58 protein-coding genes, 1 pseudogene and 1 riboswitch (1 of these 60 running past the window's edge) are annotated in these 55,598 nt (G+C 63.1%); of the genes and pseudogenes, 39 read left to right on the top strand and 20 right to left on the bottom strand.

The genetic code is table 11. The features are described 5' to 3' along the window. Together J4D97_RS16335 and J4D97_RS24000 are read left to right on the top strand one after the other, a co-directional pair. Window positions 1-464 carry the final stretch of a tyrosine-type recombinase/integrase gene (locus J4D97_RS16335; protein WP_208308497.1) on the top strand. It extends 601 nt beyond the left edge of the window, so only the last 464 of its 1,065 coding nucleotides appear in the window; the start codon falls outside the window, past its left edge; the stop codon is at window positions 462-464. A 196-nt stretch (window positions 465-660) separates the two neighbouring features. Next, window positions 661-1,032, top strand: a complete 372-nt coding sequence (locus J4D97_RS24000) for a hypothetical protein (RefSeq protein ID WP_208308496.1) — start codon at window positions 661-663, stop codon at window positions 1,030-1,032. Here J4D97_RS24000 and J4D97_RS16325 read toward each other — a convergent pair. The 4 genes from J4D97_RS16325 to J4D97_RS16310 form a co-directional block, all read right to left on the bottom strand. Next, entirely contained in the window at window positions 1,015-1,338 is a 324-nt protein-coding gene (locus tag J4D97_RS16325) for a GNAT family N-acetyltransferase (RefSeq protein ID WP_208308495.1), read from the bottom strand. The genes J4D97_RS24000 and J4D97_RS16325 overlap by 18 nt on opposite strands. Before the next feature lie 82 nt (window positions 1,339-1,420). Continuing rightward, entirely contained in the window at window positions 1,421-1,879 is a 459-nt protein-coding gene (locus J4D97_RS16320) for a DUF6428 family protein (RefSeq protein WP_208308494.1), read from the bottom strand. Between the two features lie 29 nt (window positions 1,880-1,908). After that, on the bottom strand, window positions 1,909-2,259 hold the full coding sequence (locus J4D97_RS16315; protein WP_208308493.1) for an ArsR/SmtB family transcription factor: 351 nt from the start codon (window positions 2,257-2,259) through the stop codon (window positions 1,909-1,911). A gap of 157 nt (window positions 2,260-2,416) precedes the next feature. Continuing rightward, the gene (locus tag J4D97_RS16310) at window positions 2,417-4,834 is read right to left on the bottom strand and encodes a multicopper oxidase family protein (RefSeq protein ID WP_208308492.1); all 2,418 of its coding nucleotides are present in this window, start codon (window positions 4,832-4,834) and stop codon (window positions 2,417-2,419) included. A gap of 283 nt (window positions 4,835-5,117) precedes the next feature. Between J4D97_RS16310 and J4D97_RS16305 the strand changes: the two genes are divergently transcribed. The 5 genes from J4D97_RS16305 (at window position 5,118) to J4D97_RS16285 (ending at window position 8,895) form a co-directional block, all read left to right on the top strand. Next, the gene (locus tag J4D97_RS16305; protein WP_208308491.1) at window positions 5,118-5,852 is read left to right on the top strand and encodes a phosphatase PAP2 family protein; all 735 of its coding nucleotides are present in this window, start codon (window positions 5,118-5,120) and stop codon (window positions 5,850-5,852) included. Between the two features lie 24 nt (window positions 5,853-5,876). Next, window positions 5,877-6,623: a COG4705 family protein gene (locus J4D97_RS16300; RefSeq protein ID WP_208308490.1), complete on the top strand. Its 747-nt coding sequence runs from the start codon at window positions 5,877-5,879 to the stop codon at window positions 6,621-6,623. A gap of 109 nt (window positions 6,624-6,732) precedes the next feature. Continuing rightward, on the top strand, window positions 6,733-7,434 hold the full coding sequence (locus J4D97_RS16295; RefSeq protein ID WP_208308489.1) for a VIT1/CCC1 transporter family protein: 702 nt from the start codon (window positions 6,733-6,735) through the stop codon (window positions 7,432-7,434). Between the two features lie 98 nt (window positions 7,435-7,532). Further along, window positions 7,533-8,342 carry a phosphatase PAP2 family protein gene (locus tag J4D97_RS16290; RefSeq protein ID WP_208308488.1) on the top strand — a complete coding sequence of 270 codons (810 nt, stop codon included), beginning with the start codon at window positions 7,533-7,535 and terminating at the stop codon, window positions 8,340-8,342. 115 nt (window positions 8,343-8,457) lie between these two features. Then, window positions 8,458-8,895, top strand: coding sequence for a hypothetical protein (locus tag J4D97_RS16285; protein ID WP_208308487.1), 438 nt, complete (start codon window positions 8,458-8,460; stop codon window positions 8,893-8,895). A 35-nt stretch (window positions 8,896-8,930) separates the two neighbouring features. Here J4D97_RS16285 and J4D97_RS16280 read toward each other — a convergent pair whose 3' ends face one another. After that, window positions 8,931-9,734 carry a phosphatase PAP2 family protein gene (locus tag J4D97_RS16280; protein WP_208308486.1) on the bottom strand — a complete coding sequence of 268 codons (804 nt, stop codon included), beginning with the start codon at window positions 9,732-9,734 and terminating at the stop codon, window positions 8,931-8,933. Window positions 9,735-9,942: 208 nt separating this feature from the next. Here J4D97_RS16280 and J4D97_RS16275 point away from each other — a divergent pair, with 208 nt between their 5' ends. Together J4D97_RS16275 and J4D97_RS16270 are read left to right on the top strand one after the other, a co-directional pair. Continuing rightward, window positions 9,943-10,626 carry a response regulator transcription factor gene (locus J4D97_RS16275; protein ID WP_208308556.1) on the top strand — a complete coding sequence of 228 codons (684 nt, stop codon included), beginning with the start codon at window positions 9,943-9,945 and terminating at the stop codon, window positions 10,624-10,626. Continuing rightward, window positions 10,623-11,939, top strand: a complete 1,317-nt coding sequence (locus J4D97_RS16270; protein ID WP_208308485.1) for a sensor histidine kinase — start codon at window positions 10,623-10,625, stop codon at window positions 11,937-11,939. The genes J4D97_RS16275 and J4D97_RS16270 overlap by 4 nt, the downstream gene beginning before the upstream one ends. 109 nt (window positions 11,940-12,048) lie before the next feature. Here the strand turns inward: J4D97_RS16270 and J4D97_RS16265 are convergent, their stop codons facing one another. Next, the gene (locus tag J4D97_RS16265) at window positions 12,049-12,957 is read right to left on the bottom strand and encodes an Abi family protein (protein WP_208308484.1); all 909 of its coding nucleotides are present in this window, start codon (window positions 12,955-12,957) and stop codon (window positions 12,049-12,051) included. A gap of 283 nt (window positions 12,958-13,240) precedes the next feature. Here J4D97_RS16265 and J4D97_RS16260 point away from each other — a divergent pair, with 283 nt between their 5' ends. The 4 genes from J4D97_RS16260 to J4D97_RS16245 are packed head-to-tail and all read left to right on the top strand — an operon-like array spanning window position 13,241 to window position 18,915. Beyond that, a complete protein-coding gene (locus J4D97_RS16260) occupies window positions 13,241-13,462 on the top strand; it encodes a hypothetical protein (RefSeq protein WP_208308483.1) in 222 nt (73 codons plus the stop codon). A 10-nt stretch (window positions 13,463-13,472) separates the two neighbouring features. Continuing rightward, entirely contained in the window at window positions 13,473-14,804 is a 1,332-nt protein-coding gene (locus tag J4D97_RS16255; protein ID WP_208308482.1) for a TolC family protein, read from the top strand. A gap of 14 nt (window positions 14,805-14,818) precedes the next feature. Beyond that, window positions 14,819-15,742: an efflux RND transporter periplasmic adaptor subunit gene (locus J4D97_RS16250; protein WP_208308481.1), complete on the top strand. Its 924-nt coding sequence runs from the start codon at window positions 14,819-14,821 to the stop codon at window positions 15,740-15,742. Further along, entirely contained in the window at window positions 15,739-18,915 is a 3,177-nt protein-coding gene (locus J4D97_RS16245; RefSeq protein WP_208308480.1) for an efflux RND transporter permease subunit, read from the top strand. Before J4D97_RS16250 ends, J4D97_RS16245 begins: the two co-directional genes overlap by 4 nt. 20 nt (window positions 18,916-18,935) lie before the next feature. On the opposite strand, the gene J4D97_RS16240 is transcribed toward J4D97_RS16245, so the two are convergent. From J4D97_RS16240 to J4D97_RS16205, 8 genes are all read right to left on the bottom strand, one after another. Beyond that, window positions 18,936-20,987, bottom strand: coding sequence for an ATP-binding protein (locus J4D97_RS16240; protein ID WP_208308479.1), 2,052 nt, complete (start codon window positions 20,985-20,987; stop codon window positions 18,936-18,938). A gap of 247 nt (window positions 20,988-21,234) precedes the next feature. Continuing rightward, the gene (locus J4D97_RS16235; protein ID WP_208308478.1) at window positions 21,235-21,606 is read right to left on the bottom strand and encodes a DUF190 domain-containing protein; all 372 of its coding nucleotides are present in this window, start codon (window positions 21,604-21,606) and stop codon (window positions 21,235-21,237) included. Window positions 21,607-21,668: 62 nt separating this feature from the next. Continuing rightward, complete coding sequence (locus J4D97_RS16230; RefSeq protein ID WP_208308477.1) at window positions 21,669-21,950, bottom strand: DUF190 domain-containing protein; 282 nt, start codon at window positions 21,948-21,950, stop codon at window positions 21,669-21,671. 39 nt (window positions 21,951-21,989) lie between these two features. Next, window positions 21,990-22,277, bottom strand: a complete 288-nt coding sequence (crcB, locus tag J4D97_RS16225) for a fluoride efflux transporter CrcB (protein WP_347879356.1) — start codon at window positions 22,275-22,277, stop codon at window positions 21,990-21,992. Between the two features lie 158 nt (window positions 22,278-22,435). After that, window positions 22,436-23,734, bottom strand: coding sequence for a phosphopyruvate hydratase (eno, locus tag J4D97_RS16220; RefSeq protein ID WP_208308476.1), 1,299 nt, complete (start codon window positions 23,732-23,734; stop codon window positions 22,436-22,438). A 41-nt stretch (window positions 23,735-23,775) separates the two neighbouring features. Further along, on the bottom strand, window positions 23,776-24,228 hold the full coding sequence (locus J4D97_RS16215) for a hypothetical protein (RefSeq protein WP_208308475.1): 453 nt from the start codon (window positions 24,226-24,228) through the stop codon (window positions 23,776-23,778). Beyond that, the gene (locus tag J4D97_RS16210; protein ID WP_208308474.1) at window positions 24,228-24,827 is read right to left on the bottom strand and encodes a phosphatase PAP2 family protein; all 600 of its coding nucleotides are present in this window, start codon (window positions 24,825-24,827) and stop codon (window positions 24,228-24,230) included. The genes J4D97_RS16215 and J4D97_RS16210 overlap by 1 nt, the downstream gene beginning before the upstream one ends. A gap of 44 nt (window positions 24,828-24,871) precedes the next feature. Further along, on the bottom strand, window positions 24,872-26,251 hold the full coding sequence (locus J4D97_RS16205; protein WP_208308473.1) for a chloride channel protein: 1,380 nt from the start codon (window positions 26,249-26,251) through the stop codon (window positions 24,872-24,874). Continuing rightward, window positions 26,235-26,308: riboswitch (Fluoride riboswitch) on the bottom strand. It overlaps the preceding gene by 17 nt. 560 nt (window positions 26,309-26,868) lie before the next feature. Here J4D97_RS16205 and J4D97_RS16200 point away from each other — a divergent pair. Continuing rightward, the gene (locus J4D97_RS16200) at window positions 26,869-27,309 is read left to right on the top strand and encodes an EamA family transporter (RefSeq protein WP_279592451.1); all 441 of its coding nucleotides are present in this window, start codon (window positions 26,869-26,871) and stop codon (window positions 27,307-27,309) included. Between the two features lie 229 nt (window positions 27,310-27,538). Here J4D97_RS16200 and J4D97_RS16195 read toward each other — a convergent pair whose 3' ends face one another. Then, window positions 27,539-27,895, bottom strand: a complete 357-nt coding sequence (locus tag J4D97_RS16195) for a helix-turn-helix domain-containing protein (RefSeq protein WP_208308472.1) — start codon at window positions 27,893-27,895, stop codon at window positions 27,539-27,541. Window positions 27,896-28,046: 151 nt separating this feature from the next. Between J4D97_RS16195 and J4D97_RS16190 the strand changes: the two genes are divergently transcribed. From J4D97_RS16190 to J4D97_RS16135, 12 genes are all read left to right on the top strand, one after another. Further along, window positions 28,047-28,946: a LysR substrate-binding domain-containing protein gene (locus J4D97_RS16190; protein WP_208308471.1), complete on the top strand. Its 900-nt coding sequence runs from the start codon at window positions 28,047-28,049 to the stop codon at window positions 28,944-28,946. A gap of 115 nt (window positions 28,947-29,061) precedes the next feature. Next, on the top strand, window positions 29,062-29,439 hold the full coding sequence (locus tag J4D97_RS16185; protein WP_208308470.1) for a hypothetical protein: 378 nt from the start codon (window positions 29,062-29,064) through the stop codon (window positions 29,437-29,439). Between the two features lie 122 nt (window positions 29,440-29,561). Next, a complete protein-coding gene (locus J4D97_RS16180; protein WP_208308469.1) occupies window positions 29,562-30,617 on the top strand; it encodes a YeiH family protein in 1,056 nt (351 codons plus the stop codon). 129 nt (window positions 30,618-30,746) lie between these two features. Continuing rightward, on the top strand, window positions 30,747-31,841 hold the full coding sequence (locus J4D97_RS16175) for a c-type cytochrome (RefSeq protein WP_208308468.1): 1,095 nt from the start codon (window positions 30,747-30,749) through the stop codon (window positions 31,839-31,841). Window positions 31,842-31,876: 35 nt separating this feature from the next. After that, on the top strand, window positions 31,877-32,356 hold the full coding sequence (locus J4D97_RS16170; protein ID WP_208308467.1) for a DsrE family protein: 480 nt from the start codon (window positions 31,877-31,879) through the stop codon (window positions 32,354-32,356). A 33-nt stretch (window positions 32,357-32,389) separates the two neighbouring features. Then, window positions 32,390-33,346, top strand: coding sequence for a molybdate ABC transporter substrate-binding protein (locus J4D97_RS16165; protein WP_208308466.1), 957 nt, complete (start codon window positions 32,390-32,392; stop codon window positions 33,344-33,346). A 13-nt stretch (window positions 33,347-33,359) separates the two neighbouring features. Continuing rightward, window positions 33,360-34,124: a substrate-binding domain-containing protein gene (locus J4D97_RS16160; protein WP_208308465.1), complete on the top strand. Its 765-nt coding sequence runs from the start codon at window positions 33,360-33,362 to the stop codon at window positions 34,122-34,124. A gap of 6 nt (window positions 34,125-34,130) precedes the next feature. Then, window positions 34,131-35,042 (top strand): AraC family transcriptional regulator, encoded by a 912-nt coding sequence (locus J4D97_RS16155; protein ID WP_208308464.1) that lies wholly within the window; start codon window positions 34,131-34,133, stop codon window positions 35,040-35,042. A 54-nt stretch (window positions 35,043-35,096) separates the two neighbouring features. After that, complete coding sequence (locus tag J4D97_RS16150) at window positions 35,097-36,950, top strand: cytochrome c oxidase subunit I (protein ID WP_208308463.1); 1,854 nt, start codon at window positions 35,097-35,099, stop codon at window positions 36,948-36,950. 22 nt (window positions 36,951-36,972) lie between these two features. Further along, window positions 36,973-37,611 carry a TMEM175 family protein gene (locus J4D97_RS16145; RefSeq protein WP_208308462.1) on the top strand — a complete coding sequence of 213 codons (639 nt, stop codon included), beginning with the start codon at window positions 36,973-36,975 and terminating at the stop codon, window positions 37,609-37,611. Window positions 37,612-37,672: 61 nt separating this feature from the next. Continuing rightward, entirely contained in the window at window positions 37,673-38,335 is a 663-nt protein-coding gene (locus J4D97_RS16140) for an MBL fold metallo-hydrolase (protein WP_208308461.1), read from the top strand. Between the two features lie 92 nt (window positions 38,336-38,427). After that, a complete protein-coding gene (locus J4D97_RS16135; protein WP_208308460.1) occupies window positions 38,428-38,607 on the top strand; it encodes a hypothetical protein in 180 nt (59 codons plus the stop codon). A 97-nt stretch (window positions 38,608-38,704) separates the two neighbouring features. Here the strand turns inward: J4D97_RS16135 and J4D97_RS16130 are convergent, their stop codons facing one another. Both J4D97_RS16130 and J4D97_RS16125 read right to left on the bottom strand, forming a co-directional pair. Next, entirely contained in the window at window positions 38,705-39,916 is a 1,212-nt protein-coding gene (locus J4D97_RS16130) for a sulfite oxidase (protein WP_208308459.1), read from the bottom strand. A 99-nt stretch (window positions 39,917-40,015) separates the two neighbouring features. Beyond that, window positions 40,016-40,414 (bottom strand): OsmC family protein, encoded by a 399-nt coding sequence (locus tag J4D97_RS16125; RefSeq protein WP_208308458.1) that lies wholly within the window; start codon window positions 40,412-40,414, stop codon window positions 40,016-40,018. Between the two features lie 118 nt (window positions 40,415-40,532). On the opposite strand from J4D97_RS16125, the gene J4D97_RS16120 reads away from it, so the two are divergent. From J4D97_RS16120 to J4D97_RS16090, 7 genes are all read left to right on the top strand, one after another. Next, complete coding sequence (locus J4D97_RS16120) at window positions 40,533-40,859, top strand: ArsR/SmtB family transcription factor (protein ID WP_243900360.1); 327 nt, start codon at window positions 40,533-40,535, stop codon at window positions 40,857-40,859. 77 nt (window positions 40,860-40,936) lie between these two features. Beyond that, window positions 40,937-41,746: a sulfite exporter TauE/SafE family protein gene (locus J4D97_RS16115; RefSeq protein ID WP_208308457.1), complete on the top strand. Its 810-nt coding sequence runs from the start codon at window positions 40,937-40,939 to the stop codon at window positions 41,744-41,746. A 48-nt stretch (window positions 41,747-41,794) separates the two neighbouring features. Beyond that, a complete protein-coding gene (locus J4D97_RS16110) occupies window positions 41,795-43,159 on the top strand; it encodes an MBL fold metallo-hydrolase (RefSeq protein ID WP_208308456.1) in 1,365 nt (454 codons plus the stop codon). 49 nt (window positions 43,160-43,208) lie between these two features. Then, window positions 43,209-43,550, top strand: coding sequence for a rhodanese-like domain-containing protein (locus tag J4D97_RS16105; protein ID WP_208308455.1), 342 nt, complete (start codon window positions 43,209-43,211; stop codon window positions 43,548-43,550). Between the two features lie 75 nt (window positions 43,551-43,625). Further along, window positions 43,626-44,189: a YeeE/YedE family protein gene (locus J4D97_RS16100; protein ID WP_208308454.1), complete on the top strand. Its 564-nt coding sequence runs from the start codon at window positions 43,626-43,628 to the stop codon at window positions 44,187-44,189. 14 nt (window positions 44,190-44,203) lie between these two features. Then, on the top strand, window positions 44,204-44,614 hold the full coding sequence (locus tag J4D97_RS16095) for a DUF6691 family protein (RefSeq protein WP_208308453.1): 411 nt from the start codon (window positions 44,204-44,206) through the stop codon (window positions 44,612-44,614). Window positions 44,615-44,964: 350 nt separating this feature from the next. Next, window positions 44,965-46,434 (top strand): Fic family protein, encoded by a 1,470-nt coding sequence (locus J4D97_RS16090; RefSeq protein ID WP_208308452.1) that lies wholly within the window; start codon window positions 44,965-44,967, stop codon window positions 46,432-46,434. A gap of 270 nt (window positions 46,435-46,704) precedes the next feature. On the opposite strand, the gene J4D97_RS16085 is transcribed toward J4D97_RS16090, so the two are convergent. Further along, complete coding sequence (locus J4D97_RS16085) at window positions 46,705-47,241, bottom strand: DUF6088 family protein (protein WP_208308451.1); 537 nt, start codon at window positions 47,239-47,241, stop codon at window positions 46,705-46,707. Between the two features lie 701 nt (window positions 47,242-47,942). Continuing rightward, the gene (locus J4D97_RS16080; protein ID WP_208308450.1) at window positions 47,943-48,818 is read right to left on the bottom strand and encodes an IS3 family transposase; all 876 of its coding nucleotides are present in this window, start codon (window positions 48,816-48,818) and stop codon (window positions 47,943-47,945) included. 83 nt (window positions 48,819-48,901) lie between these two features. Between J4D97_RS16080 and J4D97_RS23580 the strand changes: the two are divergent. From J4D97_RS23580 to J4D97_RS16060, 6 genes and pseudogenes are all read left to right on the top strand, one after another. Then, a pseudogene (locus J4D97_RS23580) lies at window positions 48,902-49,120 on the top strand (transposase); the annotation flags it as partial. After that, window positions 49,054-50,067, top strand: a complete 1,014-nt coding sequence (locus J4D97_RS16075) for an IS3 family transposase (RefSeq protein WP_243900362.1) — start codon at window positions 49,054-49,056, stop codon at window positions 50,065-50,067. The pseudogene J4D97_RS23580 and the gene J4D97_RS16075, both read left to right, overlap by 67 nt. A gap of 216 nt (window positions 50,068-50,283) precedes the next feature. After that, on the top strand, window positions 50,284-51,252 hold the full coding sequence (locus J4D97_RS16070) for a phospholipase D-like domain-containing protein (protein WP_208308448.1): 969 nt from the start codon (window positions 50,284-50,286) through the stop codon (window positions 51,250-51,252). 307 nt (window positions 51,253-51,559) lie between these two features. Next, window positions 51,560-52,723 carry a hypothetical protein gene (locus J4D97_RS16065; protein ID WP_208308447.1) on the top strand — a complete coding sequence of 388 codons (1,164 nt, stop codon included), beginning with the start codon at window positions 51,560-51,562 and terminating at the stop codon, window positions 52,721-52,723. A gap of 46 nt (window positions 52,724-52,769) precedes the next feature. Next, window positions 52,770-53,156, top strand: a complete 387-nt coding sequence (locus J4D97_RS23575; protein WP_243900359.1) for a hypothetical protein — start codon at window positions 52,770-52,772, stop codon at window positions 53,154-53,156. An 8-nt stretch (window positions 53,157-53,164) separates the two neighbouring features. Then, on the top strand, window positions 53,165-54,070 hold the full coding sequence (locus J4D97_RS16060) for an IS3 family transposase (RefSeq protein ID WP_243900358.1): 906 nt from the start codon (window positions 53,165-53,167) through the stop codon (window positions 54,068-54,070). A gap of 254 nt (window positions 54,071-54,324) precedes the next feature. Here the strand turns inward: J4D97_RS16060 and J4D97_RS16055 are convergent, their stop codons facing one another. Beyond that, the gene (locus tag J4D97_RS16055) at window positions 54,325-55,530 is read right to left on the bottom strand and encodes a Y-family DNA polymerase (protein WP_347879355.1); all 1,206 of its coding nucleotides are present in this window, start codon (window positions 55,528-55,530) and stop codon (window positions 54,325-54,327) included. Window positions 55,531-55,598: the final 68 nt, after the last annotated feature.

The following is a 55,598-nucleotide window of genomic DNA, read 5'->3' as shown; positions in this document are numbered from 1 at the left end:
ACCTGAACATTGAGCAGCTGGAGTTCACCGAGCGGGCCTTGCTCGTGTACCTGGCCAAAAGCAAAACTAACCAGTACGGCGCCGTCGAAGACAAAGCCATTTTCTACGCGCCCACGATGGACTACTGCCCCGTACGCTGCTTGCGGGCCTGGCTCAACTTGCTGGGTCGTACCACCGGGCCGCTGTTCGTGAAGATTCCCCGTGCTACGCCGGGGCAGATGGCTGTCCCCTCCCAGAAGCGGCTCTCGGACATTTCCATCAACAAGCTGGTGCAAAAGCGGCTGGGGCCGGGCTACTCGGCCCACTCGCTGCGCGTGTCCTTTGTCACCGTAGCCGTGCTCAACGGGCAATCGCACAAGGCCATAAAGAACCAGACCAAGCAAAAGACCGATGCCATGATTGAGCGCTACACCCAGCTCAACAACGTCGTATCCTATAATGCCGCCCAAAGCTTAGGGTTGTAAAATTTGTGGCTAAACAAACGGGGGTGAGGGGTTCCCATACAATCGGTCGTCCTCTACCCATGGGTCCACAGACGACGGGTGGATTGGCCGCCGACTAAAAGCATACAGCTATCCTAGGCTACGCGGGAGTTAGGAGAGCATCAAGTGGCACCTCTGGCACGGCAGCGCCGAACGGGCCCTGGAAAAGATACTGGACTTGGACGACCTGCTGGTCACGCACCAGGACGACCCGCTGGTAGCCAAGAAATACGGCAAGTGCAAGCCGTTGGCCCGGCTACTGGCGGATTTTCACACCTACGTGGAGCAGAACAGCGGCTTCATCGTAGACTACTCGGAGCGCCAGCGCTACGGCGAACGGGTGTCCACGGGCTTTGTGGAGTCGGCGGTCAATCAGGTACTGGCCAAGCGAATGGTGAAGCGGCAGCAGATGCAGTGGACCAAAAAAGGGGCGCACCTGCTCGTGCAGGCCCGCACCAAGGTGCTCAACCAGGAATGGGAAGATTGCTTTCGCCAACAGTACCCCGGCTTCCGGCCCCTGCCGGCGGAGCCCCTACCGATGGCCGCTTAATCTCACTGCCCCACACTTTTTGATGCTCTCCACGCCTTGCCCCCGGGCGGCAGCGGCCACGTAAATGCTGAATTCGGCCACCCCACCATACACGCAGCGGCTCGATACGGGCGAAAGCGCCGCCCAGCCCAGCACCAGGCCAGCATCGTCGGCCGCAACCAGGCGGCTGTGCAGCAGATGCGCCCGGTCCCAGGTTTCCCAGGCGGGAGCTTGCGTTTCGAATGTGGCGTGGCCGGTGGCAATGCCCTGCTCATAGATGGCCCGCACTTCGGGCCAGTGCGCGGCCGTTAGAGGGTGCAGCTTCATGGAAAAGAGGGAGAAGTAAAGAATACCTGCGGGGAAATGCACCGCCACCCTGGCGGGTACCAGACTGCGCCGACCGGCCGCTTTAGCAGCACCCGCCGCCCGGCGTGCAGCCGGCTACCGGTAGCTGAGGCAGGGCGAATGCTTGGTCTGAAACGCCGCAGGCATCCTGGGCCAGGCAGGCCGTTTGCTTGGCCGTCAGCACGAAATCGGTGCCGTCGAACATCAGGCCGAACTTGCCGATGGTGGCCTGCTGGTACTCCACTTCAATGTCCAAGTCTTCGCGGCCGAGGATTTTTGCCGACACATGCAGGATGTGCAAAAATTTCTGCGGAGCCAGCCGATGGTCGTAGTCGCCGGCCTCCCAGAGCTGGAAGTTGGCCACGGTTTCGCGGCGCTCTACGCCGCCACAGTCGATGAAGTGCTTGCTGACCAGGCCCACTTCCGTGACGTGGAAATGGGCCGGCAGGTACTCGCCCGTAGGCAGGCGAAAATTCACGGCGGCCAGTCCGGTCAGGCACTGCTTCATTTCGGAGATTTTCATGGGCAACAGCTTGGAGGTGGAACAAAGAATCAGCAGGCGCAGGCATCGTCGGGGCCGCAGGTCGGGCCGCTCGTAGCGCTGCCGAAAAAGGCGGCAAACTGCTGCTGCACCTGCCGCAGCAGCTCCGTATTGAGGCAGTAGCAGACCGTAAGGCCCTCAATCTCGCCGCGTATCAAATCCAGTGCCTTCAGCTCCTGCAGGTGCTGCGAGACGGTGGTGCGGGATAGGGGCAACTCGGCGGCAATATCGCCGGAAATGCAGACCTGCTTGCTGGCCAGAAACTGGATGATGGCCACGCGGGCCGGGTGGGCCAGGGCTTTGGCTACGCGAGCGAGTTGCTGTTGCTCCTCGGTGAAAGCGGCGGTTTTGGCGTAGGTCACGGGGGGCACTATGAAGTATGTCGCAAATATACGACACGCTATGACGCAAGTTTACGACATAGCTGAGAAAAATCTTCTTTATCCGCTTCCCACACCTGCAGGACGGTCTTTTTCGGGTTGATAAAATGGCGTTTCGCCCCTGTGCGGCAGTTTTCGGCTAGTAGATGATGCGCAGGCCGGCGCCCCAGCCGTAGTCGCTGTCGTAGCTGCCCGCCAAGGCCACGTACTTGCCCAGGATGTAATAGGGAATGATGGTGTATTCGCGGTCGGAGTTGACCATCAAATCGGTGCGCAGGCGACGGGTGAGGGGTAGGCCCTGGCGCTCCAATTGCAGGCGCAGCTTGCCGCCGGTGTCGAGGCGTAAATCGGACCATACCAGCAGGGGCAGAAAGTAGCGCACGCCCACGCAGGCCACCCGGCGAAAGTCCTTGGAGTTCTGCAGGCGGCCCTGCTCGTCGCGCTTCTGCACATCGGGGGCCAGGTAGGGCGAGTTGTCGCGGAAGTCGGCCCCGGCGTACACGGCCACGAACTGCTTGGGGCCGAGGTAGCGCTGCAGGTGGGTTTCGGACTCGTAGTCGCCGTGCCAGTCGAAGCGGGCTTCCTGGCGCAGCAGCCAGTACGAGTTGCGGACACCGCCCTGCAAAAACGTGCCCTGGCTCTGCCCGCTGGCCTCGGCGAAGGGAAAGAGCTTACGGTCCTGCCACACAAAGCGGGCAAGCAGCTTCGGGTTGTCGGTGCGCACCGAGTCGCCCGCGTAGTGCACGATGCGGGCCATGCCGGAGTCGAGGTGATAGAGCAGGTGGCAGTGAAAAAACCAGTCCTTGTACTCATTGGCCTCGAACTCCAGCGTTACCAAATCCATTGGGGCTACGCTGAGGGTGTTCTTAAGGGGCGAGTAGTCGCCTTGCCCGTTGACGACCCGGAAGTAGTGCCCGTGCAGGTGCATGGGGTGGCTCATCATGGTGGTGTTGTGCAGCACGAAGCGCACCGTTTCGCCGCGCTTGATGGCAATCTTGTCGGCGTTGGAGAGCACCACGTTGTTGAGGCTCCACACGTAGCGGAACATGTTGCCCGTCAGGTAGAGGTGAATGGTGCGCACCGGCCGGTCGGCCGGGATGGTCGTCGGCTGCGGGGCCTTGAGCATGGTGTAGTCGAGCAGGGTTTCCTGTGGATAGGCGGCTTGCAGCTGCCGGTGGCCCGTCACGAAGGTGCCGAGCGGGGCCGCTTTCATACTGCCTTTCTTATCATTCCTATTCATACCGGCCATCGGCTGCGGCGGGCTGCCCATGTCCATACCACCGGGCTTGCCCATGCCGCCCATATCCATGTTGTTTTTCTGGCCTTGGTTCATATGCATGCCGGGGCCGGGCGGGGGCGGAGCCTGGCCGGCTGATACCACGGCCGGCGCGGGAATGCCGGCCGGGGCGCGGCCCATCTTCATGCCGGGCATCTGGCGCATCATGTTGTTCATCTCCTGCACCAGCTGGTAGTAGTTGATGCGCGGCAGCGTGGGAGCCGGGTGCTGCTCGCCGGTGCCCAGCCACAGGCTGGTGTGCTGGGCCATGTCCCAGGAGGTGTCGCGCAGCTCATACTGCCCGGCAGCAGGCGGGGTCACTTCCACGTCGTAGGTTTCGGCCGTGCCGATGAGCAGCTTGTCTACCTCCACGGGCTGCACGTCTACGCCGTCGGCGGCCACCACGCGCAGCTTGCCACCCCCGAACTGCACCCAGAAATAGCTGGCCGATGAGCCGTTGATGACGCGCAGGCGCACCGGCTGGCCCGGCCGGGCGGTGGACAGCTGCTGGCTGGGCTGGCCGTTTACCAGGTCGTGCTGGTAGTACACGTCGGCCAGGTCCATCTCCGGCATTCGCTTCCATTCCTGCCGCAGCTTGGTGCCCAGAAAGCCCTGCGCCACGGCCCCGCCGTAGCTCTGCACCGAGCCGCGCTTGATGGCGTACCAGTCGGTTTCGCGCTTCAAGGAGCGCAGCACCTCCCAGGGCCGCTCCCTGGTCCAGTCCGAGAGCAGCACCACCTGGTCGGGGGTAGGCAGGGGCCGGGGCGGGTACACCACAAGGGCCCCGTACTGGCCCAGCTGCTCGTTGAGGCGGGTGTGCGAGTGGTACCAGAGCGTGCCGTGCTGCACCAGCGGAAATTTATACTGCAAGGTCTGGCCCGGCTCGATGGGCATGGTCGTGAGCAGGGGCACCCCGTCGTACTTATTCGGCAGCAGCATGCCATGCCAGTGAAACGAAATACTCTTGTGGGTGGCGTTATGCACGAAAATCAGCGCCGTGTCGCCCTCGGTGAAGGTGAGCGTGGGGGCCGGCAGCTGCCCGTTTGTGACCAGCGCCCGGTTGCGCACCCCGCCGATGGTGAGCGTCGTGTCGCTCACGCGCAGGGTGTAGCGCACCAGGTGGCGGTCGGGGCGGGCCGCCGCGCCGGCCGGGTCGCTGTAGAGCGGGGCGTAGGCGGCGGGCGCGGCCTGCTGGGCCGGGGCGGTCAGGGCGGCGCTAAGCACCAGGGCCAGCAAGAGCCCAAGCTGGCGCAGGTAATGATGGGGCGTAGAAACAGGCATACGAAGACGAACGGGTGATACAAAGGCTATACCCCGGCAGTCAGCTGCGGTTTTGCAGAATGGCCGGGAGCCGCTGGCATAATTTCTACCGGGCCGGCTGGCAGTACCAGGGCAGTTGCCGCCCGAAGCTCCGGTGAGAATCTGAGCAACTGTTGAGGGGTGCTTGAAGTCAGCGTCATGCTGGGTCCGCTACGAATACCCCTCAGCTTTTCCTCAGAATGCCCGCGTAGCCTTGTCCCCGGCCGCCCTGCCCAGCAGCGGGTGGCTCGTTTAGCCGCTCGGTATGATGTTCTGGATTTCTGCCATTTCCAAGTCCTTGTTGCAACAGCACCGCCGTCTGATGGTGCTGCTGCTCATCGGCATAATACTGCCCTGGGGTATTTTTCTGAAAGCCTCGTCGGAAATCCGCGAAGGCGAAGGTTTTCCGGGCGACCAGTGGGTGCTGCAGTGGCTGCACGCCCGTGCCACCCCGGCGCTCGACCAGCTGTTTTTGCTGCTTACGCGGCTGGGTGGGCCGCCGGTGATGGCCACGCTGGCCGGACTGATTGCCAGCCTGCTGTTCTGGCGGCGGCAGCGGCGCCACGCCTGGTTTTTCAGTGTGGCCGTGGGCGGGGCCGCGGCCTTAAACATCGCCGCCAAACTGCTGCTAGGTCGGGTGCGGCCGGCGCTGTGGGTGTCGCTGGCCCCGGAAACCACGCCGAGCTTTCCCAGCGGGCACGCCATGGGCTCGGCCGCGCTGGTGCTCACGCTGGGCTTGCTGCTGGCTCATTCGCGCTGGCGCGGGCTGCTCTGGGGGCTGGGGGCGCTGTTTGTGCTGGGGGTAGGAGTTTCCCGGCTGTACCTGGGCGTGCATTATCCCAGCGACGTGCTGGCCGGCTGGATAGCCTCCGTGGGCTGGGTATCGGGCGTGTATCTGCTCTTCTCGCCGTACCTGCGCGAATTGGAACAGCTCATCCGCCAGCGTCATCAGGCCCACCGGCACCGGCCGCCGCGCTCAACCACCACCCCGCAGCTATAGCTACCCCAACTTCTCCCCTGCCTTATGAAGAAGATTCCCGAAGTCACGCTGCTGTTCTGGGTGATGAAAATCTGCGCAACCACGCTGGGCGAAACCGCCGGCGACCTGCTGTCGATGACGCTCAACGTGGGCTACGCCCTCAGCTCGGCGCTGCTGCTGGGGCTGTTTCTGGTGGTGCTCAGCGGGCAGCTGCTGGCCCGGCGCTACCTGCCGGCGCTGTACTGGGCCGTGATTCTGGCCACCAGCACGGCCGGCACCACCCTCTCCGATTACCTGGACCGCACCCTGGGCCTGGGCTACGCCACCGGCGCGGGGCTGCTGGTAGCCCTGCTGCTGGCGGTGCTGGGGGTGTGGTACTGGAGCGAACAGTCGCTGGCGGTCAACGACATCCGCACCCGGCGCGGCGAGCTGTTCTACTGGCTGGCCATCCTGGTGTCCAACACCCTGGGCACGGCTCTGGGCGACTACCTGGCCGACGACTCCGGGCTGGGCTTTGGCGGCGGGGCCTTGCTCATCGGCAGCCTGCTGGCCGTGGTGGTGCTGGCCTATTATTTCACCCGACTGTCGCACGTGTTCCTGTTTTGGGTGGCCTTTGTGCTCACGCGCCCCTTCGGCGCCACGTTCGGCGACTTGCTCACCAAGACCCCGGAGCAGCACGGCCTGGGCTTCGGCACCCAGGGCGCGTCGCTGATTCTGTTTGGGCTGCTCGTTGGGCTGGTGCTTTACGACTCGCTGCGGCAGCCCCGGCCCGGTGAGGCGCCAGCGGGCTAGGCTATAGTATGCGGGCAGGAGCGGCGGGCTGTTGTGGAATGGTGCCCCGAAGCCAACTCAGCAGTCAATCACTTGGACTATGCATTTTAATTCTTCTGTTTTTTACGTCATGCCTCTCCCATCGCACCGCGAGCAGCACCTGACCAGCTCGGCCATGTTGCAAGACATTGTCATTGGCCTCTCCGACGGGCTGACCGTACCGTTTGCCCTAGCCGCGGGCCTGAGTGGGGCGGTGCAGTCGTCGGGGCTGGTGATTACGGCCGGGCTGGCCGAAATCGTGGCCGGCTCCATTGCCATGGGCCTGGGCGGTTACCTGGCCGGCCGCACCGAGGTGGAGCACTACGCCGCCGAGCTGGCCCGCGAGCACGCCGAAGTACGCACCGTGCCCGAGGTGGAACAGCGCGAGGTGCTGGACCTGCTCATCGGCATGGGGCTGAGCGCCGCCACCGCCGACCTGGCCGCGCGCGAGCTGACGCAAGACCCCGGGCAGTGGGTAACGTTTATGATGAAATACGAGCTGGGCCTCGAAAAACCCGATGCCCGCCAGGCCCCCAAAAGCGCGGCCACCATTGCCGGAGCCTACGCCGTGGGGGGCCTGATTCCGCTCAGCGCGTATTTTTTGACGGCCACGCCCCAGCAGGGCCTGCTCTGGTCGGGGCTGATAACGCTGCTGTGCCTGCTGGTGTTCGGCTATTTCAAAAGCCGCCTGACCGGCCAGCCGCCCCTGCCCGGAGCCCTGAAAATGGCCGCTACCGGGGCCGCCGCCGCTGGGGCCGCCTTCTACGTAGCCCGGTTGGTGCAGCACCACTAGCTCGTCCGCTGGGCAGCCTGCTCCGATTGTGCTCAGAATTGCCGGCTAGACTCGCGGCGAAGGTTGGGCGTTACGGCCCCCCTTGTACCCGCCGCAACATGCTACTTTCTGTTTCCTTATCCTGGCCCGCGCTGCTGCTGGGGCTTGGCCTGTGTACTACTCCCACAGTCGTCCTGGCCCAGGCGGTGGCGGCCGACTCGGCCACTGCTTCCCGGCCAGTCGCAGCGGCTTCCTACCAGGCCGCGAACCCCTACCAGCCCACCCTGCGGCAGTTGGCCCTGCCAGCGCTGCTGCTGGGCGTGGCCGCGCTGGGCACCGAAAAAGTAGACGTGCTCGAAACCGACGAAGCGGTGCAGGGAGAAGTATTGGAACACTTTCCGCGCTTCCAGACCTCGCTCGACGACTACTTGCGCCACGTGCCCGCCGCGGCCACGCTGGGCCTGAGCCTGGCCGGGGTGAAGGGCCGGCACGGCACCCTGAACCAGGGCGTGATTTTCTTTCTGGCTTACACCATCAACAACACCCTCACCAGCAACCTCAAAAAACTGACGCGGGTGGAGCGCCCCTACGGCAACGATTTCAGCTCCTTTCCCAGCCAGCACACCAGCGCCGCGTTTGCCGCCGCCACCTTCATGCACCGCGAGTACGGCGGGCGTAGCGTGTGGTACAGCGTGGGCGGCTACGCCGTGGCCACGGCCACCGGCGCCATCCGGGTGCTGGGCAACAAGCACTGGTCTTCCGATGTGCTGGCCGGGGCCGGGGTAGGCATTCTGTCCACGGAGCTGGCCTACTGGGCCTACCCGCTGGTGCATCGGCTGCTGCTGCGCGGCCTGCAGGAACGGGCCATGGTGGCCCCGCTTTACGCCAACGGCGCGCTCGGCCTGGTGGTCAGCGTCCCATTGCGCTGATGGAATTATCACGCCGACCGAAAGAAAGTGGGGCCGGGTTACCGTCCTCAACCAACGCTCAGAATCGGCCGGTAGTTTGGCGGTAACAGTTCACGCATACCCCCTCTTACACATCATGAAAACCCCGCTCCAATTGCTCGCTGCTGCCCTTCTGCTGGCCAGCTCGGCCGCCGCCCAAACACTTCCCGCCGCACAGGTACCTGCCGCCGTCACGGCCACCTTCCGACACGCTTATCCGCAGGTAGCGCAAGTGACGTGGGAGAAGGAGGGCGTCAATTACGAAGCCGGCTTCAAACAGGGCGCGGCCGTGCTGTCGGTGCTCATCACCCCGGCCGGCAAGCTGGTGGAAACGGAAACCGGCTTGGCTCCCAGCCAACTGCCCGTGCTCGTGCGCCAGGCCCTGGCCCGCCAGTACAACGCTTACCGCGTGACGGAGGCCGCCAAAATCGTTTCGGCCGGCACCGGCCGAGTGGTCTACGAAGCCGAAATCAGCCAGGGGCGTCAGCACCGCGACGTGCTGTTCACGGCCGATGGGCAGCCGGTGGCCCGGTAACCGCCCGCCTGTTGGGACCGGCTGTTTCGCTGGCCCTACCGCGTGGGCCGCCACGTCAGGCCAAAGCCTGCACCACCGGGGTAGACTGTGGGCGTAAACGTGGTGCCCTGGAGCAGCCGGGGCTTGCGGCCCCAGCGGTTGCGGTGGGTGAGGTAGGCCAGGTGGGCCGATAGAATGCCGAAGCCCGCCCCGGCCACCACGTCGCTCTGCCAGTGCTTGGTATTTATCATGCGCAGCGCCCCCACGCCGGTGGCCAGGGTGTAGGCGCCGATGCCGTACCACTGGCTTTTGTCACGAAACTCGTTGTGCACGATGCTGGCGGCCAGAAACGCCTGCGCCGTGTGGCCCGAGGGAAACGAAAGGTTGTCGGAGCCGTCGGGGCGCTCCTCGCGGGTGAGGCTTTTGACGGCAAACACCGAGGCCAGCATCATCAACTCTGACTTGCCAATGACCAGCAGCGTGTTTACCCGGTCGTTTTTCGACTCCACGCCGGCCAGGGCCACCAAGCCCAGCTCGGCGTAGGGCGCAAAAATCAGCACGTTGTCGAGGTGGGTGCGGTAGGTAGGAAACAGCCGGTGAATGTCGCGGTTGGCCTGCTGGTTGGTGTAGAAGCCGCCGCCGTTGAAGGTGTAGGCTCCGTAGCCGATGAGCACCACCGGCACGGCCACGGCCTTTACCAGCTTGCCCCGGTACCAGGGCTGCTTAACGGCGGCAGGAACCCCGCCGGGGTTTTCAAATTTGTGGGTAGTATCGGTGGCGGCCGGCGCGGTTTGGGCGGTAGCGGGGCGGGCCGCCAGCAGCGCCAGGGTGGCGGCCCCGGTCAGGAAGAAAGTACGCATTACGTTGGGGGTAGGGCCAGTGCAGCGCGGGGAGCGTGCCGGGCAGGGCAAGGAAAGCGGCAACCTACCGGGCAATTCTGAGCACAATTGGAGTAGGGCCCGGCACTCCGATTGTGCTCAGAATGTCCGCGTATCCTTGCCCCTGCGTACTACCCCCAGGCGGCTGGCCCTTCCGGCACCGCCGCCGCCCCACCCTGCCATCTTGCCCATGAAGCTCCTGATTGTTGAAGACGAAGCCGAGCTGGCCGCCAGCCTGGTCAGCCACCTGCAGGCCCAGCACTACGTGTGCGAGGTGGCCGCCACCTACGCCGCCGCCGAGGATAAGATGCTGCTCTACGACTACGACTGCATTCTGCTGGACCTGACGCTGCCTGGCGGCGACGGCCTGACGCTGCTGCGCCAGCTGCAGGCCCAGCACAAGGCCGATGGCGTCATCATCACCTCAGCCCGCAACGAGCTGGACGACCGCATCACCGGCCTGCACCTGGGCGCCGACGACTACCTGCCCAAGCCCTTCCACCTCTCCGAGCTGAGCGCCCGCGTGGCCGCCCTAGTGCGGCGGCGGCGCTTCAACGGGGCCAACACGGTGGTGGCCGGCCCGCTGACGGCCGACGTGCTGGCGCGCACCGTGAGCGTGCACGGGCAGGCGCTGCCGCTCACCCGCAGCGAGTTCGACTTGCTGCTGCTGCTGCTTTCCAACCAGAACCGGGTGGTGATGAAGTCCACCATTGCCGAGCACGTGTCGGGCGACATGGCCGAGCACTTCGACTCGTTCGAGCCGGTGTACACCCACGTCAAGAACCTCAAGCGCAAGCTCGCGGAGGCGGGCCTGGGCGAGTGCATCCGCACGGTGTACGGGCTGGGCTACCGCTTCGAGCTAGCCGCCGCATGAGCGCGCCCCGGCCCCTGAAGCTGCTCACGCGCACGCTGCGCGCCCAGCTCGTGTACGCGGGGCTGGTGCTGCTGGCCGGCACGTTCGTGTTCTACTTCGTGCTCCAGCAGCTCTACTACGCCGACGTGGACGAAGCCTTGCTGCTGCGCCGCGACGAGGTGGTGGGCAAGCTGCCGCTGGTGGCCCGCCCCGCCGACCTGGCCCTGTGGATGCGTCTGGACCGCGACCTGGAAATCCGGCCCCTGCGCCCCGGCGAGGCGGCCGGCCCCGCGCGCATCGTGCCCGAAAAGCGCTACCTGGCCGCCGCCGATGAGTGGGAGCCCTACCGCACCCTCACCACCACCGTGCGCTACCGGGGCCGGCCCTACCGGCTGGTGCTGCGCAGCTCGCTGGTAGAAAGCGAAGACCTGCTGGCCGCCATCGGGCTGGCCCAGGCCGGGCTGCTGGTGGTGCTGCTGGGCGGGCTGGTGCTGGTGCAGCAGCGGGTGGCGCGGCGGCTGTGGCGGCCGTTCTACCAGACGCTAACCCAGCTCCGGCGCTTCCGCCTCGACCAGCGCGCCCCCATCGAGCTGGCCGCCTCGCCCACGGTGGAGTTTGTGGAGCTGAACGCGGCCCTCACCGAGCTGCTCACCCAGCACCGCCGCCTGTTTCACAGCCAGAAGGAATTCACCGAAAACGCCTCCCACGAGCTGCAAACGCCGCTGGCCGTGCTGCACACCAAGCTGGAGCTGCTGGCCCAAAGCCCCGAGCTGACCGAGGCGCAGGCCCAGCACCTGGACGCGCTGGTGGCCGTGACCCAGCGCCTGAGCCGCCTCAACCGCAGCCTGCTGCTGCTTGCCCGCCTGGACAACCAGCAGTTTGCCGCCACCGAAGCCGTGGACCTGCGCCAGGTGGTGCACAGCGTGGCCGGCCAGGTGCAGGAGCAGGCCGAAGCCGCCCACCTGACGCTGCGCGTGGCGGCGGCCGTTTCCGTGCCCCGGCAAGCCAACCAGACGCTGATAGAAATGCTGGTGAGCAACCTGCTGGTCAACGCTATTCGCCACAACGTGCCGGGCGGCTGGGTGCAGGTGCAGCTCACAGCCCGGCAGCTCACGGTAGCCAACACCGGCCGGCCCGCGCCGCTGCCCGCGGGCCGCGAGTTTGCCCGCTTCCGCAAAGATGCCCTGAGCGCCCCCGGCGGCGTGGGGCTGGGCTTGGCCATCAGCCAGCAGATTGCCAGTACCTGCGGCCTGACGCTGGCCTACCGGTTCACCGCGCCCAACCAGCACTGTTTTGAGGTGAGCTGGAATGAGTCGGGTAATCAGCTTCACTAAACGGAGCTTGTCGAAGCAGCTCTAGCGCTTTGTTGCAATGGTTCAGGCAAAGCGGTAGAGCTGCTTCGCGGCGCTCAGCATGACAAACGACTATTTTCCAGGTAGGCCCTCAGTGGTGCCACACGGCCGTCGTTTCCCAATCGGCCGGAAAGCCCATTTTGGTTGCATCTACCTGGTACTTCCGAATCAGCGCCTCGATTTTTGTCGTAAAGGCATTACCCGGGTTGAACTGCTTTAGCAGATGATGGATGAGGGCCACTGCTCCGTACATAGTGGTATTGGCATCCTCGGGCATGGGCACCGGAAATTTGAATTCCTTTCGGGACGGGATAGTCGGCCGGTCGGCCGATATGATTCGATTCCAGAGGCGGCCGTGGTGCGCGCACACGTTGCGGACGTTGGCCAGCCAGACAAACCACGTATCCAGCGTAGAAGGTGCTTGGCGAAACTCAGCGGCAATACGCCGCTTGATGTCATCCGTCTTCAAGGCTTTGTGGAGGCGAGCCAGCTTGCCTAACGATAAAACCTCCAGCGCCATCTGCGAAGGCGGGAGCGGCTCGGCAGGATAGTTTCGCCGAAAAGCTCTTAAAAACTGCTCCTTAGGCTCTTTAAAATCAGTCCTGATATCATGCAGTACGGATTCCCACAACGCGCGCGACTTCTCTTCAAATAGCACTTCGTTGGTATACCAGAAGAACCCGTATTGCAGGCTGTAGTAGTTGGTCAGCTTGGCTCGCAGCACCACCTCGATGCGTTCCATGTATTCCATCACTATCGCCCGCAGTTGCTTGTCAAACTTGTACGCATTTACGATGTCATCGAAGCTCGTGCCGGCCACAAACCGGTGCGCCTGCCCCAGCTGCTGCAGATGGTACATGTAGCCAGTGAGCCGGTAGTAGCCGATGCTCTCCAGGTAGCGGATGGCGCGGGCTTCATCGGGAATAAGTAGCTGACGCGTTTTGAGCAGGGCCACCAGCTCAGCACTTGCCAACGGTTCTTTGTGATAGAAGTGCGACATAGAAATGGTCTGAAACGGCAACGCCCCTAGCGGCTAAGCCAGGGGCGTTGTGATTTCGGTGCATAAGCCCCACAGATGCGCTTGCGTCAGTGGCGTGTGGGGGATTAATACCCCAAATGTACGAATTATTTTCCACTTCGTTGAGCAACGAAGGGAAATTTGATGCCCCGATTGGCTGGACTTTACCAGGTAAGCTGGCCCTAGCGGCCCGTCGTTACCCGCTCCGAAGCTGCTCAGAATTGGCCACTAGCTTGCCGGCCTAACCGGCCCGCCCGGCCTCGCTATGGCAGCTACTCCCCCGTTTTTCCACCACGTTGCGCCCCCCGCCGGGGCGCTGGCCCCGGTTCCCGCGCCGGTGCGCTACCCCTTCCACGACAACGACGCCTGCCCCGTGGGGCAAGCGGTGAAGCGCAGCGGCCACTGGCAGTACTACGCGCCCCGCACCGTGGACGAAACCCGCGTGCGCTGTCCCGAGTGCGCCGCGCTCAGCCGCGCCGGCCTTTAGCTTTTTTGGTATGCGTGTATTTTCTTTTCCGGCAAATAGGTGGCGGCTGGGGCTGCTGCTGGTGGCGGGGCTGCTGGCCCACGCGGGCCGGGCGCAAAGCCCGGCCCCTACCCGCGACCTGGCCTACTACCTCGCCCAGGCCCGGCAAAACAGCCCGCTGAGCGCCGACGTGCATAATCAGGGCCAGGCCGCGCAGCTCGAAACCGAGCGCCTGCGGGCCTTTTATACCAAGGCCACCGGCACGCTGGTGGCCAACTACACCGCCGTGCCGGTGCTGGCCCACGACAACGGCCGCACCGTGCTGCGCTACTCGGCCGACAACAGCGCCCGCTACGTGGGCTACGACGTGGCGCTGAGTAACGGCGCGCTCTACCAGGGCTACGCCCAGCTCACGCAGCCGCTGTTTGCCCGCCCGCGCTTCGAAGCCTACGCCCAGCAGGCCCAGGGCCTGGCCCTGAGCCTGCAAAGCCTGGCGCGGCTCTCGCTGCACGACCTGGACAAGCTGGTGGGCGACCAGTACATCCTGTGCCGGCAGGACCTCGACCAGCTCGACTACGTGCGCGAGCTGTTGGGCATTCTCGACAAGCAGCGCCTGCTGGTGCGCAAGCTGGTGGAAGCCAGCCTGCTCAAGCAGTCGGACTACCTGCTGCTGCAAATTGAGACGGAAAGCCAGCAGGTGCTGCTCAACACCTACCGCACCGCCTACCACCGCGACCTGCTCGACCTGAACGTGCTCTGCGGCCTGGGCGACACCAGCGAGGTGGCCCTGGCCCCGCCCGACCTGCCGCTGCGCCCGGCCGGGCCACTGCCCGGCCTCTCGGGCTTCACCGAGCGCTACCGCCTCGACAGCCTCAACCTGGCCGCCACTCAGCGCGTGTTTGAGCTGCGCTACCGGCCGGTGGTGAATGCCTTCGCCACCGGCGGACTCAACGCCGTCACGCTCACCGACATTCCCCGGCGCTTCGGGGTGAGTGCGGGGCTGAGTTTCAGCCTCTACCTCTTCGACGGGCACCAGCGCCAGCTCAGCCGCGACCGGACCCGAGTGCTGCTGGCCACCACCCGCGCCTACCAGCAAAACTTTGCCACCGTGAACCCCGTGCGCCAGCAGCGCCTGCGCTACGAGCTGCGTCAGGTGGAGGAGCGCCAGCGCCTGGCCCGCCAACAGCTGGCCAACTACCGCCAGGTGCTCGACTCCTACAAGCGCGAAGCCATTGCCGGCCAGCTCTCCATCGTGGCCTACGTGCAGGTGCTCAAGAACTACGCCCTGGCCGCCCGCGACCTGGTGCTGCTGGAAAATAGCCGCCTGTTGCTCATCAACGCCTACAACTACTGGACCTGGTAGCGCCCCTTTTCCGCATGAAACGTCGCTTTTTTCTTTCCCCGCTGCCCCTGGCCCTGCTGCTGGCCGCCTGCCAGGGCAGCGCCCCGGCCGACGAGGCGGCCGGCCCACCGCCCCGCGCCCAGGTGCAGGTGGTGGCCCCGGCCACCCAACCCCTGACGCAGTACCGCACCTTTCCGGCTACCTCGCTCTACCCGCGCAAAAGCGCCGTGACGGCCCCCGTGGCCGCCTACGTCACCAGTGTGCGGGTGCGCCTCGGCGACCGGGTGCGGGCCGGGCAGGTGCTTTTCACGCTCGAAACCAAGGAGCGCCGCGCCCTGGGCGGCTCCATTCAGCGCATCGACCCCTCGCTCAAGGGCTTCGGGCGGGTGGCCGTGGCGGCTCCCTCGGCGGGCATCGTGAGCGTGCTCAACATCCAGCAGGCCGGCGACTACCTGCTCGAAGGCGCGCCGCTGTGCACCGTGGCCGAAAGCAGCCAGCTGGTGTTTCAGCTCAACCTGCCCTACGAGTACCACTCCCTGGCCCAGGGCCAGCCCGCCTGCACCATTGTGCTGCCCGACAGCACCCGTCTGGCGGGGCAGGTGCTGGCCCCGCTGGCCAGCGTGAGCCCCGGCCAGGCGGAGGTGTACCTGGTGCGGCCCCTCGACCCGCCGGGGGTGATTCCCGAAAACCTGCTCGCGCAGGTGCGCCTCACCCAAACCCGGCAGCCCCGCGCCCAGACGCTGCCCGCCAGCTGCGTGCTGGCCGACGAAACTCTGCACCACTTCTGGGTGATGCGGCTGCTGAACGACTCGACGGCCGTGAAGGTGCCCGTGACCCTGGGCGTGCAAAATCCCGAAACCATTGAAATCAAGCGCCCGGTTTTCCGGCCCACCGACCGGATTTTGCGCTCCGGCAACTACGGGCTGGCCGACACGGCCAAGGTGCAGGTAGTACAATGAGCGACCCGACCCCACTCCTCCCCCCGCCCACCCCCGCCGAGACCACGTTTTTCTACACCCTGCGCAAGCCCCTGGTGCTGGTGGGGCTGCTGCTGCTGGCGGCCGGGCTGTTTGCCTACTCCCGGATGCAGACGGCGCTGTTTCCGGAAGTTACCTTTCCCAAAATCACGCTCATTGCCGATGCCGGGCAGCAGCCCGTCGACCGGATGCTGATAACCGTGACCAAGCCGCTGGAGGCCGCCGTGAAGCGCGTGCGGGGCGTGACGGTGGTGAAGAGCAGCACCAGCCGGGGCGCGTGCGTGGTGCAGGTGTTTCTGAGCTGGGACGTGGACGTGTACGCGGCCAAGGCCCAGCTGGAAAGCCGCGTGAACGAGATAAAGCCGCTGCTGCCGCCGGGCGTCACCCTGGCCACTGAGGCCATGAACCAGTCGCTGTTTCCGGTGCTGGGCTACTCGCTGGAAAGCACCAGCCGCTCGCCCATTGCCCTGCGCGACGCGGGCAACCTGCTGGCCCGGCCGCTGTTTTCGCAGGTGCCGGGCGCCTCCAACGTGGTGGTGCGCGGCGGCAAGGCCAAGGAGTTCGTGGTGATTCCCGACCCCGCGCGGCTGGCCAGCCAGCGCCTCACGGCCGCCCAGCTGCAAGCCGCCTTCGCCACCACCAACTTCGTGCAGTCGGCCGGCAACCTGAGCAGCTTCCGCCGCCTCTACCTCACCCTCACCGACACCCGCCTGGGCACCGTGGACGACCTGCGGCAGGTGGTGGTGCGCGCCGACTCGGGCCGCGTGGTGCGGGTGCAGGACGTGGCCACCGTGGACGTGCAGGAGCAGCAGGAATTCACCATCCTCAACGCCAACGGCCACGACGCGGTGCTCATCGACCTGGTGAAGCAGCAGGGCGTGGACCTGGCCACCTTCGCCGCCGCCGCCCACCAGAAAGCCGCCGCGCTGCGCCGCCAGCTGCCGCCGGGCATGACCTTGCGGCCCTACTACGATCAGTCGGTGTTCGTGACCGACAGCATCGACAGCGTGATTCACAGCATCGTGGAGGGGCTGGCGCTGGCCATCCTGGTAATGATTGTGTTTCTGCGCTCGTGGCGGGCCAGCCTGGCGGTGCTGCTCACCATCCCGGTCACGGTGTGCTTCACGCTGCTGGTGCTCTACCTGCTGGGCATCACGCTGGATATCATGTCGCTGGGGGCCATTGCGGCCTCGGTGGGGCTGATTATCGACGACGCCATCGTCATCATAGAGCAGATTTACCGCACCCACGAGGAGCACCCCGACCAGCCGCCCGTGCGGGTGGTGCGGGAAGCCATTGCGGCCCTGCTGCCGGCCATGGTGGCCTCCTCGCTGAGCACCATCGTCATCCACTTTCCGTTCCGGCTGATGAGCGGGCTGGCGGGCAGCTTCTTCCGCGAATTGTCGGACACGATGCAGATTACCATGGTCTGCTCGTTTCTGGTGACGTGGCTGCTGCTGCCGGTGCTACACCTGTTCATCGGCTACCGGCCGGGCAAGCATGCCCACGCCCACAACGCCGCCCAGGAGCAGGCCGACCGGCTGGGCTGGCTCACGCGCCTCTTTGCCCGGCCGCTGCTGGCCCTGGGGCTGGTGCTGGGCCTGGGCGCGGGGGCTTGGCTGGCGGCGGGCCGCCTCGAAACCGGCTTTCTGCCCGACCTCGACGAGGGCAGCATCGTGCTCGACTACCACATGCCCGCGGGCACCGACCAGGCCGAAACCGACCGGGTGCTGCGCCGCGTCGAGCGCGACATCATCACCAAGCACCCCGACATCCAGAGCTACTCGCGCCGCACCGGCCTGGGCCTGGCCTTCGACACACGCCAGCCCAACTACGGCGACTACCTCATCCAGCTCCGGCGCGACCACCGGCTGACTACGCCCGAGGTCATTGCCCAGCTGCGCCAGCGCATCGAAGCCACCGAGCCCGCCCTCACCGTGGACTTCGGCCAGCGCATCGCCGATTTGCTGGGCGACCTGATGAGCAGCGCCAAGCCCATCGAAGTCAAGGTGTTTGGCGACGACCAGGCCACCCTCGAACGCCTGGCCGCCCAGCTCGGCCAGGTGCTGGCGCAGGTGCCCGGCGTGGCCGACATCAACGACGGCCTGGTGGCGGCCGGCCCCAGCATCGTCTTCCGCCCCGACGTGGCCAAGCTGGCCCACTTCGGCCTCACGCCCCTCGACTTTCAAGCCCAGCTCAGCAACCTGGTGGGCGGCCAGCCGCTGGGGCCGGCCGGGGCCACGCCGGTCAGCATCTCGCCGGCCCAGGCGGCCTCGCTCGGCGGCCTGCAGGTGGGCCAGGTGCAGGACGGCGAGCAGATGCGCCAGGTGCTGCTGCGCTACGTCGATTTCCGCCGCAACTCGCTGGCCCAGCTCGAAAAGCAGGTCATTGCCCTGCCCAACGGCAGCGTGCGCCCCCTGCCCTTCTTCGCCCGCGTGGAGGTGGTGCCCGGCGAGGTGGAGCAGCGCCGCGAAGACCTCAAGTCGGTGGCCCTCGTCACGGCCCGCCTCGACGGGCGCGACCTGGGCTCGGCCATCCAGGACATCCGCCAGCAGGTGAGCCGGCGGGTGGCCCTGCCGCCGGGCTACACCGTGGTGTACGGCGGGGCCTACGCCGAGCAGCAGGCTTCGTTCCGGGAGCTGACGCTGATTTTGCTCACGGCCTCGCTGCTGGTGTTCGCGGTGCTGCTGTTCCTGTTCCGCGAGTGGCTGATTTCGCTGCTGGTGCTCTTCATCTCCGTCATGGGCATCACCGGCTGCGTGCTGGGCCTGTTCGTGGCCGGCATTCCGCTGAACGTGAGCAGCTACACGGGCATCATCATGGTGGTGGGCATCATCGCCGAAAACGCCATCTTCACGGTCCACCAGTTCTACGAGTCGCGCCGCGAAACCGGCGACGTGGACCTGGCCATCCGCTACGCCATTGCCCTGCGCATCCGGCCCAAGCTGATGACGGCCATCGGGGCCATTCTGGCGCTGTCGCCGCTGGCGCTGGGCATCGGCCTGGGCGCCCAGATGCAGCAGCCGCTGGCCGTGGCCGTCATCGGGGGCTTCGTGGTGGCGCTGCCCATGCTCTTGTTCGTGCTGCCCACCGGCATGCGGCTGATTTATGGGGGGGGGGTGGGGGGGGGGGAAGAATGTAGAGTCGTGATATGAGTAAGTGGCAAAAAATAATCTTAAAAATTAATTTTATTAATTCCCAGTTTGTCAAAAAATATTCTATTTCTCTTTATAGAGTCAGAAACAATTTTGTCATATGAAATTACTTCAATATGAGCATTAAGAGCAGGATTAGGCTTAAAATATCCTTGTTCATCAGGCATCTTGGTAAAGCCATGGAATGCCATATAATATTCAATTTTGGGCGTTATATCGCAAATAACATATGCGTAGAATCTGCAATTATCAGACACTTTGATGGTTCTGCCTTTTGGTGTTTCAGCTTTGCCTTCTCGAATCTGGATGATATAATTTGTAACCTGTGCAATCGGGTCATCATCCTTTGCATATCCTTTACGCATAGGCCGTTTAAATTCTATAACCACCAACGAATTGTAATTTCCGTCGCTTGAGTCGGCATATAGTTTTGAATTCTCGAAACCTTTACCCACTAATATATCAGGACGTCTGCCATCTTTTGTTTTATCAATAGATTGGTCAGAAGCTAAAAATTTATGATAGGCAAGTCGTTCGTCAACTAGCCATAGGTTTTGCTCTGCCTCCCCGATAGTGTCAGAAGAACTTTGCTTTGGGAATATTAGATTATGAACATCCTCTTCCCATTCGTACTCCCCATCAGCACGTCTACCTAGTATATCTTCGAAAAGCTCGATAATAAGCCTTCTTTGTAGTACATAATCGACCAATTCAGACTTGCCAATACTTGTTATCTTTTTAGCCGCATCAGCAAACTTGTCTTTAAACTCTTGAATTTTTTCTGGGGATGCATTTAGACCAGATAATTTCCCTAATTCAATTACTTCATTAAAATCAGTTATAGCATCCATTGAAATTTCATGTCTAATACGATACAGCTCCATAGCCAGTTTGTCATTGGGTAAATCTGGTTGTATAGAATCAAGTTTTTCCTGATACTCCATTATAGGACGAAACTGCGGACCGTAGTTGCTCACATAATCATCTATGCGTTCTAACTTATTAGCCCGCAGCGCTTCCAGTTCTGGTTCAAAGTAATTTCTGACTACCTCACCCGTTTTCTTGTCTAAATCAGCCATCGTAATATCCGAAAAGACATCACTTTTCTTTTTACTTGTAGGCAAATAAAATCGGGTGCGTTCTACATTTACATTGTAATCCAAGTATATTCCGCTAATCAAGGCAACGATATTGTACTCGTAACCAGATTCGCTATCAAGCAGCTTGACAGACAGGTCAGGTATTTCTTGAGATAAACTAGTTACAGTAACTACCCTGTTATGGGCACTGTAGAAAATAGAATGCTTAACGTTAGAGTCGTTTGCCTTTATCTTAAGTAAAGCGACATTAAAAATATAATTGTTGATTGTATATGAATCAGCATCAGAACTCAATAGAAAATCGTGTTTGAACCTATTGTTAAGTTGTATTTCGTCTGAAGAATCGGCTTTAATCTCTCTAACTATTATTTGGGGGCATGAATCTTCGACAAGGTAAGCTATATGATGCTCGATAATTTTATCAGCAAATTCACTGAGAGTTAATGGGAATTTACTAATAAAATCAGGCTTTACATTATGTAACGTTATTTCAGTTCTAAGTTGTTTTTCTCCAGACACTTTAAGCTTATCCGGAGTGCCAGTAATAGAATTTTTATTATTTTCAAACTGAAACTCTCGATGATAAAATTGTCCATTATCTTGAAAAGTGCTTTTTATTTCGGCGAAGTTAAATACTTTTAGCCAAGAAAAACGTCCCACTCCTTTACCCCCACGAGCAACTTTATATGTAGAATCAGAATTTAGAAAAGATAAAAAGTTTTCATTATTAAATCCTATGCCGTTGTCAATAATTTTTATATTTTGTATAGGCGCTGCTTCGCCGCTTTGCGAGTTAAATAGCCAGCCTGGCTGACGAGTAAATTCTATCTCTATTTTTCCATCACTGATAGCGGCATCTTCTATGCTATGAATAGAATTGGCAATGGCTTCAAAAACAGCAATAAATCCTTGTGAAGGCTTAATTTTGGTATTGTTGACTTTGCCAACAACATCAGTCGAAATAAAAGCCATAGCGGAAAAATGGAAATGCGAAAACTACGGCGAAGCTAACAGATTTTAAGGTTATGAACTCCCATTCTCCCCGCTATTGCAGCAAAATCTATCCGAGCAGCGCGTGCACGCCGTAGCCGTAGCCGGCCGCCGCAAGCTGGCTCAGCAGCAGCGTACGGGTGCTGTTGGTACGGTGCTGCGGGTCGAGGTAGATGAGAAAGCAGCTGGAAGCCAGCGACGCAAACAGCCACTGCTCCGGCCGGCCCGCCTACACCTCCCACTGCTCGACGGCCCGAAATACCACCGTTTTACCCTGCAACAGCGCCCGGTGCTGCTGGCAGAAGGTCAGCAGCCGGGCCCGTTCGTCGAGTAGTTCCACGCACAGCGTAAGCCGGCCGGTTTCCACTTCCAGGTGGCGGGCGCGCACGGCCCCGCCAGCCGCGTAGCCGTAGCCGCTGGTGTAGGTGGTGGCCTGCCGAATACCAAAGGCGTGCGCGTGGTCGACCAGCGCGTGGGCCAGCGGGTTGGGAAACAGGCGGCCCCGCAGGCCGGGCGCGGCGTGCTTGTCGGCCTGGGTCAGGTAGATGCGTAGCTCGCCCAATGCGCGGGCAGCGGGGGCGGGAGTGAGAGGAGCGTTCATCGCCGGAATTAGTAGTGAGCTGCCTGTACCTCGCTCAGCGTCACGAGCCCGCCGCTGCCGGCTTACCCGAGCAGCCGCTCTGCCTCGGGCAGAAAAACCGCCAGGGCGGCCGGGCTGGCCACAAAATCGAGTACCAGCGGCAGGTTTTCGGCCAGCGTCAGCAGCTTGGCCGACTCCATATGGCCCGCCGCCCCGAAGCCCAGCACGCCTTTGGTGACGGTAGCGCCCGGCAGCCCCGCCTGCCGGGCGGCGTAGGCCAGGGCTTCGTACAGCGACTCGTGACCGTGCTTGTCTTGCTCGCCCACGTAAATACGCAGCAGCTGCGCCGGTTGAAAAGTAGTCATGTGAAGACAGAATAAAATGGTGAAAAACAACCAGCTGCTTCAGAGCAGTCGCACCAGCGCCACGCCCGCAAACGTGGCGGCCAGTCCCAGCAGCATACTCCCAGCTACGTAGAGCGCCCCGAAGAAGTATTCCCCGTCGGTGAGCAGGGCGATGGTTTCGTAGGAAAAGGTGGAAAACGTGGTGAAGCCGCCGCAGAAGCCCGTCGTCAGCAGTAGCCGCAGCTCGGGTGAGCCAATGGTGCCGCGCTCGGCCGCCGCGTAGAAAAGGCCGATGAGCAGGCAGCCCAGCACGTTGACCAGCAGCGTGCCCAGCGGAAACGGGTACACGAAGTGCCACCAGCAGCTGCGCCAGGTAGCGCCCCACGCTGCCCAGTGCCCCTCCTACCGCAATAATGCCCAACAGTCGCAGCATATAGTATCGGTAACGCTAACCGCACCCCGGAGCCGTCAGGTTTTGGTCTGACGGCTCCGGGGTGAGTCTTATGCTATTGGTTTTTAAACGCCTTGATGCCCGCGAAGTGCCCCGCGCTGCCCAGCTCCCGCTCGATGCGCAAGAGCTGGTTAAACTTGGCGATGCGCTCGGAGCGTGAGCCGCTGCCGGTTTTCAGGTGCCCCGCCCCGATGGCCACTGTCAGGTCGGCCACGAAGGTATCCTCGGTTTCGCCGGAGCGGTGCGACACGAACTGGTTGTAGTGGTTGCGCTGCGCTAGGTGCACCGTGTCGAGCGTTTCGGTGACGGTGCCGATTTGGTTGAGTTTGATGAGCACCGAGTTGGCAATGTGCTGGTCGATGCCAGCTTGCAGGATGGCGGGGTTGGTGCAGAAGATGTCGTCGCCCACCAACTCGATTTTCGACCCTAGCGACTTGGTGTGCAGCTGCCAGCCGGGCCAGTCGTTTTCACCCATCCCGTCTTCGAGCAGCACAATCGGGTACTGGTTTACCCAGCTCACCCACAGCTCATTGAACTGCTCGCTGGTGTAGCATTGGCCCGTGGACTTAAACAACCGGTACCGGCCCGGCTGCCCGGCCTCGCCGGCCTCGTACAGCTCGCTGGCCGCTGGGTCGAGGCAGAGCGAGATGTCGTGGCCTGGCCGGAAGCCGGCGTGACCGATGGCCTCCAGCAGCAGCTCCACGGCCTCCTCGTTGGACTTTAGGTTGGGTGCAAAGCCGCCCTCGTCGCCCACCCCCGTGTAGTAGCCCTTCTGCTTGAGCAGCGCCTTGAGGGCGTGAAACGTCTCCACGCTCATGCGAATGGACTCGCTGAACGAGGGCGCGTTGTGCGAGGCAATCATAAACTCCTGAAAATCTACGTTGTTATCGGCGTGGCGCCCCCCGTTGAGCACGTTCAGGCAGGGCACGGGCAGCACGTAGCTGGTCTGGTCGGTCAGCTGCCGATACAGCGGTTTCCCGTTGGCGGCGGCCAGTGCGCGGGCGTAAGCCATCGACACGGCCAGGATGGCGTTGGCCCCCAGGCGCGACTTGTTGGGTGTGCCATCGAGGGCAATGAGGCGGTGGTCGAGGTCGGCCTGGTCGGCAAGGTCCTGGCCCAGCAGTGCCTTCGCGATTTCGCCCTCTACGTTGACCACGGCGTGCAGCACGCCCTTGCCGCCATAGCGCATCGGGTCGTTGTCGCGCAGCTCCACAGCTTCTTTCTCGCCGGTGCTTGCGCCGGCCGGCACCAGGGCGCGGCCGGTCGCGCCGCCTTCGAGGGTGAGGTCGGCTTCCACGGTCGGGTTGCCGCGCGAGTCGAGCACTTGCAGGGCGGTGAGAGAGGTGATTTTCATGGGGGTTGGTTGAAAAATGAATGGTGAAAGAAGGTATAACGTCAGGCAGCCGGCGGCTCGGCCCGCGCCAGCAACTGGTTGGCCAGCGCGGTCAGGCGGGCGATGCGGGCATCCCAGTCGGGCACCATCGTTGGGGGTAGCTCGCCATAGCCGCTGAACTTGGCCGCCGGCGCGTCGCCCAGGATTTCCCAGAGTTGCGCGGCGCGGTAGGCTACCTCGCGGCGGGGCGAGCGGGGCTGCACGTCGAGGTGGTAGGCGGCGTGCAGGGCAGCCAGTTCGGCGCGGAAGGCCTTGGCCGTAGCGGCCAGGTCGGTGCGCTCGGCCTCGGATAAGTCGGTGGCCCAGTGCTGCGCGATGCCGGCCGGGTGCGGCCCCAGCAACGCTTGCAAGGCCATAAGACGGTCTTCGAGCAGCGCCACCAGTGAGCTGAGTACGCGTTGGTGGGTGGCAGAGAGGGGCTGCCCGGCAGCGGAAGTAGACAAGAACTCGGGCATCAGGCAGCAGGGGGGTAAGGAGCGGAGGAAAGCGGCACCCAGCGCGCAGCTCCCCAGGCGTAGAGCCGGCCCACGCCGTAGGCTAGGGGCACGCTCAGCAGCGCGGGCACCAGCACGTCGGAAGGGTAGTGCACGCCCAGGTACACCCGGCTGTAGGCCACTAGCGCCGCCCACGGAAACAGCACCCAGGCCAGCCAGGGCAATCGGTGCCGGGCCGTGAAAAACAAGTAAAACGCCAACGCAAACACGTTGCCGGCGTGCGACGACACAAAGCCGTAGGGGCCGCCCCGGTAGCCGTGCAGCAGGTGCAGCTGCTCCGCCAGGCCGGGCGCGTGGCTGGGCCGCAGCCGGTGCGCCCAGGGCTTGAGCAGGCCCGACGCCAACTGGTCGCTGGCCAGGATGAGCACCGCAATCAGCGGCACCAGCACCCAGGCCCGCCGGCCGAAGCTGCACACCAGCACGACCAGCAGCGCAGTGTAGAAGGGCACCCAGGTAAAGGTCTGGCTGGCCCACCACAGCACGCCGTCCCAGAACGGCGTGTGGTGGCCGTTAATTAGCAGCAGCAGGCGCGTGTCTAGGGTTTGCAGTTGGTCGAGCATGGCGAGGAACAGGAGCGTGGTGAAGAAAAAGGCGGCGGCCGGCCCTAGGGCCGCCGGTCGGTCGGCTGGTGCAGCGCCCCCAGGCGGCGGCCCAGGTGGCGGCCCAGCAGCGGGTGCTTGGGGTGGCCCACCTGCTGCGAGGTGTAGATGCCGCTGTGGCCCGAAAACAGGTAGGCCACCACGCAGCTGATGCCCAAGTAGACGCCCGCGTGCGTGCCAAACAGCTCTAGGCCCATCAGCAGGCAGGCCAGCGGCGTGTTGGCCGCCCCGCTGAACACGCCCACGAAACCCATGCCCGCCAGCAGCGCCACCGGCAGCGGCAGCACCCCAGCCAGCGCCGAGCCCAGCGCCGCCCCGATGAAAAACAGCGGCGTGACCTCGCCGCCCTTAAAGCCCGCCCCCAGCGTAAGGGCCGTCAGGGCCAGCTTCAGGGCGAAGTCCTGCGCCGGCAGCGGGTGCCGGAAGGCTTCCACGATGACCGGTACCCCCAGGCCCTCGTAGCGGCTGGTGCCCAGCGCCCACATACTAGCCGCCACCAGCACCCCACCCAGCACCGGCCGCAGCGGCGCGTAGGTGATGCGGCCGAACTGCTTGCTCAGCCCGTGCGTGAGCGTGGCGAAGCCGCTGGCCGTAAGGCCGAACAGCGCCCCGGCCAGCAGCGCGCAGCCCAGCCCCAGCGCCGTGAGCGGCATAGCCGCCAGCTCGGGGTAGGGCGTGTGCCCCACGCCCCAGGCCCGCGTCACGGCATCGGCCACCACGGCGGCCAGAAAGCTCGGTAGAATAGCCTCGTAGCGCACACTGCCCAGCAAGAACACCTCCAGCCCGAACACCGCGCCGGCCAGCGGCGTGCCGAACACCGCGGCAAAGCCCGCGCTCATGCCCGCAATCAGCAGCAGCTGCCGCTCGCGCCGGGGCAGCCAGCGGCTCAGTTGGTCGGCCAGCGCCCCGCCCATCTGCACGGCCGTGCCCTCGCGCCCGGCCGAGCCGCCGAAAAGATGGGTGACGAGTGTGCCGCCCAGCACCAGCGGCACCAGCCGCAGCGGAATAATTTCGCCGGGGGCGTGGATTTCGTCCAGAATCAGGTTGTTGCCCTTCACCACCCGGTTGCCGAAGTAGTGGTAGGCCAGGCCCACCAACAGGCCGCCCGCCGGCAGCAGCGCCAGCGCCCAGGGGTGTGCTTCACGCCAGTGGGTCACCCATTCCAGGCTTACTAGAAAGCCGGCCGAGGCCGTGCCTGCCAGTGCGCCTACCAAGCTGGCTAGCAGCAGCCAGCGCCCCACAAACCAAGCGGTAGGGGTTGGGTGAAAGGCCCGTAAACGAATGGGCACCAAACGGGAATAGAGGGGGTGAAAAGCCACGGCGGTAAGCGAACAGGATGAAACCAGCGGCGTGGCCCCAATGGCCAGCCGTCTCGTAGGAATCATCAGCGCAGCGTGCTAGGCGCCGGCGGTTCGCGGTGGAAATCCATCACCGTACTTCGGGGGCTTTAACGCGAAGCGGTGGGGGAATGTTTCCGAAAATAGCCTGGCCCTGCAATAAATGCTAAAAAGGCTGTCTTTTCGAGGGCTACAACACGGACATTCGTCCAGCTGACCCGACCAGCCGTTTAACCGCTCATGGTGTAGGTACGCGCCGATATGCCGGAACAGTGGCCGTCACACAGGCTGTGCGGAGCAACTTGGCTGGTGCACTCAGTTATTCAAGCGAATCGGGCGGATTCGCGTAACTGTAGCAGGCCGTCTTTTTTCGCGGTGAGGAGCTGTATCAGCTGCAAGCCCAAGTAGCGGCACTACCCTAGCGGAGATAAGGCCTAGAAAGCTGTTTGAGTTAATAAGAACGGTCATGCTTCGCCAAGCGCAGTATGACGGCCTTTTTTTGCTCATTTCAAAGAACAAGCATAACGGCAAAAAAGCGGGCCCAGCCATTCGATTTTGGTTGCCGCGCCCGGGCACTGCCTACTCAGAATATCCTCAGCATCGGGGCGAATCTTGCGCTCCTTCTTCGGCTGCGGGGCCGCCCGGTGAGAGCCGGGTGGCCCCGCATGTCCCTCACGCTCAAGCTGGATGCTATGTGGTGGTTATATGCCTTGTTATCGGCCGTGTTTGCGGCGCTTACCGCCGTACTGGCCAAAATCGGCATCCGGGGTGTCGACTCCAATCTGGCCACGGCCATCCGCACGGTGGTTATTCTGGTGCTGGCCTGGGGCATCGTGTACTTCCAGGGCGGCCTGGCGCAGCTCGGGCAGCTCACGCGCGCCAACCTGCTGTTTCTGGGCCTTTCGGGTCTGGCCACCGGCTTGTCGTGGCTGTGCTATTTCCGGGCGCTGCAGCTGGGCACGGTGGCGCAGGTAGCCCCGGTCGACAAGCTCAGCGTGGCCCTGGCCATTGGCCTGTCGGTCGTGTTTCTGGGCGAAAAGCTGACCTGGCACACGAGCCTGGGCGCGGCCCTGATTATCGGCGGCACGCTGGTATTGATTCGGTGACTGATGCGTTGATGCTTACAATGTCCTTTCATTTTTTATGATGGTGCTACCTAGGACTGCTGCCAGGCCCGCGGCCTTTTACTCCTGACCCTCGGGCGCCACACTACGCTGGCAGTCTCGGTAGCGTGGGGCTTGTGCTCAAAGCCGCCGCCGGTGGGTGGCCCCGATAGCCGTCGTCTGGTCGTCCGGAATTCCAGCGCACGCCCCCACAAGCGCACGGTGACCAGCTCTACCATTCTGCTGCCGGGGAAGAAGTGGCCGAATCAGGCGGGGCCGGCGAGGCGTGCCGCCGCTGCCTGGCCGTCAGGCGGGCCAGGGCTACGGGGGTTACCCCGGCCGTGGTGGTCAGGCCGTTCAGAAAATCCAGCTGTTCGAGCACGCGCAGCAGCTGCACAAAGGTGAACAGCGACGTGGGCCGGCCGTGCTCAATGAGGCTTGGGGTGGCCCGGTCGATGCCTGTTGCATCGGCTACTGCCCGCTGCGACTGGTTACGATTCAGGCGCATTTGCCGGAGCGAGCGACCAAGCTCGCGCAGCACCGCCGTATCGGAAGAAGAATACCAGTTCAGGTTGTATAAACGCAACAAATCAGGTTGAAATCACCTGGTCTGTTGCGTTTGCACAACAACTATAGCTTTCAACAACCCTACTATGCTGTTTGGGAGAAAAGATTGGTAGCGACGACGTAGCAGCTCGCGTCAGAGCCAAACAGTCGTCTTATTCGCGACCTTTGACCCCATGTCCGACTTCCGCCTGCGCGTGTTTGCCGCCGCCGCCCGCCACCTGAGTTTCACCAAAGCCGCCCAGGAGCTGTTCATCAGCCAGCCGGCCGTGACGCGGCACATCCGCGAGCTGGAAACCCACTACGGCCAGCGCCTGCTGGAGCGGCGCGGCAACCGCGTGGCCCTCACCGAGGCCGGCCACCTGCTGCTGGCCCACGCCGAGGCCGTGGCCGAAGCCGAGCACGCCGTGGAAGCCCGCCTGCACGCCCTGCGTGACCCGGCCGACACCGCCGGCCGCCTGCGGCTGGGGGCCAGCACCACCCTGGCCCAGTACGTGCTGCCGGGCCTGCTGCCGGGCTTCCGCCGCCGCTACCCGCAGGTGGAGCTGACGCTGCGCAACGCCAACACCGAGCAGATTGGCGAGGCCCTGCTGCGCCACGAGCTGGACCTGGGCCTGGTGGAGGGCGGCCCGCACTCGCGCGACCTGCATTACGAGCTGCTGCTGCCCGACGAGCTGGTGGCCGTGCGAGCGGCCACGCCGACCGGCCCGCCCCCGGCCCCGCTGCCCCTGGCCGAGGCGCTGGCCCACCCGCTGGTGCTGCGCGAGCGGGGCTCGGGCACGCTCGACGTGCTGGAAGCCGCCCTGCGCGAGCTACAGGTGAAACCCGCCAGCCTGAGCGTTACCTTCCATTTTGACAACACTGAGGCCATTAAGGGCTACCTGCTGGCCGACCCGGCCGCGCTGGGCTTCGTGTCGCGCCGGGCCCTGGCGCGCGAGCTGGCGGCGGGCCTACTTGAAATCGTGCCCATTGACGGGCTGCACCTATCCCGGCAGTTCGAGTCGGTGTGGGTGCAGGGGCAGCCATTGGGGCGGCCCGCCCAGCGGCTACTCACCTATCTGATCACCATGCTATAACAACACGTTATTTCAGATAGCAAATCGGTATAAACAAGGCATAGGGGAAGAGCGTACCTTTGGGTAGTAGTTCGCTGCAATGGCGACCATCGTTTCACCCTCTTCTCTTCGTGCTATGCTTACGCCCCCGCTCTTCCCTACTCCCGACCACGCCGCTGACCACGGCACCCCGCACTACGGCACCTTCGGCACGCCCGAAGACGCAGCCGAATCTACATACTGCGCCGAGCCCACCGACGGCTCAAACGATAACCCCGACGAGTTCAGCGAGCTGCGCGGCCCGCAGCTGCGCACCGAGCAGTACTGCATGCCCGGGGCGCAGTCGGACCCTGCCCGGCAGCGCGGCCACGTGGAAATGAACCAGAATGTGGCCGCCGTGCAAGCGGCCCAGGACGGCACGCCGGCCGAGCAGAAAGCCGCCTACGCCCTCGACGACCCGCGCATGGCCGGCGGCGACGTGTTCGACCTCCGCGACGAGCAAACCGGCTGGTAGCCCTGCTGGCGTGGCGCCGCCCCTCTTTGATCACTTGCTGTTATGTCAATGGGCCTGTTTGCGCTGCCTATGCGCTAGCGGCCACTGCCCGCGGGGCCCATTCTCCCATTCCTCTTTTCGTTATGACTGCCGAACCGCTGACCCGTCCCGCCACTCCGGCCACGCCTACCCCAACCTCGCCTGAAGAAACGCCTACCGGCTTCTTCCGCCACTTCCACACGCCCCGCGTGGTGTTTGGGCAGGACATTACGCTGCGCCAGGTGCTATTTGCGCTGTTTCTGGTGTTCTGCCTCACGCCCTGGGCCTCGCCGCCGGTGGCGCTGGCCCTGGGGCTGGTGCTGGCCCAGACGGTGGGCAACCCCTTCACCAGCCACACCAAGGCTTTCACCCACAAGCTGCTGCAATTCTCGGTGATTGGATTGGGCTTTGGCATGAACGCCCACGCGGCGGTGCAGGCCGGCAAGGAGGGCATCCTATTCACGGTGGTGTCCATCTTCGGTACGCTCATCCTGGGCTACTTCGTGGGCAAGTGGATGGGGCTGGGGCGACACGTAGTGCATTTGATTTCGTGCGGCACCGCTATTTGCGGCGGCTCGGCCATTGCGGCCATCGGACCGGTGCTGCGGGCCAAGGACGAGGAAATGTCGGTGGGCCTGGGTACGGTGTTCGTGCTCAATGCGCTGGCGCTGTTCCTGTTCCCGCCCATCGGCCACGCGCTGGCCATGACGCAGAATCAATTCGGCCTGTGGTGCGCTATTGCCATTCACGACACCTCCTCGGTGGTGGGCGCGGCGGCGGCCTACGGCAACCAGGCACTGGAAGTGGCTACCACCGTGAAGCTGGCGCGGGCCCTGTGGATAATTCCGGTGGCCATCGGCACGGCCATGCTGTTCAAGCAGAAGGGCGTCAAAATCACCATTCCCTACTTCATCCTGGGCTTTATTCTGGCCATGCTCTTTAACACCTTCGTGCCGGCCTACGTGCCCGCCGCCGCGAAGCTGGGGCCGGTGATGACGCACTTGGCCAAAATCGGCCTCACGGTGACGCTGTTCTTCATCGGGGCGGGGCTGTCGGCCAAGGTGGTGAAGGCGGTGGGCGTGAAGCCCTTCGTGCTGGGCATTGTGCTGTGGGTGGTTATCTCGACGGCCTCGCTCTACGTAATTCTGCACGCGGCTTAAAGATGACCCGGCTGGCCGGCAGCGGCCGGTCCTTCCCCGCAACTTCTTATTGCTTGCTCAAGCTTTGGCACCGCCTGGTGGCGGTAGCCCAGTCTGGCCCTTACCCACCCTTATTACCCTGACGCCCCGATGGAAACGCCCCCACCACCCCGCCTACAGCCCGAAGACAAGCAGGTGCTGCTGAAAGTGACCGGCCTGCTCACCTGGCTCACGGGCCTGCTGGCGCTGGTGGTGGCCGTGACGGCCTACGGGCTGCTGGCCCCGCCGCCGCCCACTCCGGCCGTGGCCCGGCTGTCGGCCGATGCCTCGGGCAACCCCGGCACCCAGCCGCCCCGGTCGCAGCCGGGCAGCCCGCCCGACTTCTTCGCCCCGGCCCGCTTCCTGCTCGACAGCGTGCCGCAAACCCCCGAGGGCGAGCTGGTACGCTACGGCCACGAACTGATTGCCCACACGCCTGACTACCTGGGGCCGCAGGCGCGGCAGCCGCTGCTGCGCCTAGCCGGCAACAACCTGGCCTGCCAAAACTGCCACCTGCAAGCCGGTCAGAAAGCCTTTGCCGCGCCCTACGTGGGCATCTGGGGCATCTACCCCGCCTACAAGGGCCGCGAAAACGCCATCAGCACCCTCGAAGACCGCATCAACGGCTGCATGACGCGCAGCCTCAACGGCCGCCCGCTGCCGCTCGACGGCCGGGAGATGAAGGCGCTGGTGACGTACATGAAGTGGCTGGGCCGCCAGGTGCCGGTAGGGGAAAAGGTGCAGGGCCAAGGCTTCGTGAAGTTCACGATGCCCAACCGGGAGGCCGACCTGGGGCAGGGCAAACTCGTCTTTGCCCAGCAGTGCGCCAGCTGCCACGGGGCTGGCGGGCAGGGCCAGCGGGCCGGCCAGGGCGGGCAGTACCAATACCCGCCACTGTGGGGCCCCGACAGCTACAACGACGGGGCCGGCATGCACCGCCTGCAAACGGCGGCCCGCTTCCTCAAGGCCAACATGCCCTTCGGGGCGACGGCGGCGCACACCGTCCTCACTGATGCGCAGGCCTACGACGTGGCGGCTTACATTAACTCGATGCCACGGCCGCACATGGCCCACCTGGAACGGGATTACCCTAACCTCACCCAGAAGCCCATCGACTGCCCCTACCCGCCCTACGCCGACCAGCTCAGCCAGCACCAACACCAGTTCGGGCCGTACGCGGCCACGGGCCAGAAGGGCGGCGAGTAGCTCCCCGCGTTTTATCACCCTACTGCTCATATCCCATGAAAAATCTAGTGCTAACTGCCGCCCTCGCGGCCGGCCTCGCCCTACCGGGCCTTGCCCAATCTTCCACTGCCATGACCGACCAGCAAGCCTTTCAGCAAGGCACTTTCCACGGCGCCACGGCCGACCAGGCCCAGTACCACGTCATCTACCAGCTTGACAGCGACGACCCCAAGCTCATCCAGCAAACGCTGCGCAACATCGGCAACGCGCTGGAGGATACGCGGCTGAAAGGTAAGCTCACCGTGGAGCTCGTGGCCTTCGGCAACGGGGTAGCTGTTTTTCGCAAAGACCAGTCCTACGAGCCGCAGCTCACGGCCCTCAAGCAGAAAGGCGTCATTCTGGCCCAGTGTCTGAACACACTGAAAGAAAAGAAAATCAGCAAGGACGAGCTGCTGCCGCTCATTGCCTACGTGCCCAGCGGCAACGGGGAGCTGATTATCCGCCAGGCCCAGGGCTGGTCGCTGGTGCATCCGTAGTCCTACCCTTCACCCGCCCTACTTCCGCTGCCTATGAAATCCGCTTTCACCCCGCTGCTGGCGCTGCTGCTCGCCGCGCCGGCTGCCCTTTCGGCCCAGACCATGCCCACACCCAAGTCCGCCCCCGTTGAACCCGCCCACCGCTTCGACCCGCCCTGGAACGCGCCTTCGCAGGTGGGCGTGCCCTTCACCGTGCCCGGCATCGACAACGTGCCCGACCTCTACGGCGACATCGTCGACCCGCAGCTAGTGGTATTCTTCGGCGGCAACCAGTTCATGGTGCTTGATGACCTGCTGAAGGAATTTCGCAAAGCCTACCCGCAGTACCAGCGCATTTTCGTGGAGACGCTGCCGCCCGGCATCCTGGCTGAGCAGATAAAGCAGGGCAGCCTGGTGGTGGGCAACCTGCGCATCGCGCTGAAGCCCGACGTGTACGCGGCCGGCAAAAACCGCATGGACCAGACCCCGGAGTGGTTTGTCCGCACCAGCAGCTACGCCCAGAACCGGCTGGCCATTCTGGTGCGCAAGGGCAACCCGAAGAAAGTGACCAGCCTGCGCGACCTGGGCCGGCCCGAGGTGCGCGTGAGCATGCCCAATCCCGAATGGGAGGGCATCGGCAAGCGCATCGAGGAATCGTACGAGAAGGCCGGCGGCGCGGCCCTGAAAACGGCCGTGATGACGACCAAGGTGAAAGCTGGCACCACGTTCCTGACCCAGATTCACCACCGCCAGTCGCCGCTACGGGTGCTCTACGACCAGTCGGATGCCGCCCCGGTATGGTACACGGAGGCCTACTACCAGCAGCTGCTGGGCCACCCGACCGAGACCGTGGCCATTCCCGACAGGGAAAACATCACGGCCAACTACGTGGTCGGGGTGATGAAAGCCGCGCCCCACACCAAAGCCGCTGAAGACTTCGTGGCCTTCCTGAGCAGCCCCGCCGGGCAGGCTGTGTACCAGAAATACGGCTTCCTGCCGCCGGCTAAGTAACCCCTTGTTACCCATGAAAACATCCCCGCTCACCCGGCTCCGCCGCTTCGCCTTGCTACTGATGTCCCCCGCTCTGCTCGCGGCCGCGCCCGCCGCCGCCCAAACCCTGCACGTGTACGGCCCCGGCGGTCCGGCCACGGCCATGAAGGAGTGCGCCGCCGCCTTCACCCAGCAAACCGGCCTGGCCGTGGAAGTCACGGCCGGCCCCGAGCCCAAGTGGTTCGAGCAGGCCCGGCAGGATGCTGACCTGGTGTACGGCGGGGCCGAATACATGCTCACCCAGACGGCGCTGGCCCACCCCGGCTTTCTGGACGAAGCCAGCCGCGCCAGCCTCTACGCCCGCGCGTCGGCGGTGCTGGTGCGCCCCGGCAACCCCTTGCACGTCAAGCGCCTCGAAGACCTGGCCCGGCCCGGCGTGCGCCTGCTCGACGTGAACGGGGCCGGCCAGATGGGCATGACCGAGGACATGGCCCGCACCCCGGCCCTCATCAGCAACCTGCAACACAACACCAAAACCTCGGTCAAAACCAGCGCCGAGGCCGTGGACCTCTGGCAGCAAAAGCCCCAGGACTACGACGCCTGGATTACCTACGCCTCCTGGCAGCCACGCCTGCCCGGCTCGCAGCTGGTGCGCCTGCCCCGCGGCCAGCGCGTGTACCGAGGCACACCCATTGCGTTGACCCAACGCACCACCCAGGCCGCCCCGGCCCGGCAGTTCGTGGCCTTTTTGCAGTCGGCCGAGGGCCACGCCATTTTCCGCCGCCACGGCTGGGAATAACGCTGCATGCTCCCGCCCGCGATGAAAGCCCCGCCTGTTTCGCTGCTCGACTTGCGCGTGTGCCCCACCGGGCGGCCCGCCGAGCCCCTGCGGATGCAGCGGCTAGAAGCGCTGGCGGCCCACGCGCCGGGCCAGACCCGCGCCCACCAGTTCTGGCTGCTGCTGTACGTGGCCGGGGGCACGGGTCGCGTGTGCCTGCCTACCCAGGCGCTGACGCTGCGCCCCGGCCGGCTGCTGCTGCTGCCACCGGGCACGGTACTGGCCTGGGACCTGGCCCCCACCTGCCGGGGCGAGGCCGTGTGCTTCGCGGCCGACTACTACCTGGCTCAGTTTGCCCGGCCAGGCCTGCCCACTGACCTGGTGCCGCATACCCGCGACCTGCCCCCGGCCGGCCGGGCCGAAGTGCGCCAGCTGCTCGCCCACCTGGCCCGCGCCCTGGCCGAGCCGGCCGGTGCCCCCGCCACGGCCCGCGCCTACCTGCACCTGCTGCTGACGCTGACCCTGGCGGCCTCCTCGTCCCCCGACGAATTGCTGGCCCCCGCGCCGTCCCTGGGCCGCCTGGCGCACTTCGGGCAGCTGCTCGACGCGCATTTCCGCACCCACAAAACGGTGCGGGCCTACGCCGCTTGGCTGCACCTGACGCCCGACCACCTCAACGCCCTGTGCCGCCGGCAGCTGGGCCACACGGCCCACCAGCTCATTCAGGCGCGGGTGCTGGCCGAGGCCCGGCACCTGCTGCGCCACGGGGCGCTGTCGGTGGCTGAGGTGGGCTACGCGCTGGGCTTCGACGATGCGTCCCACTTCGGGCGCTTCTTCCGCCGGCATCTGGGCTGCTCGCCCCGCGCCTACCAGCAAAACCCGGATTATGGCCGGCAAAACCCGGAAACTGGCCAGCAAACCATCTCCGCCGGCCGCTAAGTTTACCGTGGCCCGGTTGAGCCAACGCGCATGCTCCTCTTATTCCCGTATCCGATGTTACTTCCCTCCGCTTCCTCACCCGCTTCGGTCCCGGCCGGCGTGGCCACCACCGCCCACGTTGAGCCCCACGAAAAGCAGCACTGGCTGTTCAAGTACGTGTTCAGTCAGGACCACAAGATGATAGCCCGGCAGTTTTTGCTCACGGGCATGTTCTGGGCCTTTGTGGGTGGGGCGCTGTCCACGCTGTTTCGGCTGCAACTGGGCTGGCCCGAAGGGACAATGGAGTGGCTTAAACCACTGCTAGGCAAGTGGATTGAGGCGGGCAAGCTCAACCCCGAGTTCTACCTGGCGCTGGTAACCATGCACGGCACTATCATGCTATTTTTCGTGCTCACGGCAGGCCTCAGCGGTACCTTTTCCAACCTGCTCATTCCCCTGCAGATTGGCGCGCGCGACATGGCCTCGGGCTTCATGAACATGCTCTCCTACTGGTTCTTCTTCCTCTCAGGCACCATCATGCTCAGCTCGCTGTTTCTGGAAACCGGCCCAGCGGCGGCTGGCTGGACCGTCTACCCGCCGCTTTCGGCGCTACCGCAGGCCATCCCGGGCTCTGGTTTGGGGCAAACACTGTGGCTGGTGAGTATGGTGTTTTTTGTGGTGAGTACGCTGTTGGGTAGCGTCAACTACATCACCACGGTGCTGAATCTACGCACGCGGGGTATGAGCATGACTAAGTTGCCGCTCACGGTGTGGGCGCTGTTCATCACGGCTATTCTGGGGTTGCTTACGTTTCCGGTACTGCTCTCGGCGCTATTGCTGCTGGTGTTCGACCGCAGCTTCGGCACCAGCTTTTTTCTGTCCGACATCTATATTGCCGGGCAGGCGCTGCCCAACACGGGTGGCTCACCTATTCTCTACCAACACCTGTTCTGGTTTCTGGGCCACCCCGAGGTCTATATTGTTATCATGCCGGGCATGGGTATGGTGTCGGAGATTATGGCTACCAATGCCCGCAAGCCCATTTTCGGCTACCGCGCCATGATTGGTTCGCTGTGTGCCATTCTGCTGCTGTCGTTTGTAGTGTGGGGGCACCACATGTTTGTCACGGGCATGAATCCGTTTCTGGGCTCGGTGTTCATGTTCCTGACGCTGATTATTGCGGTACCCTCGGCGGTGAAAACATTTAACTGGCTGGCGACACTCTGGCGGGGCAACATCCGCTTTACTACGGCCATGCTCTTCAGCATCGGGTTTGTATCGCTGTTTGTGGCCGGTGGCCTCACGGGCATCGTGTTGGGCAACGCGGCCCTGGATATTCAGTTGCACAACACCTACTTCGTTATTGCTCACTTTCACCTGGTGATGGGCTCGGCGGCGTTTTTCGGCATGTTCGCGGGCGTGTACCACTGGTTTCCGAAGATGTTCGGGCGCATGCTCGACGAGAAGTTGGGCTACGTGCACTTCTGGCTCACGTTCGTGTGCATCTACCTCATCTTCATGCCCATGCACTACCTGGGCATTGCCGGCTTTCCGCGCCGCTACTATTCGTGGACGGCCTTCGACTCGTTCTCGCAGTTTGCTGATTTAAATAGGTTTATCAGCGTGTTTGCCATTTTGATCTTTCTGGCCCAGTTCGTTTTCCTGTTCAACTTCTTCTACAGTATGTGGCGGGGCCGCCGCGCCACCCAGAACCCGTGGAACTCGACCACGCTGGAGTGGACCACGCCCGTGGACACGCCCCACGGCAACTGGCCGGGCGAGGTGCCGGCCGTATACCGCTGGCCCTACGACTACAGCAAGCCCGGCGCCGCGGCCGACTTCATTCCGCAAACTGTGCCCTACTCGGCCACGCCGGAGTCGAACCTGCCGCAGGAACAGGTGCAGCAGGGACAGGCCAGTGGTGAGTGAGGTGGGGAAGTGATTTTAGGGCATGACCTCGCCTCCCAGCCCGCACTACACCGACGTCGCGGCCCGAAACCTGCGCCGCATCGAGTCGCTCAGCGACGGGGTGTTTTCCATCGCTATGACCCTACTCGTACTCAACCTGCGCGTGCCGGCCGCTGCCCTCGTGCGCACTGAGGCCGCCGTGGGGCCGGCCCTGCTACGGCTGCTGCCCGACCTGGGGGGCTACGTGCTGGGGTTCCTGTCGCTGGGCATCTTCTGGGTGTGCCAGAGTACGCAGTTCACCTACCTGGAACGCAGCGACCGGCGGCTGGCCTGGTGGCACATTTCCTTTTTGCTGGTGGTAGGGCTGTTGCCGTTTTCCACCGCTTTTCTAACCACGCACCTGCCCCTGCGCGGAGCCGTGCTGGTGTACTGGGCCAATTTGCTGCTGCCGGGGCTGGCGCTGCTGGGCAGCTACCGCTACGCCCAGCGCCAGGGCCTGTTGCGCCCTGCCGAGGCCGCCGTAAGCCGCGCCCTGGTGCGCCGCCTCGGGCTGATGCAGCTGCAATACGCGGCGGCCGTGGCCCTGTGCTTCGTGCACGTATACGCCGGGGTGGGCTTGCTGCTGCTGGTGCAGCTCAACTACGCCGTGGGGCTGGTGGCCAGCCGCTGGCTGGGCGACTGACCCAGCCCGAAACGCGCAGGCCGGTAGCGCGTAGTTAGCTGTAACCCCTACCTTTTATCTTATGCGCATCACCAAGTACATCCATTCCTGCCTGCTGTTCGAGCTGGATGGCCAGCAAATCCTCTTCGACCCCGGCAAGTTTTCTTTCAACGAAGGCCTTGTCAAGCCCGAGACTTTCAAGGACGTGTCCGTCGTCCTCATCACCCACGACCACCCCGACCACCTCGACGTGGAAGCGCTGCAGAAAATCGTGGCCCTGCGCCAGGCTGTCATCATTTCCAACCGCGAAGTGGCCGCCAAGCTGAAAGCGCATGGCCTGACCGTGCAAATCCACGAGGAAGGCCCGCTGGATGTGGGCGCGTTTCAGCTGCTGGCCATCCCAGTGCAGCACGAGGCTATTCTCGACAGCTCCTTGCCGCAGATGACCGCCTGGCTGGTAAATGGCCAGGTGCTGAACCCAGCCGACTCCTTTGCCCATAACCTGCTCCAATTCGCGGGCGTGGAGCTGCTGGTGCTGCCCGTTACCGCGCCCTTCCTGACGGAGCTGGTAGTGGCCGACTTTGCCCTGAAAATGCGCCCCAAGCAGATTCTGCCGGTGCACGACGGCTACCTCAAGCCCTTCTTCGTCGAGCAGCGCTACGACAACTACGAGCCGTTTTTTGCGAAGCACGGCATCGTATTTCATCGGCTGGCCGAACCGGGCGCTGCCATTATCCTCCCGTAGCCTACCCCTATCCCCACCAACCTACTCGCCCTTTCGGACCGGCTGGCCCTGCAACGCACCCGGCTGGCCAATGACCGCACCTGCTGATCTACGTGCGCATCCGCCTGGCGCTGGTGGGCTTCGGCCTCACGCTGCTACCGTTTCACCCCGAGCGGGGCGGGCGGCTGGGCTACTCGGCCCTGGCCGTGGCGGGCGTGGTGCTGGCGGTGGGGCTGCTGCGCTTTCGCGCCCACCGCTGCCAGCTGGCATCTTGCCAGGTGGCCACGGAATAACCATCGTACTAACTGACTACAAGTCTATTCCCTTCCTGCCCCCCGGCAGTGCCGTTGGGCACCGCCGGGGGCGTAGAAAAGCTGCCCGCATGAGATGTTATTGGACGATAACTTCCACGGCCCCGATTTTATTGACCATGTAGGTGCGGCGGTCGGGGTCGTGCTCGGTGGGCTGGGTGTGGCCGGCGCGGTCGGTGGCGCGGGCTTGCAGCGTGTGCCGGCCCGGCGCGGCGGGCGGCGTCCAGCGAAATTCCCACAGCCGCCAGGCAAAGGGCACGGATGCGTCGAGCAGGGTGGCGGCCTGCCAGGTGCGCCCGTTGTCGGTGCTGACCTCCACGCGGGTGACCTCGCTCTCGCCCGTCCAGGCGGCCCCGAATACGCGGTAGGGCTGGCCGGCCGGCACCACCTCGTGCAGGGCCGGGCGCGCAATTTCGGCCTTCACCTGCGTTTCCGTCACGGCCGTCAGCGTAGGCTGGCCGTGCTGGCGCTGCCAGTAGGCGTACTCCAGCGTCTGCCAGTAGCCCGCGAAGGGCTTGGCCGTAACCGTAATTTTGCTCAGCCACTTCACCGAGGCCATGCCGTACCAGCCCGGCACCACCAGCCGCACCGGAAACCCGTGCTCGGGCGGTAGCGGCTGGCCGTTCATAAGGTAGGCCACCAGCACCTCGGGCTGCCGGGCCTTGGCCAGCGGCAGGCTGCGGGCAAAGGCGATGGTGCCCGGCGATTTGGGCTCTTCGGTGACCTCGCCCTTATCGGCCCCTTCGCAGATAACCTCCACGGCCCCGGCGTTGAGGCCGGCCCGTTCCAGCAGCGCGGCCAGCGGCACGCCGGTCCATTCGGCATTGCCCACCGCTCCCTGCTCCCAGAGTAGCCCTTTTACCTTGGGGGCCAGCCGGGCGCGGCCGTTGCCAGCGCATTCCAGCGTGGCCGTCACGGTTTTAGCAGGCAGCTTACGCAGTTCGTCATAGCTGATGGTCAGCGCTTTTCGTACTTCGCCTTCAATGCGCAGCTGCCACGTGGCGGCGGTCAGTTGCGGAATGGGGAAGTGGCTGCGAATGTAGAAGCGGTTGTTAGACACCAGCCGCTCGTCCAGGGTCGGAAAGGGCAGTTCCAGGTTCAGGGGCTCTTTTTCGCGGGTGATGAGCCCCGGAAACGTACCCGGCCCCACCGGCAGCGCAGCCGGGTGCAGGGGCGACACCGGGTCGGCCTGGGCCCCGTAGGTGCTGGCCACGGCCAGCGCTGGCACCAGCCCCGTCAATACGGCGCGGCGGCTCATGCCCTTGCCGGGCTCGGAAGTAGTTTCGGCCATGGTTTCTAGTATTTGGGAAAGTAATGCCGCCGCGCTGTCAGCGGGGAAGCCCTGCTACTACTGCATGCGTCGCCAAAAAGTTGACCGCCTGCCTACCGGCTACCCCGCCAGCTGCGCCTGGATGGGGACGCCCGCCAGCAGCGTCTTGTGAATGGGGCACTGGTCGGCCACGCGGGCCAGGCGCTGGCGCTGCTCGTCGCTGAGCGCGCCCTGCAGGTGCAGCTGCACGTCCAGGCGGGTGATGACGTGCCTCGCATCACGCTCAAAGCTGACGGTGGCTTCCACGTGCTCCAGGGGCCACTGCTGGCGGCTGGCGTACATGCGCACCGTGATGCAGGTACAGGCGCTCAGGGCGGCGGCCAGCAGCTCGCCCGGCGAGGGGCCCAGGTCCTGGCCGCCCTGCGCGGCGGGCTCGTCGGCCACCAGTGTGTGGCCGCGCTCCAGGGTGAGGGCGGTACGATAGGGAGTGGCATCCAGGCGGCCGGAAACGGTAGGCATAAGCGAGAAAGAAGGAAAGTGGATATTGGGAAGACGCTAGAAAAACCTGCTGCCGCGCGCGCCGTTAAAAGCCCTACGCTTGTACACATGAAAGGTTGTTCATACATTTGCCCCACCTATGACTGCTCCTGCTGCCGCGCTGCCGATTGACCTGGGCCTCGACATCGAGAAGATGGAGAAAGTGGCGTTCATTCTCAAAACCACGGCCCATCCCACGCGCATCGGCATTGTGCAGTTGCTGGCGGCGCACGACAGCCTGTCGGTGACCGAAATCTGCGAGCGGCTGGGTGGCGCGGAGCAGTCGCTGACTTCGCACCACCTGGCCAGCATGAAGCTCAAGGGCCTGCTCAGCAGCTCGCGCCAGGGCAAGAACATCTACTACTCGCTCAAGATGCGCGAGGTCATTACCGTTATCCAGTGCCTGGCGGGCTGCACGGCCCTGTAAGCGGGGCTTTTTTTTACGTTCATGCATGAACGTTGCTTCATGTTTTCATATAACTCACCCCTTTTCCTCCCCGCTTCATGCTGCATTACCTGGGTTACTTCGCCGCCATTTTCATCGGGCTTTCGCTGGGCATCCTGGGCGGGGGCGGCTCCATCCTCACGGTGCCGGTGCTGGTGTACCTGATGGGGGTGAGCCCGGTGCTGAGCACGGCCTATTCGCTCTTCATCGTGGGCAGCACCTCGCTGGTAGGCGCGGCGGGCTATTTCCGCAAGGGGCTGGTGGCCTTGCCCACGGCGCTGGTTTTCCTGGGTCCGTCGCTGCTGGCGGTGTTTCTGACCCGCAAAGTGCTGGTGCCGGCCCTTCCGCACGAGCTGTTCACCATTGGCAGCCTGGTGTTCACCAAGGACTTGCTGGTGCTGGTGGCCTTTGCCGTGCTGATGGTGGCGGCGGCTACCTCCATGATTCGCAGCGGCCGGCCCGACGCGGCGGCCGACGAGCCGCTGGGCAAAACCAACTACCCGCTGGTGCTCACCATCGGGGCGGTGGTGGGGCTGCTCACGGGCTTTGTGGGCGCGGGCGGCGGCTTTCTCATCATCCCGGCGCTGGTGCTCTTTGCGCGCCTGCCCATGAAGCTGGCCGTGGGTACCTCGCTGGCCATCATTGCCCTGAACTCGCTCATCGGCTTCTCGGGCGATTTGAGCACCGGCCGGGCCATGGATTGGTCGTTTCTGCTGGGCTTTCTGGCCTTTGCCCTGGGCGGCATCGTGCTGGGCACCTACTTGGCCCGCTTCATTCCGGGAGCCAGCCTCAAGCCGGCCTTTGGCTGGTTCACCCTGGCCATGGGCGCTTTCATTCTGACTAAAGAGCTGCTGTTTCACCACGCGTAGCCTAACCGCTTTTCTTGCTCAATCCCACTCATTTTCCCTCCGAGTTCCATGCAAATCGAGCAGTTTGAAGACAAGGGCCTGGCCCACTTCTCCTACGCCATCCTCAGCGACTGCGCCAAGGAAATCGTGCTGGTGGACCCCGCCCGCGACCCCCAGCCGTACTACGACTTCGCCAAAGCAAACGACGCCACCATCGTGTGCGTGCTGGAAACCCACCCCCACGCCGACTTCGTGTCCTCGCACCTGGAAATCGCGCAGCACACCGGGGCCGTCATTCGCGTGAGCAAGCTGCTGGGGGCCGAGTATGCCCACGAGGCCTTCGACGAGGGCGACTCCTTCGCGGTGGGTAAGCTCACCTTCCGGGCGCTGAACACGCCTGGCCACTCGCCCGACTCGGTGAGCACCGTGCTCAGCCGTGAGGGCCGGGACGTGGCCGTGTTCACGGGCGACACGCTGCTCATCGGCGACGTGGGCCGGCCCGACCTGCGCGAAAAGGCGGGCAATATGACCGCCAAGCGCGAAGAACTGGCTAAACAGATGTACCTCTCGACCCGCGAGAAGCTGATGACGCTGGCCGACGACGTGCTGGTGTACCCCGCCCACGGCGCGGGCTCGCTCTGCAGCAAGGCCACCAGCACGGCCAGCAGCAGCACCATCGGGGCCGAGAAAAATGGCAACTACGCCCTGCGGCCCCAATCAGAGGAAGACTTTGTGCAGGAGCTGCTGGCCGACCAGCCTTTCATCCCCAAGTACTTCGGCTACGACGTGGACCTGAATAAAGCCGGGGCCCCCGACTTCGCTCCCGGCGTGGCCCGGGTGCCGCGCCTGGCGGCAAACGAGGCCCTGGCTGCCGGCGTGGTCATCGTCGACACGCGCCCCGAGGCGGAGTTCAAGCGCGGGCACCTGCCCGAGGCGATTAACATTCAGCAGGGCGGCAAATTTGAAACCTGGCTGGGCTCCATCGTGGGGCCGACGGAGCGGTTTTATCTGCTGGCGGCCGACGAGGCGGTGCTGGAAGACGTGATGCGCAAAACCGCCAAAATCGGCTACGAGCCCCTGATTCAGGGCGCGCGGGTAGGCTCGCCGGGCCACGAGGAAACGATGCCGGCGCTGGACGTGGAAGCCTTCCGCGCCCACCCCGAAAACTACACCATCGTGGACATCCGCAATGCCTCGGAGCACGCCCACGAGCCGCTGTTTGCCGATGCGCTGAGCATTCCGCTGCCGGAATTGCGCGAGCGGGCCGGCGAGATACCGACCGACAAGCCCGTGGTGGTGCACTGCGCCGGCGGCTACCGCTCGGCGGCGGGCAGCAGCATCGTGGCTCCCGCCCTGCCGGGCACGCCGGTCTTCGACCTCGGCGAGGCCGTGAAAACCTTCCCCGTGCTGGCCGGCGAAGCCGCCTACGCCTAAGCGGGCCGCGTACTTTGCTCATCTTCTCACACTTCCCGTTTCCCATCCCATGTCAACGCCCGAAAACACCCCCCAGCCCGGCTACTATAACCTGACCCCGGCCCAGTTTTCCACCGAAATCCGGCAGCCCGGCGCGGTGCTGCTGGACGTGCGCCGGCCCGATGAGTTTGCCCAGGGTCATCTGCCCGACGCGGTCAACATCGAGGTAACCGCGCCCGACTTTGCCCAGCGCGTGGCCGCCCTCGACAAGGCGGCCCCCACCTACGTGTATTGCCGCAGCGGCGCGCGCTCGGCCAAAGCCGCCGAGCAACTGGCGCAGGCCGGTTTCACGCACGTTACTAATATGCTGGGTGGTGTGCTCGACTGGCCCGAGCCGCTGACTATGCGCTAGCCCGCCGGCCGCCTACTGTTTTTCTTGTGTGCCCCGCTCCGCTAAGCGGGCGGGGCATCTATTACCGCTTGATTTATGCTCGAACTTCTGCAACATCCCTGGCCCTGGTACGTGGCCGGCCCCCTCATCGGCCTCACGGTGCCGGCCCTGTTGCTCGTGGGCAATAAGGCACTGGGCATCAGCTCCTCGCTGCGCCACATCTGCGCCGCCTGCGTGCCGGCCGGCATCCCTTTCCTGCAGTATAACTGGCGGGCCGAAATCTGGAACCTGGTGTTCGTGCTTGGCATTGCCCTGGGCGGCTTCATCGGCTACCGCCTGATGGGCCACCCCGATGTGGTAAATATCTCGGCCGCAACGGTGCGCGACCTGAAGGCGCAGCTGCACCTGACCGATTTCACCGGCCTGCTGCCGCGCGAGCTGTTCGCCCTCGACAACCTGGCCAACTGGAAGGGCTGGGTGTTCCTGGTGCTGGGCGGCTTTCTGGTGGGCTTTGGCACGCGCTACGCGGGCGGCTGCACCTCGGGCCACGCTATTTCGGGCCTTTCCAACCTGCAATGGGTGTCGCTGGTGGCCGTCATTGGCTTTTTTGCCGGTGGTCTGCTCATGACCTGGGTAATTTATCCCCTCTTGTTCAGCTAATCCGTTTTACTGCCATGAGCTACTTGAAATACCTGGTGCTAGGCACCTTGTTCGGCATCATCCTCACCAAAAGCGAAGTCGTCAGCTGGTTTCGGATTCAGGAGATGTTTCGCTTCCAGAGCTTCCACATGTACGGGGTCATCGGCTCGGCCGTAGTGGTGGGCATGGTGTCGCTTCAGCTCATCAAGCGCAACCACCTGCGCACCCTCAGCGGCGAGCCCATCGTCATTGCTGATAAGAAGTACAACCACGGCGTCTGGATTGGGGGGCTGCTGTTCGGCTTCGGCTGGGCTCTGACCGGGGCCTGCCCCGGCCCGCTATTCGCGCAACTGGGCAGTGGCATCGGCGCGGCGGCGGTGATGATTCTGGCGGCGCTGGCCGGCACCTGGACCTACAGCGCCCTGCGCGACAAACTGCCCGCATAGGCAGGCAATTCCTTTCACCGTACCCGGCGGCTTCCTAGTGGCAAGCCTGATGGATACCGAGCGGGAGCTGAGGCGGCACCTGCAGCTGACTTACCGCACCAGCGAGCAGCGGGAGGCCGACCCTGCTGGCCCTCCCGTGGCCGAGGCCCTGTAGGTTGCCGATTTGCTGGCCGTGCCGGTGCCACCCGTACAGGCGGCCACCCTGATTGATGCACGGACGAGTCAGCCGGGAGAATAGCATAGCAAGTAGCTTGCTTCAGGGGCGATATGGCGAATTAATCTCAAATAATGACGTAAATTCGCATAATAATCGAATAAAATTAACACTTCGCCACTAAGCGGACTTCTTAATGCAAAAAAATGCGCACTGGCCGCTGCTGATATTTGGTACGTCGGACCCGGTGCTGAACCGGCGGATTCGGGCGGCCCGGCAGCGGGGCGAACTCCGCGAAGTGGCCTCACGCCTGTACTCGCCGGACCTGACCACCCCGCCGGAGGTGCTGATTCGGAAACACTGGCTGCCGATTGTACAGTACTTGTTTCCGGGCGCTATCATCAGTCATCGCTCCCAGCTGGAAGGCCAACCCACGGCCGAGGGGCACCTGTTCCTGACCTACAAGTACACCCGCAACGTGGAGCTGCCCGGCCTGACCGTGCACCTGCTGGAAGGCCCCGCCGCGCTGCCCAGCGACGCACCCTTCGGCGACGGCAGCCTGCTGTTCGCTTCCGAAGCCCGGGGCCTGCTGGAAAACCTGCAGCCGGCTCGTGTGCGCCAAGGCGGCGTGAGCAAAAGCCTGCCCCTGGAGACGGTGGAGGAGCGGCTGGAAATGGTGCTGCGCATCCGGGGGGAGGCTGGCCTAAACGCGCTGCGCGACCAAGCCCGGGAGGTGGCGACGGCGCTGGCGTGGCATACAGAACTGGTCCAGCTACAGCGCATCGTCGGGGCGCTGCTTACTACGCAGTCCAGCAAAATATTGACTTCGTCCGTGGCCCGGGCGCGGGCGCTGGGCCTGCCCTTCGATGCCGGCCGGGTCGCCTTATTCACCACCCTGCTGAGTGCCCTGCAAGCCACGGTGTTGCCCGAGCGGGCCGACCCAGCGCCCGTGGCCCCCGCCTACTACACGGTGGCCTTCTTTGAGGCGTATTTTTCCAACTTCATCGAGGGTACGGAGTTTCAGGTAGACGAGGCCCACCGAATGGTGGAAACCGGCCAGGAAGTGGGCGGCCGGCACGCCGATTCGCACGACGTGCTGAGCACCTACCAACTCTGCAGCAATGTGGCCGAGATGCGCCTTATCCCGCGCTCCGCTGAGGAACTGCTGGCTATTCTGCAGCGCCGGCACGCCCAGCTGATGCGGGCCCGCCCGGACAAGCGCCCCGGTCAGTGGAAGGAATACGCCAACCAAGCCGGCCTGACCAGCTTCGTGGACCCCGACCTAGTGCGCGGCACCCTGCACGAGGGCTTTAAGCTCTACCAGCACCTGCGCGCGCCGCTGGCGCGGGCCATGTTCATGATGTTTCTCATCAGTGAGGTGCACCCATTTGACGATGGCAACGGCCGCCTGGCGCGTCTGATGATGAACGCCGAACTGGTCAGTGCCGGCCAGTGCCGCATCATTGTCAGCACCCACGCCCGCGAAGGCTACCTGGACGCGCTACGCCGCCTGAGCCGACAAAACGACCCCAGCTTGTATATCCGCATGCTGAGTGGGGCCCAGCAGTTTGTGGCTACTTTGCGGCCCGACGCCTACGAGGCAGTGAAGCAGCAGCTGGAAGCCCAGCATGCTTTCACCGAAGTGTCTTCCCAGTTGCGCTGGTGATGCAAGTGAGCTAAAAAGTCTCCGGGATGGTAATCAGGATACGAAAGGGTAGACCGGGTCAGCGGATTTGCCATTGCCTGCGGTTAGGCAAGGCCTGCTCAGACAGGCCAAGCTTATAAGTGGTTAAGGGATTCAGGCTAGTTTTTAATTTGGTGGCTAGCATGACTTTACCCAGTCCTTCCAGCAAGGCTCCTAGCAGGGCGCGCGTTGCCGGGTTGTAGCGCTGCGCTGAGCGGATTAGGACGGCCCGCTCAGCCAGCGGCAGTTGCTTTACCTGCGCGAGCAGCTGCGGCGGGCCGCGGCCGGCGAAGTGTAGGGCAGGCGCTTAATCTGGAGCAGCGCATCGAGCAGTTGGCACAGTGGTACTTCACTCAGCTTTACTTCGTTCCGATTTCGCACGAACCGTACCCACATGTTGCCGACCTGTCTGGGGCGTCCCGGGCGTGTGGTGGCAATGGTGATTTCATGAGCTACCTGCGTCGTCAGGCCCAGATGGTTGAATGCGGCTACCCCGGTCGGGTAACCTCGTAGTTTCTCATCTGGGGCCTGCAGCAAAATCTGCAGCGCCTGCTGTTCGGAAACGGGGACCGGGCCAAACCGGCTTTGCAGGGGCAGGCGATACGTGCCCTTGGTCACTTGCTGTACCAGCCCTTGCTGGCGCAGCCGGCTCAGATTGACGGCGACTGTGCCCGGCGCAATGCCCAGATTGGCAGAGTCGCTGTAGCACACGAGCGAGCCCGGCTCCAGCTTTTGCAAGCGGTTGAGCATCTTCTGGCAGGCAGTCAGCGGCTGAAATGATTCTTCCATGATTTGCAGTTGCAAAGTTTGTCGAGTGTAAAGTTTTCCTACTGCAAAACATTGCAAATTGTCAGCCGTTTCCCTTGCTATTACGCTACCAAGGATATGTAGAAAATTGAATCCGTGGGGCCGAAACCAGACCGGGATAATTGGCTTATGATGGGCTCACGCCGAGCTATCACCACGAGGTAATTCGTTGAATGGGCGCAGTGAGAGGCATTTTGTCAGCAGTTGAATGGGCTCATGATGGGCTCAGGTAATCAGGAAACCTAGAAATCTCCACCGCCCACTGGGTGGGCTTGGGTAAGCAGATAAAAGAAATCTTCTTTCGTTACTCCACTGCGAATAGTGCAGCCCGTCCTTGCTGGTTATCCCTCCCCCACCTACCTGGGCGAAGCTGGCCGGTACATCCACCTGGCCCAGACAAGAAGTAATGGTGATAAAATGGCTGCTCTGGATATTCTCCTGCGCCAGCTTAATAGCCTAGTCAGGGGTGAGGCAGGTGGGGTGGCTCATGGCGGAAAACGAAACAAGCGGGAGAAAAAAGCTAAGCGTAGGCGCGTTGACTGTGGGCCAGCTGCGCCACATCGGCGGTGGCCCGCGCAGCACGGCGGGCCTGACCAACCTGCCGAATCATGCCGGCAATGACTTCGGCCGGGCTGGTACCCTCGGCTGTCAGGCTGCCTGCGCCGATTTTTGAGGTGGTCTAGCTAAGCCGAACACTTTTCGGACATGAGTTGGAGTTGGTTTTCAAAGTGGTTGGGTGAATGGTACGCGAGGGCGGAGTGGCGCCGCTCGGCGTTGTAGTAGGCAATGTAATGGCTCAGCTCGAGGCGGGCTTCTTCCAAGCCAGGAAAGCTGCCGCCGTTGAGCAACTCGGTTTTGAGCCGGCTCCAGAAGGATTCGGCTTGCGCGTTGTCGTAGCAGTTGCCGCGCCGGCTCATGCTCTGCGTCGCGCCGTGGGCGGCCAGCAGGTCACGGAAGCGCGTGGCCGTGTATTGGCTGCCTTGGTCCGAGTGTACGATCAGGCCCGCCGGCGGCTGGCGCACCACCAGGGCCCGGCGCAGGGCCTCGCTCACAAGGTCTTCGGGCATCGTTTCGCGCACGTCCCAGCCCACGACCTTGCGCGAACAGGCGTCCTGCCAGCTGGCCAGGTACAGCCAGCCGCCACCCTGCTTGGGCAAGCACGTAATGTCGCCCACCCACACGCGGTTGGGAGCCGTAGGGCGCGGCTGGCCCCGCAAACGGTTGGGCGCCACGCGCCGGCCGTGGCCCGAATCGGTGGTGCGCGGCACGAACGAGCGGGGTTGCTGGGCCCGCAGCCCGTGGGCGGCCAGCACGCGCCGGATGCGCCCGCGGCCGACGCGGTGGCCTTCCGCGTGCACCTCGGCCCGCAGGCGCCGCGTGCCGTAGCGCCGGGCGTGGCGCTGAAACGCCCGTACGATGGCCCGCTCCCAGGCAGGCGCCGGCTGCTGGCGCCGCTTGCGCCAGGCGTAGTAGCTACTCGGGGCTACTTGCAGCACCCGGCACAGCGTGCGCACGGGCACCTGCGTGCAGTGCCGCTCGATGAAGTGGTAGCGGCTCACGGCGTCTCCCGGCTGAAGATGGCCAAGGCTTTTTGAGGTGGTCTAGCTGAAGCGGACAGGAAGAAGTCTTACCTTCCCTGTCCATGTCCGAGAAGAAATCAACTGACGACCAGCCCGTCCCGCGCAAGAAATACACGCCCGCTTTCAAGGCCGAGTGCGTGCGTCAGGTTGCTGCCGGCGCCAAACAATCCGACGTAGCCCGCGCCCAAGGTATCTCCCCCGCGCTGCTGGGGCGCTGGCAGCGCGCTGCGCTGGAGCAGGCTGTGCCCAGCAGTGCCGAGCGCGAAGAAATCAAACGTCTGCGCGCCGAGCTGAAGCGCGTGGAAACCGAGCGCGACATTTTAAAAAAAGCGGTGACCATCTTTGCACAGCCTCAGCCGTGAGCAAGTACTTGTTTATCAGAGCAGAGGCCGCAACCTGGTCGGTCAGCGACCTGTGTCGGGTGCTAGGCGTGAGCCGGAGCGGCTACTACCAATGGCGGGCAGCGGAGCCGCCACCGACGCCGGCCTGGCAGCCAGCGGCCCAACAGGCGTTTACGCGCCATGCCGGGCGCTACGGCACCCGTCGCCTGCGCGCCGAGTTGCATGCCCAAGGCCATCGGGTGGGCCGCTACGCGCTGCGCAGTTGGTTGCGGGCCAATGGGCAGCGGGCCCTGAGCACCCGGCCCCAGCGGCCGCGCACCACGCAAGCCGACCCGGCTGCGGTCGTGGCCGAGAATCGGCTGCTGGGCCAACCCGCGCCCACACGGCCCAACCACGTGTGGGTCGGAGACATCACCTACCTGCCGCTGGTGGGCGGGCGCTGGTGCTACCTGGCCACGTGGCGCGATGCCTGCTCCCGACGCGTGGTGGGCTGGCACTTGGCTGCACAAATGCCGACCGAGTTGGTGCTCACGGCCTTGGAGCAGGCGCTGACGCTACGCCAGCCCGCGCCGGGGCTTATCATCCACGCCGACCGCGGTAGCCAGTACACCAGCGGGGCCTGTCGCCAGCGCATTGCTGACGCCGGGGCGCTGGCCAGCTACGCCCGGCCGGGCAACCCCTACGACAATGCCCAGGCCGAGGCCGGCTGGAGTACCCTGAAGACCGAGTTGCTGCCCCACGGCGGCGCGTTTGCTAATCTGGAAGAGGCGCGACTGGAAATCGCCTACTACCTCGACACGTACTTCAACCTCGACCGCCGCCACTCCGCCCTGGGCTACCGCTCGCCCCACCAGTTTGAAACCGACCTCTTGAATTACCTACCTTAGCTGCCTGTCCGCTCCAGCTAGACCACCCCAGTACCACACGTTTAACCGAAGCCATGGGTGTGAGTATCGGGGGTGGATACGCTAAGTACTCTCCATAATATAGACTTTGAGGCATGTTTTTTGGCCTAACAGAAAACGTGGCCAGAAGATAAGCAAACAGCATACGACGCAGTCCACGTTTTCTAACCTGCAAACCCCTTCGCTTGCATTCCTTGTATGAAGATTCTATCCCCCCACCACATTAGTGGGGAGCTGCTCGAACTCATTCATTCTGCCCAGAAGTATCTCGTCTTAGTTTCTCCCTACGTGCGCTTAGGCCAGTGGCAGCAGTTAGCCACCGCCTTGACCACGGCGCAGCGCCGTGGCGTGCGCATTGAGGCCTTCGTGCGCCTTGATGCTGACAATGCCAGCAGTTGGGAGGAGCTCGAAGCCTTGGGGATCCGGCCCCGCCTCATTCCCAACCTGCACGCCAAGTTCTATTTCAATGAAACGGGCGGCGTGATCTCGTCGCTGAACTTACTAAGCAGCTCGAACGCGCAGGCTTTAGAGATTGGCTGCAAACTTGAAACCGAGGCCGAGCTGCGCGAACTGCAAGACTATATCAAGCGCTACCTGGTACCACTCGAACAAACCAATCGACCCAGTGAGGATGATCTCTACCTAAGCAAGGAAAAGTTTAGCGTGGTGCTGGAAAACTATATTCGGCAGTGTACCCAGTCGAAAGCGCGGGTCACCTATCAGCACAACGCCTTTGAAATTCGGGCCCTAGACAATCGCTTCTTTCTCGAACTCGATAAGGGAGCCAACCGCTTACGGGTCATTGCCATTTACTCGCAAGACGAGCAAGAGGAGTACCAGCGCAATGGCCCGCACTTCTATCCCAATTCCTGCTTCGCCTACGAGTTTACCCCAGCTAGCGGGAGGAACTATGCCACCCTAACAGGCGAGTATGGGACACGCTTGTCTACCACGTACTTAGATAACTTGCGGGTGCCGGAAAAAAAAGCAATTCTCGAGGCATTAGTCCAGTTTATTCAAAACACGGGTACACTTAAAGAGGCCGTCTATGCCCCAAAACGCGCCGCCAACGTGGCCCGCAAGCAAGCGTGGGAGGCCGAACTCGCCGTTCGCGCGGCGGCCCGCGCGGCGGAAGCGCAAAAGTCCGTGACCGTAGCCGTAGAATAAGGTCCGGTTAGCCGGACTGCCAAGCACATACAGTAGGGAAGGCTCTACAACCAGCTACGAATGCTGCGCCAAGAGATCGAGCATCTTGAGGTGTTGTGAGAATAACGAACTGAAGAAATATACATCCCTGTTCTGTCCGTCATTTCCAGAACACCATACATAGCCTAGTATTTAGATTATGTATTCGGCCGGTCAGAGTGTATTACCCCATTGCGAGTGGCATTCAGTGATAGCACTGATGTAGTATGCTTACGGGCTGAGTACTCTTGTGGGCTATCAATAATAACCCAAAGCTATGCACATAACAATGAAGGGCATTGTGTTACTCGGCTTCGCACTAGTGCAATTACCTGCTTACGCTCAGACCCAAGAAGAATACCGTAAAAAATATCGGATAGTGAAGACCAGCTTTGCGTCTAACAAAACGCCACCGATACGAATACTGAAGCAGGATACGTTGATTAGCCTTCACACACTACTGACGCCTGTAAGCGTTGCTCCTACAGCACCGGCTACTATTGAGACACTGACCTCTACAATAACAGTGGAAACCGGCACGATAACACTTGAGCCGACAGTAAATCCCAAGAGTATAAGAATTGCTAGCGGGGCAACTCTGAGAGAGAAAAGTCAGACTCGGCTACTTAAAGTGGTTCCCACCACATTTAAGGAGTTGCAATCAGCTGAAAACCCTCTTTCTAGTGCTGTCAAAACTTATTATTCAGGTATCCTGCAAAAGAGGTATCCAATCGGCAGTGTTGTCACTTATACAGTTGAGCGAAAGCTGCCAGCAGGTAAAGTGATGGTGGAAGAAAAAATTACGGTTACTAAGGATTACCTAGATGGGATTGCTATTGACGTAGTCACAGTTGGTGACGCTGATAAATTGCCAAATGGAGGATTTGTCAAGTTCGACGAAGATAAAGTATGGGTCAATCCAAACCTAAGGGGTGGAAAAGACTCTGAGCTACATTATTACCAATTAAAGAACCGGCGTCCAATAAGTCTTAGATCTGTAAATTTCTCTCTTACAGCTCTCACAATGCCTGTAAAATATCGGTTCAGTGGGGAACGAAAGAATGGCAAATCATTCGCCGAAGACTTTTCCAGCGCCATCAACGTAAACGTATTTTGGGGAGTATCACTTAATAGAACCTCATTTCAGTACCGTGAGAAGGTTGGCAATATCAGTAATAATCACAAGTTCACATTTGGCGCTATTGCTGGCGTATCAACAGTCACGCTGACAAAGTCTAATACGACAGCAGCTGATACGCCTATACTCGATGCTACTGAAATTACAAAAGGCTTGCTTTCAACTGGCGTTGGCGTTGCTTATTCCTTTAACAAGGCAACCGTTGGAGCATTCTTAGGTAGTGACTTTAGCATTGGAAAAGACGCAAAGAGGTGGGACTACAATGGCAAGCGGTGGCTGGGAATCGCCTTCGGCTATTCAATATTTTCCATCTAAAAGTGTTGTCTCGTCCTAAAATAGGTTGACCATCAATTTCAGTCAGATGGAACACTTGTTTTTGTTTCGCAAGCAGGCGCATGAGCTGAAAATGCGTCAGATGGTCGAGGAGATTAACTGCGGCCGCCACACGATTGAGTCGGCGATGAGCAAGTACCAGGTGCTCACCCGCTCGACCGTGACCAAGTGGCTGGAACGTGTCCGCCAGGAAGAGCAGGCTCGTACCCACGCCATGGAAGACAATCGAAAAAAGCCGCCCACCACGCTGGTCGAGCACGTGGTGCAGCATGCCGATGCGCTCACCGGACAGGTCAAGCAGTTGCAACAACAGCTCGAGCAAGCCGAGTTGCAGGTGCTCTACTACAAAAACGTGATCCGGGTGGCCGAGCAGGAGCTGGGCCTGAGCATCGAAAAAAAGTCCGCTACCAAGTAGTCCAGCTCTTGCGAGTAAGCTGTCCGCACTTTTGCCTGCGGCGGATCAGTGGCGTACTTGGGTTTAGTCGGCAGGCCTATTATCAGCACGAAATGCGGCAGTGGAGCAGCCAGGAGCGCGAGCAGTATGTGCTCGAGCAGGTGGCGAAGGTGCGCCAAGAGCATCCCCGCATTGGGGGGCGCAAGCTCTACAGCCTGTTGGAACAGGGCTTGCGCGAGCAAGGCATCAAGATGGGCCGGGATGCCCTATTCTCGCTGCTAGCGGCGCATAACTTACTGATTCGCAAGCGCCGCCGGAAAGCCTTGACGACCTTTTCCCGCCATCGCTTCCGCAAATACCCGAACCTGATCCGGGAGCTGACTCCGCTGCGACCGAACCAGGTTTGGGTGGCCGATATCACGTACTGGTTCACCCAGGCGGGCTGTCTGTACATCTCGCTGCTGACCGACGCCTACTCGCGGCGTATCATGGGCTTCGCCGTGGCCGAGACGCTAGCCACGGTGCACGCGCGCCGCGCTTTGGAGATGGCCCTGCAGCAAATCAGTAAACGGGCGGGGCGGGACTTAATTCACCACAGCGACCGCGGCATTCAGTATTGTAGTCAAGAATACTTAGAGGTCCTGGCTCCCTATCACATCCAGGTGAGCATGACGGAGAACTCTGATCCGCTGGAAAATGCCATCGCCGAGCGCGTCAACGGTATTCTCAAGCAAGAGTATCTGAGCCAGCAACCGGTTCATTCACTGGGAGAAGCGGCGCAACATCTCGAGCAAGCCGTCTTTCTCTACAACTATAAACGGCCGCATCTGAGCTGCGACATGCAGAGCCCCAACGAGGCCCACGGCAGTTGGGGGCCGTTGGAAAGACGATGGAAAAACTACTACAAACCACCCGTGCCAGTAAGCGCAAAATGAGCTATCTTAGGATTACCCAAAAAGCGGTCAACGCAGTGGCGGACTAACTTCAAACGGTCAACTTATTTCAGGACGACACAGCGCCCGAGTTCTGCAACAGCCACGGACGTTTTAGTGGCCCACCCGTCTGGGCTGCTTCGCGCCCCAAAAAGCTACCAAAGATTGTTTCATTCCCTGTTCTCACGAATCAACGGCTCGCGATCTTTGCGCTTCCTAACTTCTTGAGAAACCTAGCGATGCTTTTCGGGCGCTGCTTATCCGACCAGCAGCAGATCCGTCAGCCGCGTGGTATAGGCCGGGCTACGGTACTGGGCATTGCCCTGCCAGGGAGTGGGCTGGCCCGCAGCCGTTACTGCTGCCGCGGGCCGTACCGTGCCACGCCCGAAGCGCTGATTCAAGGCATCGACGCACGCCATCAACGGTTGGCGGCGGTCCTCTGTAACGGTAGGCGGGGCAGCTGCGGGCGTGAATAAGTCCAGTTGCTGCCCGCGGCCCGGCGGTTCCAGTCCGTCAAGCACCACACCGGCTTTCACGTAGCGACGGTCCGGCTCGTAAATCCGCTCCAGCAAGCGCCGCCCGTACGCAAGTAGCCGCAAGGTGTCATTGGTCGGTCCACTCGGCAAAGTCAGTGTGGCGGAACGAGTATAAGGCGGCGGAACCCGGGTATCGTAGCGGTCCTGGGTGAGAAAGACGGTGAGCAAGTGCGCCTGCTCTCTCTGGGCGCGGAGCTTTTCCGCTGCCCGGCTCAGGTACGTGCTCACCGCGCCCCACAGATCCTCCAGGGCCATGAGCCGCTGCCCAAAGCTGCGGGAGCACCTGATGCTCTGGCGGGCCAGCGTCCCGTCTTCGCTGGCCTGCAGGCCCTGGCAGGGCTGCCCGCACAGTTCCTGCACGACGCGCCAGCCCACCACGCCGCCCAAGTGTTTGCGGGCCCAGCCTTCCGAGACCTGACTTAGCTCCCACGCTGTGCCGATGCCATGGGCCGTGAGCAGTTGGGCATACTGGCGGCCGATACCCCACACGTCGGCCGCGGGCAGCACACGCAAGGCCCGCTCCCGGCGGCTATCGGTGTCGAGGCGTAGCACGCCCTGCAACTCAGGGTACTTCTTGGCCAGGCGGTTGGCCACCTTGGCCAGGGTCTTGGTCGGGGCCATGCCCACGCAGGTCGGGATGCCCGTGCAGGCCAGCACGTCGCGACGCAGGGCTTGGGCGCGGCTATCTAAGGTGCCGCACCAGGTCGTGAGCCCATGCAGGTCCAGGAAGGCCTCGTCGATGCTATAGACTTCCACGGCCGGCACCTGCTCGGCGAGGCGGGCCATCACGCGCCGGCTCATGTCGCCGTACAGGGCGTAGTTGGAACTGAGCGCGTGGCCCTGGTGGTAGCGCAGCAGTTCGCGCACCTGGAAGTAGGGCGCCCCCATGGCAATGCCCAGGGCCTTGGCCTCGGCGCTGCGGCTCACGACGTTATGGTCAGCCGGGGAATCGCTCCCCCGGCTGCCACTTCAGAACCGTGCGTGAGACTTTCACC

The organism is Hymenobacter defluvii, assembly GCF_017589435.1.
Lineage (GTDB): Bacteria > Bacteroidota > Bacteroidia > Cytophagales > Hymenobacteraceae > Hymenobacter > Hymenobacter profundi.
This window is presented reverse-complemented; position numbering and strand designations above follow the sequence as displayed.

Coding starts and splice junctions, on each gene's coding strand:
- J4D97_RS16200 (WP_279592451.1), top strand. CDS start 26,869: ATGTCCCTCACGCTCAAGCTGGATGCTATGTGGTGGTTATATGCCTTG.
- J4D97_RS16160 (WP_208308465.1), top strand. CDS start 33,360: ATGAAAACATCCCCGCTCACCCGGCTCCGCCGCTTCGCCTTGCTACTG.
- J4D97_RS16210 (WP_208308474.1), bottom strand. CDS start 24,827: ATGCTCGACCAACTGCAAACCCTAGACACGCGCCTGCTGCTGCTAATT.
- J4D97_RS16190 (WP_208308471.1), top strand. CDS start 28,047: ATGTCCGACTTCCGCCTGCGCGTGTTTGCCGCCGCCGCCCGCCACCTG.
- J4D97_RS16130 (WP_208308459.1), bottom strand. CDS start 39,916: ATGGCCGAAACTACTTCCGAGCCCGGCAAGGGCATGAGCCGCCGCGCC.
- J4D97_RS16185 (WP_208308470.1), top strand. CDS start 29,062: ATGCTTACGCCCCCGCTCTTCCCTACTCCCGACCACGCCGCTGACCAC.
- J4D97_RS16100 (WP_208308454.1), top strand. CDS start 43,626: ATGCTCGAACTTCTGCAACATCCCTGGCCCTGGTACGTGGCCGGCCCC.
- J4D97_RS23575 (WP_243900359.1), top strand. CDS start 52,770: ATGGAACACTTGTTTTTGTTTCGCAAGCAGGCGCATGAGCTGAAAATG.
- J4D97_RS16320 (WP_208308494.1), bottom strand. CDS start 1,879: ATGAAAATCTCCGAAATGAAGCAGTGCCTGACCGGACTGGCCGCCGTG.
- J4D97_RS16275 (WP_208308556.1), top strand. CDS start 9,943: ATGAAGCTCCTGATTGTTGAAGACGAAGCCGAGCTGGCCGCCAGCCTG.
- J4D97_RS16065 (WP_208308447.1), top strand. CDS start 51,560: ATGAAGGGCATTGTGTTACTCGGCTTCGCACTAGTGCAATTACCTGCT.
- J4D97_RS16240 (WP_208308479.1), bottom strand. CDS start 20,987: ATGGCTTTTATTTCGACTGATGTTGTTGGCAAAGTCAACAATACCAAA.
- J4D97_RS16245 (WP_208308480.1), top strand. CDS start 15,739: ATGAGCGACCCGACCCCACTCCTCCCCCCGCCCACCCCCGCCGAGACC.
- J4D97_RS16090 (WP_208308452.1), top strand. CDS start 44,965: ATGCAAAAAAATGCGCACTGGCCGCTGCTGATATTTGGTACGTCGGAC.
- J4D97_RS16180 (WP_208308469.1), top strand. CDS start 29,562: ATGACTGCCGAACCGCTGACCCGTCCCGCCACTCCGGCCACGCCTACC.
- eno (WP_208308476.1), bottom strand. CDS start 23,734: ATGAAAATCACCTCTCTCACCGCCCTGCAAGTGCTCGACTCGCGCGGC.
- J4D97_RS16235 (WP_208308478.1), bottom strand. CDS start 21,606: ATGAACGCTCCTCTCACTCCCGCCCCCGCTGCCCGCGCATTGGGCGAG.
- J4D97_RS16310 (WP_208308492.1), bottom strand. CDS start 4,834: ATGCCTGTTTCTACGCCCCATCATTACCTGCGCCAGCTTGGGCTCTTG.
- J4D97_RS16265 (WP_208308484.1), bottom strand. CDS start 12,957: ATGTCGCACTTCTATCACAAAGAACCGTTGGCAAGTGCTGAGCTGGTG.
- J4D97_RS16250 (WP_208308481.1), top strand. CDS start 14,819: ATGAAACGTCGCTTTTTTCTTTCCCCGCTGCCCCTGGCCCTGCTGCTG.
- J4D97_RS16125 (WP_208308458.1), bottom strand. CDS start 40,414: ATGCCTACCGTTTCCGGCCGCCTGGATGCCACTCCCTATCGTACCGCC.
- J4D97_RS16255 (WP_208308482.1), top strand. CDS start 13,473: ATGCGTGTATTTTCTTTTCCGGCAAATAGGTGGCGGCTGGGGCTGCTG.
- J4D97_RS16145 (WP_208308462.1), top strand. CDS start 36,973: ATGACCTCGCCTCCCAGCCCGCACTACACCGACGTCGCGGCCCGAAAC.
- J4D97_RS16300 (WP_208308490.1), top strand. CDS start 5,877: ATGAAGAAGATTCCCGAAGTCACGCTGCTGTTCTGGGTGATGAAAATC.
- J4D97_RS16115 (WP_208308457.1), top strand. CDS start 40,937: ATGCTGCATTACCTGGGTTACTTCGCCGCCATTTTCATCGGGCTTTCG.
- J4D97_RS16215 (WP_208308475.1), bottom strand. CDS start 24,228: ATGCCCGAGTTCTTGTCTACTTCCGCTGCCGGGCAGCCCCTCTCTGCC.
- J4D97_RS16110 (WP_208308456.1), top strand. CDS start 41,795: ATGCAAATCGAGCAGTTTGAAGACAAGGGCCTGGCCCACTTCTCCTAC.
- J4D97_RS16285 (WP_208308487.1), top strand. CDS start 8,458: ATGAAAACCCCGCTCCAATTGCTCGCTGCTGCCCTTCTGCTGGCCAGC.
- J4D97_RS16325 (WP_208308495.1), bottom strand. CDS start 1,338: ATGAAGCTGCACCCTCTAACGGCCGCGCACTGGCCCGAAGTGCGGGCC.
- J4D97_RS16085 (WP_208308451.1), bottom strand. CDS start 47,241: ATGGAAGAATCATTTCAGCCGCTGACTGCCTGCCAGAAGATGCTCAAC.
- J4D97_RS16205 (WP_208308473.1), bottom strand. CDS start 26,251: ATGATTCCTACGAGACGGCTGGCCATTGGGGCCACGCCGCTGGTTTCA.
- J4D97_RS16140 (WP_208308461.1), top strand. CDS start 37,673: ATGCGCATCACCAAGTACATCCATTCCTGCCTGCTGTTCGAGCTGGAT.
- J4D97_RS16230 (WP_208308477.1), bottom strand. CDS start 21,950: ATGACTACTTTTCAACCGGCGCAGCTGCTGCGTATTTACGTGGGCGAG.
- J4D97_RS16150 (WP_208308463.1), top strand. CDS start 35,097: ATGTTACTTCCCTCCGCTTCCTCACCCGCTTCGGTCCCGGCCGGCGTG.
- J4D97_RS16165 (WP_208308466.1), top strand. CDS start 32,390: ATGAAATCCGCTTTCACCCCGCTGCTGGCGCTGCTGCTCGCCGCGCCG.
- J4D97_RS16295 (WP_208308489.1), top strand. CDS start 6,733: ATGCCTCTCCCATCGCACCGCGAGCAGCACCTGACCAGCTCGGCCATG.
- J4D97_RS16095 (WP_208308453.1), top strand. CDS start 44,204: ATGAGCTACTTGAAATACCTGGTGCTAGGCACCTTGTTCGGCATCATC.
- J4D97_RS16305 (WP_208308491.1), top strand. CDS start 5,118: ATGATGTTCTGGATTTCTGCCATTTCCAAGTCCTTGTTGCAACAGCAC.
- J4D97_RS16175 (WP_208308468.1), top strand. CDS start 30,747: ATGGAAACGCCCCCACCACCCCGCCTACAGCCCGAAGACAAGCAGGTG.
- J4D97_RS16070 (WP_208308448.1), top strand. CDS start 50,284: ATGAAGATTCTATCCCCCCACCACATTAGTGGGGAGCTGCTCGAACTC.
- J4D97_RS16260 (WP_208308483.1), top strand. CDS start 13,241: ATGGCAGCTACTCCCCCGTTTTTCCACCACGTTGCGCCCCCCGCCGGG.
- J4D97_RS16290 (WP_208308488.1), top strand. CDS start 7,533: ATGCTACTTTCTGTTTCCTTATCCTGGCCCGCGCTGCTGCTGGGGCTT.
- J4D97_RS16120 (WP_243900360.1), top strand. CDS start 40,533: ATGACTGCTCCTGCTGCCGCGCTGCCGATTGACCTGGGCCTCGACATC.
- J4D97_RS16105 (WP_208308455.1), top strand. CDS start 43,209: ATGTCAACGCCCGAAAACACCCCCCAGCCCGGCTACTATAACCTGACC.
- J4D97_RS16270 (WP_208308485.1), top strand. CDS start 10,623: ATGAGCGCGCCCCGGCCCCTGAAGCTGCTCACGCGCACGCTGCGCGCC.
- J4D97_RS16280 (WP_208308486.1), bottom strand. CDS start 9,734: ATGCGTACTTTCTTCCTGACCGGGGCCGCCACCCTGGCGCTGCTGGCG.
- J4D97_RS16155 (WP_208308464.1), top strand. CDS start 34,131: ATGCTCCCGCCCGCGATGAAAGCCCCGCCTGTTTCGCTGCTCGACTTG.
- J4D97_RS16170 (WP_208308467.1), top strand. CDS start 31,877: ATGAAAAATCTAGTGCTAACTGCCGCCCTCGCGGCCGGCCTCGCCCTA.